The organism is Pseudomonas gregormendelii, assembly GCF_017114825.1.
Classification (GTDB): Bacteria; Pseudomonadota; Gammaproteobacteria; order Pseudomonadales; family Pseudomonadaceae; genus Aquipseudomonas; species Aquipseudomonas gregormendelii.
Window position 1 is genome coordinate 1 of the sequence record NZ_JADEVO010000004.1, and the last position, 57,096, is coordinate 57,096.

At 60.5% G+C, this 57,096-nt stretch carries 52 protein-coding genes and 1 pseudogene (1 of these 53 only partly in view); 30 read left to right on the forward strand and 23 right to left on the reverse strand.

Annotated elements, in window-relative coordinates:
- The first annotated feature begins 100 nt into the window (after positions 1-100).
- Entirely contained in the window at positions 101-610 is a 510-nt protein-coding gene (locus IMW75_RS04145) for a GmrSD restriction endonuclease domain-containing protein (protein ID WP_205891950.1), read from the forward strand.
- A 203-nt stretch (positions 611-813) separates the two neighbouring features.
- On the opposite strand, the gene IMW75_RS04150 is transcribed toward IMW75_RS04145, so the two are convergent.
- From IMW75_RS04150 to IMW75_RS04160, 3 genes are all read right to left on the reverse strand, one after another.
- Positions 814-1,734: a DUF808 domain-containing protein gene (locus IMW75_RS04150; protein WP_205891951.1), complete on the reverse strand. Its 921-nt coding sequence runs from the start codon at positions 1,732-1,734 to the stop codon at positions 814-816.
- A gap of 261 nt (positions 1,735-1,995) precedes the next feature.
- Positions 1,996-4,626, reverse strand: a complete 2,631-nt coding sequence (locus IMW75_RS04155; protein WP_205891952.1) for a DEAD/DEAH box helicase — start codon at positions 4,624-4,626, stop codon at positions 1,996-1,998.
- Positions 4,623-5,669 (reverse strand): HamA C-terminal domain-containing protein, encoded by a 1,047-nt coding sequence (locus IMW75_RS04160; protein WP_336512398.1) that lies wholly within the window; start codon positions 5,667-5,669, stop codon positions 4,623-4,625. The genes IMW75_RS04155 and IMW75_RS04160 overlap by 4 nt, the downstream gene beginning before the upstream one ends.
- Positions 5,670-5,901: 232 nt before the next feature.
- On the opposite strand from IMW75_RS04160, the gene IMW75_RS27155 reads away from it, so the two are divergent.
- A complete protein-coding gene (locus tag IMW75_RS27155; protein WP_272873805.1) occupies positions 5,902-6,033 on the forward strand; it encodes a hypothetical protein in 132 nt (43 codons plus the stop codon).
- A 297-nt stretch (positions 6,034-6,330) separates the two neighbouring features.
- On the opposite strand, the pseudogene IMW75_RS04165 reads toward IMW75_RS27155, so the two are convergent.
- A pseudogene (locus tag IMW75_RS04165) lies at positions 6,331-6,657 on the reverse strand (calcium:proton antiporter); the annotation flags it as partial.
- A gap of 287 nt (positions 6,658-6,944) precedes the next feature.
- Here IMW75_RS04165 and IMW75_RS04170 point away from each other — a divergent pair.
- The 3 genes from IMW75_RS04170 (at position 6,945) to IMW75_RS04180 (ending at position 10,194) form a co-directional block, all read left to right on the forward strand.
- Entirely contained in the window at positions 6,945-8,027 is a 1,083-nt protein-coding gene (locus IMW75_RS04170; RefSeq protein WP_045058184.1) for a BMP family ABC transporter substrate-binding protein, read from the forward strand.
- Positions 8,028-8,192: 165 nt separating this feature from the next.
- Positions 8,193-9,158, forward strand: coding sequence for an isopenicillin N synthase family dioxygenase (locus tag IMW75_RS04175; protein ID WP_205891953.1), 966 nt, complete (start codon positions 8,193-8,195; stop codon positions 9,156-9,158).
- A gap of 82 nt (positions 9,159-9,240) precedes the next feature.
- Positions 9,241-10,194 (forward strand): adenosine deaminase, encoded by a 954-nt coding sequence (locus IMW75_RS04180; protein WP_045058182.1) that lies wholly within the window; start codon positions 9,241-9,243, stop codon positions 10,192-10,194.
- Between the two features lie 123 nt (positions 10,195-10,317).
- Here the strand turns inward: IMW75_RS04180 and IMW75_RS04185 are convergent, their stop codons facing one another.
- Positions 10,318-11,247: a LysR family transcriptional regulator gene (locus tag IMW75_RS04185; RefSeq protein ID WP_205891954.1), complete on the reverse strand. Its 930-nt coding sequence runs from the start codon at positions 11,245-11,247 to the stop codon at positions 10,318-10,320.
- A gap of 115 nt (positions 11,248-11,362) precedes the next feature.
- Here IMW75_RS04185 and IMW75_RS04190 point away from each other — a divergent pair, with 115 nt between their 5' ends.
- Both IMW75_RS04190 and IMW75_RS04195 read left to right on the forward strand, forming a co-directional pair.
- Positions 11,363-12,376, forward strand: a complete 1,014-nt coding sequence (locus tag IMW75_RS04190) for a zinc-binding alcohol dehydrogenase family protein (RefSeq protein WP_205891955.1) — start codon at positions 11,363-11,365, stop codon at positions 12,374-12,376.
- Positions 12,377-12,512: 136 nt separating this feature from the next.
- A complete protein-coding gene (locus tag IMW75_RS04195; RefSeq protein WP_177328532.1) occupies positions 12,513-12,680 on the forward strand; it encodes a hypothetical protein in 168 nt (55 codons plus the stop codon).
- Positions 12,681-12,688: 8 nt separating this feature from the next.
- On the opposite strand, the gene IMW75_RS04200 is transcribed toward IMW75_RS04195, so the two are convergent.
- Both IMW75_RS04200 and IMW75_RS04205 read right to left on the reverse strand, forming a co-directional pair.
- Complete coding sequence (locus IMW75_RS04200) at positions 12,689-13,885, reverse strand: multidrug effflux MFS transporter (RefSeq protein ID WP_045058179.1); 1,197 nt, start codon at positions 13,883-13,885, stop codon at positions 12,689-12,691.
- A gap of 93 nt (positions 13,886-13,978) precedes the next feature.
- Positions 13,979-14,176: a heavy-metal-associated domain-containing protein gene (locus tag IMW75_RS04205; protein WP_045058178.1), complete on the reverse strand. Its 198-nt coding sequence runs from the start codon at positions 14,174-14,176 to the stop codon at positions 13,979-13,981.
- A gap of 149 nt (positions 14,177-14,325) precedes the next feature.
- On the opposite strand from IMW75_RS04205, the gene IMW75_RS04210 reads away from it, so the two are divergent.
- From IMW75_RS04210 to cueR, 3 genes are all read left to right on the forward strand, one after another.
- Positions 14,326-14,709 carry a hypothetical protein gene (locus IMW75_RS04210; RefSeq protein ID WP_045058177.1) on the forward strand — a complete coding sequence of 128 codons (384 nt, stop codon included), beginning with the start codon at positions 14,326-14,328 and terminating at the stop codon, positions 14,707-14,709.
- A 92-nt stretch (positions 14,710-14,801) separates the two neighbouring features.
- A complete protein-coding gene (locus tag IMW75_RS04215; RefSeq protein WP_205891956.1) occupies positions 14,802-17,195 on the forward strand; it encodes a heavy metal translocating P-type ATPase in 2,394 nt (797 codons plus the stop codon).
- On the forward strand, positions 17,192-17,629 hold the full coding sequence (gene cueR / locus IMW75_RS04220; protein WP_045058175.1) for a Cu(I)-responsive transcriptional regulator: 438 nt from the start codon (positions 17,192-17,194) through the stop codon (positions 17,627-17,629). The genes IMW75_RS04215 and cueR overlap by 4 nt, the downstream gene beginning before the upstream one ends.
- A 222-nt stretch (positions 17,630-17,851) precedes the next feature.
- On the opposite strand, the gene IMW75_RS04225 is transcribed toward cueR, so the two are convergent.
- Together IMW75_RS04225 and IMW75_RS04230 are read right to left on the reverse strand one after the other, a co-directional pair.
- Complete coding sequence (locus tag IMW75_RS04225) at positions 17,852-18,745, reverse strand: PA4780 family RIO1-like protein kinase (protein ID WP_045058174.1); 894 nt, start codon at positions 18,743-18,745, stop codon at positions 17,852-17,854.
- A 188-nt stretch (positions 18,746-18,933) separates the two neighbouring features.
- Entirely contained in the window at positions 18,934-20,211 is a 1,278-nt protein-coding gene (locus tag IMW75_RS04230) for an acetyl-CoA C-acetyltransferase (protein WP_045058173.1), read from the reverse strand.
- A 159-nt stretch (positions 20,212-20,370) separates the two neighbouring features.
- On the opposite strand from IMW75_RS04230, the gene IMW75_RS04235 reads away from it, so the two are divergent.
- From IMW75_RS04235 to IMW75_RS04255, 5 genes are all read left to right on the forward strand, one after another.
- Positions 20,371-21,723, forward strand: coding sequence for a 3-oxoacyl-ACP reductase (locus IMW75_RS04235; protein ID WP_205891957.1), 1,353 nt, complete (start codon positions 20,371-20,373; stop codon positions 21,721-21,723).
- 2 nt (positions 21,724-21,725) lie between these two features.
- Positions 21,726-22,580: a MaoC family dehydratase gene (locus tag IMW75_RS04240; protein ID WP_045058171.1), complete on the forward strand. Its 855-nt coding sequence runs from the start codon at positions 21,726-21,728 to the stop codon at positions 22,578-22,580.
- A gap of 303 nt (positions 22,581-22,883) precedes the next feature.
- The gene (locus IMW75_RS04245) at positions 22,884-24,545 is read left to right on the forward strand and encodes a collagen-like triple helix repeat-containing protein (protein ID WP_205891958.1); all 1,662 of its coding nucleotides are present in this window, start codon (positions 22,884-22,886) and stop codon (positions 24,543-24,545) included.
- Between the two features lie 139 nt (positions 24,546-24,684).
- Entirely contained in the window at positions 24,685-26,355 is a 1,671-nt protein-coding gene (locus tag IMW75_RS04250; protein ID WP_205891959.1) for a ShlB/FhaC/HecB family hemolysin secretion/activation protein, read from the forward strand.
- Between the two features lie 496 nt (positions 26,356-26,851).
- Positions 26,852-27,172, forward strand: a complete 321-nt coding sequence (locus IMW75_RS04255) for a DUF6124 family protein (protein ID WP_205891960.1) — start codon at positions 26,852-26,854, stop codon at positions 27,170-27,172.
- Positions 27,173-27,351: 179 nt separating this feature from the next.
- Here the strand turns inward: IMW75_RS04255 and IMW75_RS04260 are convergent, their stop codons facing one another.
- Entirely contained in the window at positions 27,352-27,765 is a 414-nt protein-coding gene (locus IMW75_RS04260) for a response regulator (RefSeq protein ID WP_045060302.1), read from the reverse strand.
- 70 nt (positions 27,766-27,835) lie between these two features.
- On the reverse strand, positions 27,836-28,045 hold the full coding sequence (locus IMW75_RS04265) for a Flp family type IVb pilin (protein WP_205891961.1): 210 nt from the start codon (positions 28,043-28,045) through the stop codon (positions 27,836-27,838).
- Between the two features lie 330 nt (positions 28,046-28,375).
- Here IMW75_RS04265 and cpaB point away from each other — a divergent pair, with 330 nt between their 5' ends.
- The 8 genes from cpaB to IMW75_RS04305 are packed head-to-tail and all read left to right on the forward strand — an operon-like array spanning position 28,376 to position 35,813.
- Positions 28,376-29,320 (forward strand): Flp pilus assembly protein CpaB, encoded by a 945-nt coding sequence (cpaB, locus tag IMW75_RS04270; RefSeq protein ID WP_205891962.1) that lies wholly within the window; start codon positions 28,376-28,378, stop codon positions 29,318-29,320.
- A 35-nt stretch (positions 29,321-29,355) separates the two neighbouring features.
- Positions 29,356-30,555 (forward strand): type II and III secretion system protein family protein, encoded by a 1,200-nt coding sequence (locus IMW75_RS04275; protein ID WP_236695864.1) that lies wholly within the window; start codon positions 29,356-29,358, stop codon positions 30,553-30,555.
- The gene (locus IMW75_RS04280) at positions 30,552-31,742 is read left to right on the forward strand and encodes a CpaE/TadZ family protein (protein WP_205891963.1); all 1,191 of its coding nucleotides are present in this window, start codon (positions 30,552-30,554) and stop codon (positions 31,740-31,742) included. Before IMW75_RS04275 ends, IMW75_RS04280 begins: the two co-directional genes overlap by 4 nt.
- Positions 31,739-33,013, forward strand: a complete 1,275-nt coding sequence (locus IMW75_RS04285; protein WP_045060307.1) for a TadA family conjugal transfer-associated ATPase — start codon at positions 31,739-31,741, stop codon at positions 33,011-33,013. The genes IMW75_RS04280 and IMW75_RS04285 overlap by 4 nt, the downstream gene beginning before the upstream one ends.
- A gap of 13 nt (positions 33,014-33,026) precedes the next feature.
- Positions 33,027-33,911, forward strand: coding sequence for a type II secretion system F family protein (locus IMW75_RS04290; RefSeq protein WP_045060308.1), 885 nt, complete (start codon positions 33,027-33,029; stop codon positions 33,909-33,911).
- 1 nt (position 33,912) lies between these two features.
- Positions 33,913-34,806: a type II secretion system F family protein gene (locus IMW75_RS04295; protein WP_205891964.1), complete on the forward strand. Its 894-nt coding sequence runs from the start codon at positions 33,913-33,915 to the stop codon at positions 34,804-34,806.
- 24 nt (positions 34,807-34,830) lie between these two features.
- Entirely contained in the window at positions 34,831-35,541 is a 711-nt protein-coding gene (locus IMW75_RS04300; protein ID WP_045060310.1) for a tetratricopeptide repeat protein, read from the forward strand.
- Between the two features lie 11 nt (positions 35,542-35,552).
- A complete protein-coding gene (locus IMW75_RS04305; protein WP_045060311.1) occupies positions 35,553-35,813 on the forward strand; it encodes a DUF3613 domain-containing protein in 261 nt (86 codons plus the stop codon).
- Between the two features lie 147 nt (positions 35,814-35,960).
- Here the strand turns inward: IMW75_RS04305 and IMW75_RS04310 are convergent, their stop codons facing one another.
- On the reverse strand, positions 35,961-36,752 hold the full coding sequence (locus IMW75_RS04310) for a response regulator (protein ID WP_205891965.1): 792 nt from the start codon (positions 36,750-36,752) through the stop codon (positions 35,961-35,963).
- A gap of 118 nt (positions 36,753-36,870) precedes the next feature.
- The gene (locus IMW75_RS04315; RefSeq protein WP_205891966.1) at positions 36,871-37,341 is read right to left on the reverse strand and encodes a prepilin peptidase; all 471 of its coding nucleotides are present in this window, start codon (positions 37,339-37,341) and stop codon (positions 36,871-36,873) included.
- 75 nt (positions 37,342-37,416) lie between these two features.
- Here IMW75_RS04315 and IMW75_RS04320 point away from each other — a divergent pair, with 75 nt between their 5' ends.
- On the forward strand, positions 37,417-37,857 hold the full coding sequence (locus IMW75_RS04320; RefSeq protein ID WP_045060314.1) for a TadE/TadG family type IV pilus assembly protein: 441 nt from the start codon (positions 37,417-37,419) through the stop codon (positions 37,855-37,857).
- Complete coding sequence (locus tag IMW75_RS04325; RefSeq protein ID WP_205891967.1) at positions 37,854-40,595, forward strand: ATP-binding protein; 2,742 nt, start codon at positions 37,854-37,856, stop codon at positions 40,593-40,595. Before IMW75_RS04320 ends, IMW75_RS04325 begins: the two co-directional genes overlap by 4 nt.
- On the opposite strand, the gene IMW75_RS04330 is transcribed toward IMW75_RS04325, so the two are convergent.
- The 5 genes from IMW75_RS04330 to IMW75_RS04350 all read right to left on the reverse strand — a co-directional run bounded on the left by IMW75_RS04330 (position 40,592) and on the right by IMW75_RS04350 (position 45,086).
- On the reverse strand, positions 40,592-42,583 hold the full coding sequence (locus IMW75_RS04330; protein ID WP_205891968.1) for a pilus assembly protein TadG-related protein: 1,992 nt from the start codon (positions 42,581-42,583) through the stop codon (positions 40,592-40,594). The genes IMW75_RS04325 and IMW75_RS04330 overlap by 4 nt on opposite strands.
- 222 nt (positions 42,584-42,805) lie before the next feature.
- Positions 42,806-43,363 carry a DUF4136 domain-containing protein gene (locus IMW75_RS04335; RefSeq protein WP_045060317.1) on the reverse strand — a complete coding sequence of 186 codons (558 nt, stop codon included), beginning with the start codon at positions 43,361-43,363 and terminating at the stop codon, positions 42,806-42,808.
- Between the two features lie 53 nt (positions 43,364-43,416).
- Positions 43,417-44,022: a DUF4136 domain-containing protein gene (locus tag IMW75_RS04340; protein WP_205891969.1), complete on the reverse strand. Its 606-nt coding sequence runs from the start codon at positions 44,020-44,022 to the stop codon at positions 43,417-43,419.
- A 12-nt stretch (positions 44,023-44,034) separates the two neighbouring features.
- Positions 44,035-44,784, reverse strand: a complete 750-nt coding sequence (locus IMW75_RS04345; protein ID WP_045060319.1) for a methyltransferase — start codon at positions 44,782-44,784, stop codon at positions 44,035-44,037.
- Positions 44,784-45,086 (reverse strand): MazG-like family protein, encoded by a 303-nt coding sequence (locus tag IMW75_RS04350; RefSeq protein WP_045060320.1) that lies wholly within the window; start codon positions 45,084-45,086, stop codon positions 44,784-44,786. Before IMW75_RS04350 ends, IMW75_RS04345 begins: the two co-directional genes overlap by 1 nt.
- Positions 45,087-45,310: 224 nt before the next feature.
- On the opposite strand from IMW75_RS04350, the gene IMW75_RS04355 reads away from it, so the two are divergent.
- Together IMW75_RS04355 and IMW75_RS04360 are read left to right on the forward strand one after the other, a co-directional pair.
- Entirely contained in the window at positions 45,311-45,604 is a 294-nt protein-coding gene (locus IMW75_RS04355) for a hypothetical protein (RefSeq protein ID WP_045060321.1), read from the forward strand.
- 28 nt (positions 45,605-45,632) lie between these two features.
- The gene (locus IMW75_RS04360) at positions 45,633-46,982 is read left to right on the forward strand and encodes an MATE family efflux transporter (RefSeq protein WP_205891970.1); all 1,350 of its coding nucleotides are present in this window, start codon (positions 45,633-45,635) and stop codon (positions 46,980-46,982) included.
- Here IMW75_RS04360 and IMW75_RS04365 read toward each other — a convergent pair.
- From IMW75_RS04365 to IMW75_RS04385, 5 genes are all read right to left on the reverse strand, one after another.
- On the reverse strand, positions 46,976-47,851 hold the full coding sequence (locus tag IMW75_RS04365) for an alpha/beta hydrolase (protein WP_205891971.1): 876 nt from the start codon (positions 47,849-47,851) through the stop codon (positions 46,976-46,978). The two genes, IMW75_RS04360 and IMW75_RS04365, sit on opposite strands and share 7 nt — an antisense overlap.
- A gap of 213 nt (positions 47,852-48,064) precedes the next feature.
- Entirely contained in the window at positions 48,065-49,978 is a 1,914-nt protein-coding gene (gene speA, locus IMW75_RS04370) for an arginine decarboxylase (RefSeq protein WP_205891972.1), read from the reverse strand.
- A 214-nt stretch (positions 49,979-50,192) separates the two neighbouring features.
- A complete protein-coding gene (locus tag IMW75_RS04375; RefSeq protein WP_045060325.1) occupies positions 50,193-50,564 on the reverse strand; it encodes a translation initiation factor Sui1 in 372 nt (123 codons plus the stop codon).
- A 274-nt stretch (positions 50,565-50,838) separates the two neighbouring features.
- Entirely contained in the window at positions 50,839-51,396 is a 558-nt protein-coding gene (locus IMW75_RS04380; protein WP_045060326.1) for an NUDIX hydrolase, read from the reverse strand.
- Between the two features lie 3 nt (positions 51,397-51,399).
- Positions 51,400-52,467: a DUF2333 family protein gene (locus IMW75_RS04385; protein ID WP_205891973.1), complete on the reverse strand. Its 1,068-nt coding sequence runs from the start codon at positions 52,465-52,467 to the stop codon at positions 51,400-51,402.
- Between the two features lie 314 nt (positions 52,468-52,781).
- Here IMW75_RS04385 and IMW75_RS04390 point away from each other — a divergent pair, with 314 nt between their 5' ends.
- The 3 genes from IMW75_RS04390 to aroQ form a co-directional block, all read left to right on the forward strand.
- On the forward strand, positions 52,782-54,452 hold the full coding sequence (locus tag IMW75_RS04390; RefSeq protein ID WP_045060328.1) for a response regulator: 1,671 nt from the start codon (positions 52,782-52,784) through the stop codon (positions 54,450-54,452).
- Positions 54,453-55,722: 1,270 nt separating this feature from the next.
- Positions 55,723-56,451, forward strand: a complete 729-nt coding sequence (locus tag IMW75_RS27300; RefSeq protein WP_414704639.1) for a methyl-accepting chemotaxis protein — start codon at positions 55,723-55,725, stop codon at positions 56,449-56,451.
- A gap of 269 nt (positions 56,452-56,720) precedes the next feature.
- Positions 56,721-57,096, forward strand: the 5' portion of a protein-coding gene (gene aroQ / locus IMW75_RS04400; RefSeq protein ID WP_205891975.1) for a type II 3-dehydroquinate dehydratase. 77 nt of this gene lie beyond the right edge of the window; the window shows 376 of its 453 coding nt (coding positions 1-376); the start codon lies at positions 56,721-56,723; the stop codon falls past the right edge of the window.

The window sequence follows — 57,096 nt, forward strand, 5'->3', positions numbered from 1 at the left end:
GTAAACGCTTCGATTTCAAATGTCCGATCGAAGTGATGAGTGAGGTGATGCAAAAGGCCATTGCGATGCGGCACGATACTCCCACTTCGATTCAATAACCGTGTTGCACTCAGCTCCTGCAACCGCCCTGGATAAGGATCAGATCCTTAGTGGGATCCAGAAAATCTCCAAGGGATATTCGATTGACGAGGTTTTAAAAAACATCGATTGGATAAGCAGCTACGAGGGTTGGCAAAATCAACTGCGCTATTTGCTTAACCGTTATGACGAGCACTTGGCAAAACTTGCCGGACAAAAGCTCAACGAAAGCCAATGGAGCAAGATCTGGGAGCAAGATCCCGCGAGCTCTATAGAGCACATAGCAGCTCAAAGCAGCGGCGTTGATTGGGCTCATCACTTGGGCAATCTGACTATGCTCCCGCCAGGTATCAACTCATCGCTCAAAGCGAAGCCTCCAATTGAAAAGTTTGAGGTTTATCGTAACTGCGGTCTCATTGCCACAATCCAGGTTGGCCAACAGATTCATGACGCTGAATCATGGACTGAAGAAATGGTTCTAGCTCGAGCACAGAGCATCGAAGACTTCATCAGACTGGAATGGGCCGACTGATTCGAGGCATGAGTGATTCACAACCCTGGACGCTGGAGGGAGACGCTAGTGTCCCCAAAACGGCGCATTAGCCCTATTTTGAAGCTTAATGCGCCAATTACGGAACATTGTAGCGAGCGCTTCTTAGAGCTCTGCTACGTCCAACACTCGGTTTTCTGAGGAAGGTGAGCCGGGAGGGAGTGCGCCTGGTCAGCTCCGGCAGACTAAGTTGAGGCGTTACCAGAGATAATGGTGATGCCTTTGACGATAAGTACCGCCGCCATGCCTACGAAGGCGCCTACTAGGCAGTGGATACCTAGAGTTGCGACGGTTTCCCACGCACCTGCCTCTTCGACCAGTCTCTCAGCAAAATGCTGCATCGGCTCAATGCCTTCTGTGATAAACGCTCCACCGACCAAAAACATTGCGACAGTTCCTATCCAGGACAGTGCTTTCATAAGCTTTGGCGCAGCTGACAGCAGCCATCCTCCGACAGTTCTCACCACAGAACCCCATGTACCGGTAGCTTTAGATTTCTGGAGGATAAGGCCTGCATCATCCAGGCGTACGATCCCAGCGACCAAGCCGTAAACGCCCACCGTCATGACCACAGCAATCAACGCTAGCGTTAAAACCTGCTGGAGCATTGGTGCATCAGTAACGATATTCAGGGTGATGACGATGATCTCGGCGCTCAGGATAAAATCCGTGCGTACCGCCCCAGCAATCTTCTTCTTTTCATAAGCCGCGAGCTCTTCAGGTGTCTTAGGCTTCGTTTTCTTTGGCTGCTCTGTGCCATCGTCTCGACTCGCCGTGAGCTTGTCCTTGATAGCCTCAAAGCCTTCATAACAGAGATATGCTCCCCCAATCATGAGCAGCCAGTGAACCGCCGCAGGCAGCAGTGCGTTCAACACCAACGCACAAGGCACCAGGATTGCTTTGTTTCTCAACGACCCCTTGAATACAGCCCATACCACCGGCAGCTCTCGGTCTGCTTTCATGCCGGTAACCTGCTCAGCATTCACAGCAAGGTCGTCGCTCAGGACACTAGCCGATTTCTTTGCAGCGACTTTGCTCATGAGCGAGATGTCGTCTAGTAGTGTGGCGATGTCATCTAATAGTGCGAACAGGCTGCTGCCGGCCATCTAAGGCTCCTTCCGGTATTTTGCTCCCCGGCCACTTCAGGCATTCCGGGGCCAATTCTTTCCATACGCTCTCCGTCGGCTCAGAGATGCATCTCGTCATGTGACACGGAAAGCACCTCTACTAGACAATTGACTTACCAACCCGTTCATCCATGGATGCAGTGAATATTCACGCCCTTGACCGCGCAACGAGATGATTCACTTCATTCCCGTGTCTGGAACATTTGACCTGTAAGCCGCCAGAAACGATGTACGGGTGGGTTAACCCGAAACAGCGGTATCAACAGGTGCGATAGTAGATCTCACCTTATCTATCTCTGCCAAGATGACCGAGCTCAGCTTGTGCGGCGACGGATCAAAACTTAACAGCTTCTGCCTGGCACTTGAAATATCAAGATCGCTATTAGGAATTAACTTCTGAAGTTCGGAAGCAGCAATTCGAGAGAGACCCAACTCCAAAAATGCGCGCCCGGTATTTGTGCTAACTCCAAGCTCCAAGGCCAACGCAAAATCAAAAATCTCGGGCACCTTGTGCGCGAGACCATTATCATTGAAGATATGTATTAGTATATCGTTATAAGCCTTACCCATCTGTACTAATTGAAAACGAACGACATCTTCTATGGTATCAAACGCCTTTTTGATCACCTTACTCGGATCGGCCTCGGCGATACGTTTAACCCTATAATTAGAATCAGCCATGAGATTGAGATTTTCTTGATTACGTTTCTTCGTGATACGAAGCTTTTCGGATCTGATCTCGTAACTCAAAATAAAGGGGTAGGGTTTACCTTCCATCCATTTCACTGCAATACGGGCAACGTAGCCCCCAAAATTTTTATCAAAACCTTTTATATACCTGAACAATATATTAAAGATTTCTTGGTAGTGGCTGAAGGCCGCTCTACCTAGATCTGATGGGCTTTTAGGTACCACGCTATCTAAGGTTCCATCGTTGAGGCGCTCAACGAGGTGAGCCATCAACCTGTCCAGTGCGAACAAATCTAATGTCCAGTTTCCTTCTATTACATGCTGAGGCAGCAGTAGCTCTTCAGAGGCCCTATTAGCCGCCTCTTGGATATCCCGGAATTCAAAATAATCTAACGCCGGGGCGACTCGGATCAGATAATCCGTAACGTCGCCCTGGCGAGCTTTATTCACGAGCATGCCGGCTGATGCAGTTGCATTCCGAGAACGCTCATCCCCTGGCCTGGAATCAAGCTTCCCTTTATTTAACACCGTCAGGACATCCGTAGCATTCTCAGTGACAAACTCAGAAAGCGCGGATCGAATGGTGAATTTGTAGAACGTATCCATGGGCTGCGTACTCCAGGCGTCGTAATCGATGAGGAATACGTTCCCGACTATGTCTTTACCCATGCGCCCTGCTCGACCGGCAAAATTCCAAAGCAGGGCAGGATCCAGCATTACCTTTTCTCCCCGTCCCTTGGCCGGGGTATTTATAAAAACATTGCGAGCAGGAAGGTTGATACCCTGAAACAGGGTTGTAGTGCACACCAGGAATTTTATGATACCGGCACGAAATGCTGCCTCAATCGCTTCACGAAGTAGGGAAGGCATTTGTCCATAGTGGAAGGCGACTCCCTTCTTAACCATCCCGATCAAGTGATACTCATGGTGTATATGACCTTTAATGAACTCCACCAGCTCATTGGCTCCAGCATCTGCCACATCATCTAAACCTAGAGCAATAGAACCGGCGAGGCTTGCCGCCTCGGTAGGCGTCTTTGCATAGACCAGGGATGCACCGCCGCTCCCCAATTCCAATGCGACAGCTGCAAGCTTGCTTTCAACCAAGTCAAGACCGACTTTGCAGGGCATAGTGCCAATAAGAGAGTATCCATGGGCATTGAGCAGCTTGAATTCCAGCTGATTGAGGGCCGGAGTTTTAGATACCACGATGCGGTTTTGCAGCACGGGTGAGACAGTGGTGCTGACTTCCGGAATTCCAGGCATACCTAGGCTTTCCAGTGCATTCGCAAAACCTTGTGCGCCGGGTGCGAGCATCACCACGTGGGTTTTATGATCTCGTGCATAGCATTGCTCAATACAGTCCTGCAGTATCATCCCCCGGGCGCCATCTGACAAGTTTTGAGCCTCGTCAACAACCACAAAGTTTATCGGAGATGAGGTTATCGAAAGAAGAACTTTAAATCGCTCCTGAGTCAGCACAAAAATTTGTCGAGGCACGCCCTCAAAAGTGGGGATATCTGTGACGCGGATAGTCACGTCACTTGCAAGACGCTCCTTTATTTTCAAATGGACTTCGGACAACAGTGCTCGCGTCGGTGCGATGTAGACAAATACAAAATGTGGAAGCGCCAGCGCATCTCTACACAAGTGTTCGATTACCAGGAATGACTTTCCAGCGGACGTAGGTGCCGATATCGCTAAAGAGCGCCCCTCCTGAAGAGAGTCCCACACCTTACGCTGATAATCGGTGAGAGTAATCGACGACCCTGCCACCTCAACAGTATTCAGCTGCTCAACAATATTCCTCTGAATCATCCCTAGCAATGTTGAAGGCTTTGTAGAGTGCCGCTTCTCCGCATAAGTCAAACTCGGAAAATTTCCGATCTCTGTCAATATCGTTGCGCATCTTTCAAGAACGCTCGATTCCTGCGAGATCAACATTGCATTAAAAGCAATCGTTTGAGCCATACTTATATGCAACTCGGAACCAGATTGTGCAAACACTGATGCGCAATACAGCATTTTCCCGATCGCATTCTGATCGGGTATTCCATGCGGCTGCACTACCGAGCAAGGCAGCGCACTGGCAGCACCGCAAGCCTGGAGGTGACCTAGCGCACGTCTGAATTTTTCATTCTGGACAAACCGTGAGGATAGCTCCGCCGCGAAAGTGCTCATAGCGCGCCCCCCTCGATGACGGAAGGCGGAGTAAGAGGAACATCTGATTCCAAGCCCGTAAGGCCTATCGAGTCGTAAAACATCTCTCTCAGCTCGTCGACATCGGGAACCGCTATCAAATAAACCATGCATTTATTCGGATCAACTTTCTTAACACCCAGCTGATTGCTCAGATTGGTATGGTGTCTGTTGAAATCGCTCCTATAGAGTTCACCGAAATGATCCTCATGCTTGGATATTGAACCTTCATCGACTTCAAGCTTGTTCGCAAAATGCTTGACCTCTGAGTAACACACTACTCCCACAGATCGCTCACGCCTGGGGGCATTTGGATTACTGAATACATCGAGATAGTCCATCATCAAATTTTTATCAGCTGGGTCGAGCGCATCAAGATTCCCCAGGCTAGTAACCAGCCCGTACTCATGCTCATATTGCCCATCGTCTTTGAGGAAGCCTGAGACAGATTCCGCGTAATCAGCTGTGCCGCTGGCGGCAGTACCTGCAAGCTTCGACTCTAGGAAAAATACATTTAATTCACCGTTGATCACCGAGGCGTGGATACCATCGAGGCCATAGACCGGCATGTTATTGCTGGTTTTCAAGGCCATCTTGGCGATCAGCTGAGACGCCTGTAGATGGTGAACGGCGACGCAGTAAGCCAGCACCTCCCCCACTTCGCTAGCCCTGGAGGGGTGAGCCTTTCGAAACTCGATGAATGCATTCCTTACAGCCCGACTGAGCTCTTGCGCAGCTGAAACATCCCCGTTTTCTGCAGAAGCTATCCGGGCCTGGTACGCATCTCGACGCCGCCGGCTCAACGCATAGTTCGCTGCTTGGTTACCAAGGAAATCGGCAAACGCCCTGATACTGGGAATATCTTCTTTGAATCGGACATGCAGTAGCGCGACTCGTGGAGCCTTATATGGAGGTACGGTAGCTATGTCCACCGTACACTTCACGAAACGATCCAGAGGTGATTTATCCAACAGCTTCTGGATGACACTACTGAGCGACGGGGCACTATCTGCAGATGATGACACTGATCCGATCCCTGGTTTGGCCTAAGGCATAGGCTGACACTGTTCACTACGCTTCCGCGAACACAGAAATTGATCATGACTCGAAAAGCGCCAAATGGCCATCACCCTAAAGAATCGCGCCGCCCCCCCCTACCATGGCACATGGCTTTAAATGTGTGTCGTTTTGATTATCAGGGCACACGGCGGGGCCAGCATCTAGCACAAGCATTCTTCTCTACCTGATCAATATCAAGTGCAGGAGCAGGAGCAGGAGCAGGAGCAGGAGCAGGAGCAGGAGCAGGAGCAGGAGCAGGAGCAGGAGCAGGAGCAGGAGCAGGAGCAGGAGCAGGAGCAGGAGCAGGAGCAGGAGCAGGTCAAAGCCTAAGGGCTTTGACACCAAAGAGGGATGTGTCTAGAAAAATGAGGCTGTAACAACAGTACCCACTACCTGGTAGGAGGTATGCAGGTTTACTCCCCATCGACAAGACCGGCATCTCTTTTCAATGTGGCTGAGGCGCAAGGAGTTTGACACCGGGCGTGACACCGAGTTTAGACACAGTGCACGTGGAGAAATCACATTGAAAGCTATCTAATCAGAAAAATATCTAAATAAAATCAATATCTTGAGTCAACAACCAATAAAGTGGATTGACACTTTTTGACCCCATAAAAGCATTGTCTACAAAATGACCGCCGAGTAGATCGTGTCACGCACCAACGTAGGAGAGGCTTCGTTGCTCATCATGATCGCCAGGATCACCACTTCCACCAGCACGGCGGCCAGCGTCAGGATCATGGTCCCGTAGGGATCGCCGACTTTTTCCGCGAGCAACTCAGCGTGATGCGCGACTCGCATGGAAGCGACGACGATGAATGCGATCAGCACCAGCCCACCGGTCAGCGCTACCGCCTGGCCACTGTTGAGCAGCCAGTGTTCCAGTGGATAAGCGACAAATGCGGCGATCAGGGCCAGCAGCAGAAACTTTTCTTGCTTGAGGAGTGTGAGCATTGCGGGCCTTTTACCGAATGAAGCGCAGTTGATGTGATGAGCTACTGACTACGGTGCGGCGCTAACGTTTCGTTACACCTTAGCGCACCAGCGGGTGGCGCGGGTTCGGTCACGTGCACCGGGTTGGTCCTGGTGAATCAAAAGATCGCAGCCTTCGGCGGCTCCTGCAGAACAATCCGGACCGTGCAGGAGCTGCCGAAGGCTGCGATCTTTTGATTTTGTTGTCCTGTTGGTCAGCAATTTGCATTGCCCACTGCCAACCTCACAACAACATGGAGTTTCAATTCATGCACAACCGCCCGTTGAAGAAACTGCTTTGCGCCGTCGCCGCAGCCATCGGTTTGAGCGCCAGCCTGACCGCCACGGCCGCCGAACCGCTGAAAGTCGGTTTCGTCTACATCGGCCCGATCGGTGACCACGGCTGGACGTATCAGCATGAACAGGGACGCAAGGCACTGGCCGAAAAATTCGGCGACCAGATCACCACCAACTATGTGGAAAACGTCCCTGAAGGCGCCGACGCCGAACGGGTGATCCGCAACATGGCCAAGGACAAATACGACCTGATCTTCAGCACGTCCTTCGGCTACATGAACCCGACCCTGAAGGTGGCAAAGCAATTTCCCAAAGTGACCTTCGAACATGCCACGGGCTACAAGCAGGACAAGAACCTCGGCACGTACCTGGCTCGCACTTATGAGGGGCGCTATGTTGGCGGCTTCCTCGCGGCCAAAATGACCAAGAGCAAAAAAATCGGCTACGTCGCGTCCTTCCCGATCCCGGAAGTGATCCGCGACATCAACGCCATCCAGCTGGCACTGAACAAGTACAACCCCGGCACCGAGATCAAGGTGGTGTGGGTCAACTCCTGGTTCGATCCGGGCAAGGAAGCCGACGCCGCCAATGCGCTGATCGATCAGGGCGTGGACGTGGTGTTCCAGCACACCGACAGCCCGGCACCGATCCAGGCTGCCGAACGCCGCGGCGTGTATGCCGTAGGCTACGCTTCGGACATGGCTCATTTCGGTCCCAAAGCGGTGCTGACCTCTATCGTCAACGACTGGGCCCCGCACTACATCCAGGCGACGCAGAGCGTGCTGGATCACTCGTGGAAGTCCCAGGATTACTGGGGTGGCCTGAAGGAAGGTACCGTTGAGCTGCCAATCAGCGACCTGGTGCCCGCGCCGGTGAAAGCCCAGGCCGAGCAGATCATTGCCGACATCAAGAGCGGCGCGTTCCACCCGTTCACCGGGCCGATCAAGGACCAGGCCGGTGCCGAGAAAATCCCGGCGGGCGTGACGGCGACCAATGCCGAACTGGCTTCGATGAATTACTACGTGGAAGGCATGAAGGCTGACATACCGAAGTAACTCGCCTGGGTTGAACCACTGTCCTTCCTGGGGGAGCGAGCCTGCTCGCGATGGCGCAACTACATTCAACATCAATGCTGAATGCCCTGGCCTCATCGCGAGCAGGCTCACTCCCACACTATATCTCCGATGTTCCGCACACCGCGCACTCTTCAGGACAATCGCATGAACAGCCTTCCCATCATCGACATCGCCCAGCTCTACAGCGACGACCAGGTCGCCTGGGCGGCCGTGGCCAGCCAAATCGACCGCGCCTGCCGCGAATGGGGCTTTTTCTATATCAAGGGTCACCCGATCAGTTCGACGCGCATCGAAGAAGTACTCGCCCAGGCCAAGGATTTCTTCGCCCAGCCCAGCGCGACAAAACTGCAGATCGACATCACCCAGACCCGCCACCACCGCGGTTATGGCGCAATCGCCACGGAACAACTCGACCCATCGAAACCCAGCGACCTGAAAGAAACCTTCGACATGGGCCTGCACCTGCCGGCCGACCACCCCGAAGTGCTGGCCGAAAAACCGCTGCGCGGTCCCAATCGCCACCCGTCGATACCCGGCTGGGAAACCCTGATGGAGCAGCATTACATCGACATGCAAGCCCTTGCCCAGACCTTGCTGAGGGCCATGACCCTGGCGCTGGACATCGATCCCGATTTCTTTGACTCGCGCTTCAGCCAGCCCGTCAGCGTGCTGCGCATGATCCATTATCCGCCACGCCACACCGCCAGCTCGGAAGAACAACAAGGTGCCGGCGCCCATACCGATTACGGCTGCATCACCCTGCTTTACCAGGATGCCGCCGGCGGCCTGCAGGTGCGTAACGTCAAGGGCGAGTGGATCGACGCTCCACCCATCGAAGGTACCTTCGTGGTCAACCTCGGCGACATGATGGCGCGCTGGAGCAACGACCGTTATCTGTCGACGCCCCACCGGGTGATCAGCCCGCTGGGCGTGGACCGATACTCGATGCCGTTCTTCGCCGAACCGCACCCCGACACCCGGATTGAATGCCTGCCCGGCTGCCAGGACGAGCACCATCCGGCGAAGTACCCGATCACCACCTGCGCCGAGTTTCTGCTCTCACGATTCGCCGACACCTATGCCTACCGCCGCGAGCCCCAGGCAGGGTGATGAACCACCTGGTCAGGTTTTACCAATGGTGGCCGCGAGCATCTGTAGAATGCTCGTCATCTGCACCTGATGAGAAAAGAATATGTACGACTGGCTGAACGCCCTGCCCAAGGCAGAACTGCACCTGCACCTCGAGGGTTCGCTGGAGCCCGAGCTGCTGTTCGCCCTGGCCGAACGCAACAAGATCGCCCTGCCGTGGAGCGATGTGGAAACCCTGCGCAAGGCGTACGCCTTCAACAATCTGCAAGAGTTTCTGGACCTGTATTATCAGGGCGCTGACGTGTTGCGCACCTCCCAGGATTTCTACGACCTGACCTGGGCTTACCTCTTGCGCTGCAAGGCGCAGAACGTGATTCACACCGAACCGTTCTTCGATCCGCAAACCCACACCGATCGTGGCATTCCTTTTGAAGTGGTGCTCAATGGCATCGCCGCGGCGTTGAAAGATGGCGAGCAGCAACTGGGCATCACCAGTGGTTTGATCCTGAGTTTCCTGCGCCACCTGAGCGAAGATGAGGCGCAGAAAACCCTGGATCAAGCCCTGCCGTTTCGCGATGCGTTTGTCGCGGTAGGCCTGGACAGCTCGGAGATGGGTCACCCGCCGAGCAAGTTTCAACGAGTGTTCGACCGGGCTCGCCACGAAGGTTTCCTGACCGTCGCCCACGCGGGTGAGGAAGGTCCGCCGGAGTACATCTGGGAAGCCATCGACCTGCTGAAAATCCAGCGCATCGACCATGGCGTGCGCGCCATCGAAGACGAGCGGCTGATGCAGCGAATCATTGACGAGCAGATTCCGCTGACCGTCTGCCCGCTGTCCAACACCAAGCTTTGCGTGTTCGATCACATGTCCCAGCACAACATCCTGGACATGCTGGAGCGCGGAGTGAAGGTCACAGTGAACTCCGATGACCCGGCGTACTTCGGCGGCTATGTGACGGAGAACTTCCATGCCCTGCACACCCATTTGGGCATGACCCAGGATCAGGCCAAGCGGCTGGCGCAGAACAGCCTGGATGCGCGGCTGGTCAAGCCGTAAACACCCTGCACCGCCATCGCGGGCAAGCCTTGCTCCCACAGGTGTCATACCTGTGAGAACAGGGTTTGTGATTGCATGAACAGCCCCCACCCAAGCTTGGGGGGGATCGCTATTTTCGAGCAATTAGTGCCTTGCTTCTGATAAACCGGGAAATTGCCTGCTCAATTGCGCGCATCGACTGGCGAGCATTTCCCGTAAAAGGTTCACAGGCTTACTCAATTGTGCGCGATGAGCGCACAACAAATTCAGAGAAGCGCGCTCGCCCGTCAGTTCCGGCATGAGGATTTTCAAGCGGCCAGCCAGGACATCTGCGGCAACATCCAGCCAGGATTTATAGGCAATGCCTGCCCCCGCCACGGCCCACAAACGCACCACGTCGGCATCGTCGCTGAAGCGATCACCGCTGACTGTCAGGCCGACTTCGCGCTTGCCGTCATGGAAACTCCAATGGTCGTGAACGCGGCTGCCAAGCATGTACAGCAGGCAATTGTGCTGGGCCAGTTGCTCGAGTTGCCGAGGCTCGCCATGGCTGGCCAGGTAGCTCGGCGCTGCACACAGCACGCGGCGGTTTTGCGGGGCAATGGGCAGCGCCACCAGGCTTGAGTCCTCCGGTTCACCGTAGCGCAAGGCGATATCCACCGGCTGGCGGAACAGGTCGGCAATGCGGTCACCCAGCAGCAGGCGCACCGTGAGCTTGGGGTGCTCGCGCTGAAAATCGTCCAGCCAGGGCAGCAACACATTGCGGCCGAAGTCCGATGGTGCCGACAGCTGCAACACTCCGCTGACCTGATCCTGCCCACTGGCCAGCAGGCGGCGCCCTTCCTCTATATTGCTCAACGCCGCCCGGGCGTATTCGAGGAAACCTTCGCCCTCGGCGGTCAGGCGCAGGCTGCGGGTCGAACGGGCCAGCAAACGCGCGCCGAGCTGGTGTTCGATGCGCTTCAACGCCGCGCTGGCCACGGCGGCTGACATGTCCATGCCCCGGGCGGCCGCCGACAGGCTCCCCAGGTCGGCAGCCCGGACGAATAATTGCAGGTCATCAAAACGCAGCATGTGCGGCCTATTATCAACAAAATATTGAAAGAGACTGCTCTTTTAGCGGGTTTTATCTTCGGTAGAAATAGCTAATCATCTGCCCATCGAAATCATCCCGACCCTGGAGTGCTCCATGAAAGCCATTGCTTACTACGCGTCCCTGCCGATCAGCGACAAAAACGCCCTGCAAGACATCGAGCTGCCCGAACCCGTCGCCGGCCCGCGGGACCTGTTGGTCGAAGTCAAAGCGATTTCGGTCAACCCGGTGGACACCAAGGTTCGGCAAAACGTCCAGCCACAAGACGGCGAGGCGAAGGTCCTGGGTTGGGACGTGGCAGGCGTGGTCAAGGCGGTCGGCAGCGAAGTGACACTGTTCAAGGCCGGTGACAAGGTGTTCTACGCCGGCTCTATCGCCCGTGCGGGCGGCAACAGCGAAATGCACGTGGTCGATGAGCGCATCGTCGGCCACATGCCGAAAACCCTCGGCTTTGCCGAAGCTGCGGCCCTGCCACTGACCGCGATCACCGCATGGGAACTGCTGTTCGAGCGCCTGCAGGTGCGCGAAGGCCAAGCCGCCGAGGGCCAGAGCCTGTTGATCGTTGGCGCGGCCGGGGGCGTCGGTTCGATCCTCACCCAACTGGCCAGCCAGTTGACCGGGCTTCAGGTCATAGGCACTGCGTCGCGCCCGCAAACCCAAGCCTGGGTACGTGAGCTGGGCGCAGACCTGGTGATCGATCACAGCCAGCCGCTCAGCGAAGCTCTCAAGCGCGCGGGCGTGGAACAGGTGACCCACGTTGCCAGCCTGACCCAGACTGACCAGCATCTGGATCAACTGGTCGAGGCCCTGGCACCCCAGGGCAAACTGGCGCTGATCGACGACCCAAAGGCGCTGGACATCACCAAACTCAAGCGCAAGAGCCTGTCGCTGCACTGGGAGTTCATGTACACGCGCTCGTTGTTCGAAACCGCCGACATGATCGAACAACACAGACTGTTGAACCGCGTGGCCGATCTGATCGACGCCGGGACGCTGAAAACCACGGTGGGCGAACACTTCGGCACCATCAACGCGGCGAACCTGCGACGCGCCCATGAGTTGCTGGAAAGCGGCAAGGCCAAAGGCAAGATTGTCCTGGAAGGCTTCTAGAACAGCGGTGACGGTGTCGTGCGCACAGGGCCGACACCGTCAGTCAGAGAGTTGACCTTTGTCACAACTACGCCCTGGATCGGGTCTACAATCGTGGCCTCTGCAAGGCAAATCTTTTACTTATAGGAGGTCAGCAATGAAGATCCTGATAAAAGAAGTGGCCCGTTCCCAGTGGCAGGTCCGCCTGGACCAACACGCCGTGACATTCCGCAGCGAAGCCGAAGCGCGCGCCTTTACCCGAACACTGGAAGCGCGGCTGCAGGCGCCTCACCATTTTCCCGACCAGCAGCGCGCTGCTGGCTGAACCCGCCCTCAAACCTGGGCCTGCACCAGCGCCCGGGTATTTTGCAAACGTCGGGTGAGCATTGCGACGCTCACCACCAGAGCCCCGCACAGGCTGATGACCATGGCCATCGGCATGGCCGTGCCGTCGTACAAAATCCCCACCAGTGACGCAGCCCCGGCGGCGACGCTGAATTGCAGGCAACCAAGCAATGCCGACGCACTGCCGGCGCGGGCGCCCTGACCGTTCATCGCGCAGGCCGACGCGTTGGGCAGGATGCACCCCAGGCTGGCGATACAGATGAACAACGGAATCAGCAGCGGCCACAGTTTCTCGGTGTGCAGCGCACTCACGGCGAGCAGCGCCAGGCCTGCCGCCAGGTAAACCCATACCGCACGTGCCAGCAGGAATGCCGGCCCACGCTTGGCCAGTAACCGGGCGTTGACCTGCGCCACCAGAATGAAACCCGCCGCATTGGTGCCGAACAACCAGCCGAAATGCTCGGCCGGCACGCCGTAGAGCTTGATGAACACAAAAGGCGAGCCGGCGATGTAGGCAAACATCCCGGCGATGGCGATACCGCCCGTCAGGGCATGGCCAAGGAATACCCGATCCGCGAACAACCGGCCGTACTGCCGCAACGAGCCAGACAATGGTTGGCGCGGCATATCGGCCGGCATGCTTTCCGGCAACCCCAGCGCCACGGCCACCGCCGCCAGCGCACTGAAGCCGGTCAACACCAGGAAGATCGACTGCCAGCCTGTGGTATTGACCAGCAATCCGCCCAGCATTGGCGCAAGGATAGGTGCCAGCCCCATCACCAGCATCAGCTGGGAAAAGACCTTGGCCGAGCCCACCGCATCGCATTTATCGCTGACGATTGCCCGCGAGATCACCATCCCTGCGCAACCGCCCAGCGCCTGGACGAAGCGCGCGCCGATCAGCCATTCGAGGTTCGGCGCAAACGCGCAGGCCAGTGAAGCGACGGTGAACAACACCACGCCAGTGAGCAATGGCACCCGCCGGCCGAAGCGATCGGCAATCGGGCCGTAGACCAATTGACCAATCGACAACCCCAGAAAATAGGCCGCCAGCGTTACTTGAACGTGTTGTTCGTCGGTGCCGAAAGCCAGCGCCATCGCGGGAAAGGCTGGCAGGTAAAAGTCGATCGCCAGCGGCGCAAACGCACTGAGGGCGCCGAGGATTAAAATGGTACGCAAGTTCATCAGGCATCCAGTTGGACAGAAGTCAGCAGCCCCACAGTCTAGCCGGGGATGGAAGCCTTGAACATTCCGGTAGGTCGCTAACTAATAAAGACGTCAGGCGACCTTTGCCTCATAACCTTCTTCAGTGATGGCGGCGAGCACCTCTTCAGTCGACAGGCTGCTCTCGACGCCGACTTCCCTGGCGCCCAGATCGATGCGCACGCTGGCGGCCGGGTCTCTGGCTTGAAGCGCCTGGGTAATGGCTTTTACGCAATGGCCGCAGGACATGCCTTGAACAGTGAACACTTGCATGGGATGACTCCTGTTGATGAGATTGACACCAGTCTCGAGCTTGCCACCATGGCAAGGTCAAGTTCTGAAGTGAACGGCCGGGCTGGCAATCGCCGTCGCGCTCGGCCAAGCTGCGAGTATCAATGACTTCAACATCAGGAGATTCAGCCATGCGCTGGTCAGCTCTCAGCCTGTTTGGCTTCCTCGGCCTCTTCGCGGCCCTGCCTTCGGCCAACGCTGCCGGGGAGGACTACGGGGTGCTGATCATTTCCCGCGAGCGCCTGGAAGTGTCGACCAATTGCGAAATTGGCGTGTACCTGCAAGACCAGCTGTCCGCTCGGCTGTTCCAGGAGCAAAGCACGTCATTCAACTTGCCGCCGGGCAATGTCTCCCTGCGCCTGAAACTGCTGCCGGGCCAGGCCCCGGGGTGCAATCCGGGGATGCTCGCACCGGGTTCGCAAACCATCACGCTCAAGGCCGGGGATGTGTTGAAGTTCCGGATTGCGATGTCGCAGGAAGGGATGTACCTCAAGCCTGCGGCGTTGAACTACTGAGCGCCACAGATCGGATCAAGGTGATATTGGCGCTTGACCTTGCCCGCATGGCAAGGTTGATCCTGTAGGCATCCACTACAGGGAGCTTGACCATGAGCGAGACCACTACGTTCGACCTGCCGATCGCCGGCATGACCTGCGCCAGCTGCGCCGGGCGGGTCGAGCGCGCCTTGAGCAAAGTCCGGGGCGCCAGCGCCGTCAGTGTCAACCTGGCTACCGAACAGGCCCGGGTGCAGGCGCCCGGCGACAGCCTGCCGGCCCTGATGGACGCTGTGCAACAGGCCGGGTACAGCGTGCCACAGCAAACCCTGGAACTGAGCATCGATGGCATGACCTGCGCCTCCTGCGTCGGCCGCGTGGAACGGGCGCTGGCCAAGGTTGCAGGGGTGAAGAGCGTCAGCGTCAACCTGGCCAACGAACGCGCGCACCTCGAATTGCTGGGCCAGGTCGCTGTACAAACCCTTATCGAAGCCGTCAGCAAGGCGGGATACTCGGCCAGCGTGCGGGAAGTCGAGCACGCTGCTGCCGACAACCAACAACAACGCCTGCATCGCGAACGCTGGAGGGTGATCCTGGCCATCGCGCTCGCCCTGCCCTTGGTCTTGCCGATGCTGCTGCAGCCGTTCGGGGTGCACTGGATGCTCCCGGCCTGGGCGCAATTCGCCCTGGCCACGCCCGTGCAGTTCATTCTGGGTGCTCGCTTTTATGTGGCCGCCTGGAAAGCCGTCCGCGCCGGCGCGGGCAATATGGACCTGCTGGTTGCCCTGGGCACCAGCGCCGGTTACGGCCTGAGTATTTACGAATGGGCCACCGCTGCCGGGCGCATGCCGCACCTGTACTTTGAGGCTTCGGCGGTGGTGATCGCCCTGGTAATGCTGGGCAAATACCTTGAAAGCCGCGCCAAGCGCCAGACCGCCAGCGCCATCCGCGCCCTCGAAGCCCTGCGACCGGAACGGGCGATTCAGGTGGTCGATGGCCGCGAACAGGACGTCGCCATCAGCGCCCTGCGCCTGGGTGACCTGGTGCTGGTCAAACCCGGCGAACGCTTTCCGGTGGACGGCGACGTGGTCGAAGGCCAAAGCCATGCGGACGAGGCCCTGATCAGCGGCGAAAGCCTGCCCGTGCCCAAGCAACCTGGGGACAAAGTCACGGGCGGCGCGATCAATGGCGAGGGCCGGCTGTTGGTGCGCACCCAGGCACTGGGGGCCGAAACCGTGCTGGCGCGGATCATTCGCCTGGTGGAAGACGCCCAGGCGGCCAAGGCTCCCATCCAGAAACTGGTGGACAAGGTCAGCCAGGTTTTCGTCCCCACCGTGCTGCTGATCGCATTGGCAACGCTGGTGGGCTGGTGGCTTTACGGTGCGCCCGTCGAAACAGCGCTGATCAACGCCGTTGCCGTGCTGGTGATCGCCTGTCCTTGCGCCCTCGGCCTGGCCACTCCCACGGCAATCATGGCCGGTACCGGGGTCGCTGCACGCTACGGGATCCTGATCAAGGATGCCGAGGCACTGGAACGCGCCCATGAAGTCAGTGCAGTGGTATTCGACAAGACCGGCACGCTGACGTCGGGTGCGCCGCGCATCGCTCACTTGAGCGCCATAGGCGGCGATGAAAATGCACTGCTGCAAAAAGCCGGCGCCTTGCAGCGAGGCAGCGAGCACCCCTTGGCCAAAGCGGTGCTGGATGCTTGCGCCGAGCGCGGGCTGAGCGTCGCCGATGTCAGCGACAGCCAGTCCCTGACCGGGCGTGGAATTGCCGGCACGCTTGACGGACGGCGCCTGGCCCTGGGTAACCGACGCCTGCTGGAAGAGTGCGGGTTGAACGCCGGCGCACTGGCGGACTCGGCCAGCGCCTGGGAAACCGAAGGGCGCACGCTGTCATGGCTGATCGAGCAAAGCCCCGAGCCGCAGGTGTTGGGACTGTTCGCCTTCGGTGACACCCTCAAGCCGGGTGCACTGCAGGCTGTGCAACAACTCGGCGCGCGCCACATCAGCAGCCATCTGCTGACCGGTGATAATCGTGGCAGCGCCAAAGTGGTCGCCGACGCGTTGGGTATTGAGGATGTCCACGCCGAAGTGTTGCCGGCCGACAAAGCCGCCACCGTGGTCGAGCTGAAGAAAACCGCAGTCGTGGCCATGGTCGGCGACGGGATCAATGACGCCCCGGCCCTGGCCGCCGCCGACATCGGCATTGCCATGGGCGGTGGCACCGACGTGGCGATGCACGCAGCCGGTATCACCTTGATGCGCGGTGATCCACGACTGGTGCCTGCGGCATTGGAGATCAGCCGCAAGACCTACGCCAAGATCCGGCAGAATCTGTTCTGGGCCTTCGTCTACAACCTGGTCGGGATTCCGCTGGCAGCCTTCGGTTTTCTCAATCCGGTGCTGGCGGGCGCGGCGATGGCATTGTCGAGCGTCAGCGTGGTCAGCAATGCGCTACTGTTGAAAACCTGGAAGCCCAAGGACCTGGAGGACAACCGATGAACATCGGCCAAGCAGCCCGCCAAAGTGGCCTGAGCGCCAAGATGATTCGTTACTACGAATCCATCGGCCTGCTCAAAGCCGCCCATCGCACTGACAGCGGTTACCGCGTGTATGGCGACGATGACCTGCACACCCTGGCCTTCATCAAGCGTTCCCGGGACCTGGGGTTTTCCCTGGAAGAGGTCGGCAAGCTGCTGACCCTCTGGCAGGATCGCCAGCGCGCCAGCGCCGATGTAAAAGCCCTGGCACGCCAGCATATCGACGAGCTCAACCAGAAGATCCACGAGCTTGGCCAGCTGCGCGACACGCTGCAGGACCTGGTGGAGCACTGCCAGGGCGACCATCGGCCCGACTGCCCGATCCTCAAGAACCTGGAGTCGGGCTGCTGCGCTGAGCCTGCCCATCAAACAACCAGACCGCGAGCCCCCCTGTAGGAGCGAGCTTGCTCGCGAAAAACCAGAGGCCGCCGCGGGGTATCAGTTGCCCCGCGTCATCGTTGACGACCATCGCGAGCAAGCTCGCTCCTACACGGGTCTAAGACGCTGCTGGGTATCAACTGTCCCGCGTCATCGTTAACGACCATCGCGGGCAAGCCTTGCTCCCGCAGGGTAGGGTTCACAAAAAACCCGGCCGAAGCCGGGTTTTTCATCAACCAGTCACTGCATCCAGGGCGGAGGCGGTTCTTCGGTTTTATTCGGTGGCGCGTCATCTGCCGCGCGCACCGCCTGCTTGCGCTCTTCATCCAGGCGTGCCGCCTCGATTTCGCGCATGATGCCGCCAACGTCGGCCAACTCTTCCGGCTCGTCGAACTCGCCGGTCAGGATGCTGGCCGGGTGCAAGGTGCCGGCTTCGTACAAGGCCCACATCTCCTTGGCGAACCTGGTCTGCTTCAACTCCGGAGCAAACCGCCCGAAGTATGAGGCCATGTTGCCCACATCCCGTTCCAGCATGTTGAACGCGTGGTTGTTCCCCGCCGCGTCCACTGCCTGAGGCAAGTCGATGATCACGGGGCCGGTCGGGGTCAACAGTACGTTGAACTCGGACAGGTCACCGTGCACCAGGCCGGTACACAACATCAGCACGATCTGCGAGATCAGGAACGCGTGATACTCGCGCGCCTGGTCCGGCTCCAGCACCACGTCGTTCAGACGCGGCGCAGCATCGCCGTACTCGTCGGCCACCAGTTCCATCAGCAGCACGCCTTCGAGGAAGTCGTAAGGCTTGGGCACCCGAACGCCAGCACCGGCCAGACGAAACAGAGCCGCCACTTCGGCGTTCTGCCAGGCGTCCTCGGTTTCTTTCTTGCCGAACTTCGAGCCCTTGGCCATGGCCCGGGCCTGACGGCTGTTGCGCACCTTGCGGCCTTCCTGGTATTCGGCCGCCTGACGGAAACTACGTTTATTCGCCTCCTTGTAAACCTTCGCGCAACGTAACTCGTTGCCGCAGCGCACCACATAAACAGCTGCTTCTTTACCACTCATGAGTGGGCGCAGCACCTCGTCGACCAGACCGTCCTCGATCAGGGGTTCAATGCGTTTTGGAGTCTTCATCAGCTTTTATTGTGGGTCCTTTATTACCAAACACGCGAAAGTCATTCGTTATACGGCAATCCACTCGCCGGTGGGAGGGGTTGCCGACCTATGAACGCTGCTATCTGCCTAAAGATGCACACAATGTGCCGATTATGCCCCGTCAATTTGGCCGCTTTCAGCGGACTTTTCAACGGCGCACGGGATTATCAACGCTCGATAATCGCCGTCACGCCCTGCCCGCCTGCGGCGCAGATGGAGATCAGGCCACGGCCCTTGCCTGCCGCGTCCAGCAGCTTCGCCAGGTTGGCGACGATGCGTCCGCCGGTCGCGGCGAATGGATGACCTGCCGCCAGTGAGCTGCCTTTGACATTAAGCCGGCTGCGGTCGATGGCACCCAATGGCGCGTCAAGGCCCAGGCGCGTCTTGCAGTACTCCGGGTCTTCCCAGGCCTTCAGGGTGCACAGCACCTGAGCGGCGAAGGCTTCGTGGATTTCGTAGTAATCGAAATCCTGCAGCGTCAGGCCGTTGCGCGCCAACAAGCGTGGCACGGCATACACCGGCGCCATCAGCAGGCCTTCGGCGCCGTTGACGAAATCCACCGCAGCCGTTTCGCCGTCGCGCCAGTAGGCGAGGATCGGCAAGCCGCGTTCCTTGGCCCACTCCTCACTGCCCAGCAACACCAGGGACGCGCCATCGGTGAGCGGCGTGGAGTTGCCCGCCGTAAGGGTACCCTTGGCGCTTTTCTCGAAAGCCGGTTTCAGCCCCGCGAGTTTTTCCAGGGTCAGGTCGGGGCGCAGATTGTTGTCGCGGGTGAGCCCGAGGAACGGCGTCATCAGGTCGTTATGCCAGCCCTCGGTGTACGACGCGGCCAGATTACGATGACTCGCCAGGGCCAGTTGGTCCTGGGCTTCGCGAGGAATGTTCCAGGTCTGCGCCATCAATTCGCAGTGCTGGCCCATGGACAGGCCGGTGCGCGGCTCGCCATTGCGCGGGAACTCGGGAATCAGGTGCTGGGGGCGCAGTTGCAGGAACGTTTTCAGTTTGTCGGCCGTGGTCTTGCCGCGATTGGCCTGCAGCAGAATTCGACGCAACCCTTCACTGACACTGATCGGCGCATCCGAAGTGGTGTCGACGCCACCGGCAATCGCGCAGTCGATCTGGCCCAGGGCAATCTTGTTTGCCACCAGCAACGCCGCTTCCAGCCCGGTGCCGCAGGCTTGCTGAATGTCGTAGGCCGGGGTGTGGGGCGACAGGCGCGAGCCGAGCACACACTCACGGGTCAGGTTCATGTCTCGCGACAGCTTGAGTACCGCCCCTGCAACCACCTCACCGATGCGCTGGCCATGCAGGTTGTAGCGTTCGATCAGCCCTTCGAGCGCAGCAGTGAGCATGGCCTGGTTACTGGCGGTGGCGTAGGGTCCGTTGGAGCGAGCAAAGGGAATACGGTTACCACCGATGATCGCGACGCGGCGCAGTTGAGTCATAAAAAGCTCCTGATGAAATATTCCAATTCAAACGGCACACCCTGCAGGAGCCAGCTTGCTGGGTCCTGCAGAGTCAAGCGTAGGCCTTATCTCGTGGATCGAACGACTGATCGCCATTCATGGTCCACACTTTGAACCCCAGCTACCGGAGTGCGTTCCATGTCTGACCGCTATATCGACTTCGCCAATTCATCCATCGGCCATCGCCTGGTCGGTGCCATGGGCCTGCCGTCGCCGGTTCGCCTGGAGCGCTGGCAAGCTGGCAGGCTGCGTCCGGTCGAGGGCGCGCTGCTGATTGGCGGCGGCCCGCTGGCGGAGAAAGTCAGTGCTTTCGCCAACCGTCTCACCGACGCGATCTACGGTTACGGCACCGAGCCTTCAGTGGCTACCCCGTGGATTCCGGGGCACGGTCCGAAACTCAAGGCCGTGGTGTTCGATGCCAGCGACCTGGTGCACACCGATCAACTCAAACACTTGCGCGAGTTTTTCCAGCCACTGATGAAAAACCTCGATCACAGCGCGCACCTGGTGATCCTCGGTCGCTCGCCACAAGGCTTGAACGACCCCTTTGCCGCCAGCGCCCAGCGGGCCCTGGAGGGGTTCAGCCGGTCCCTGGCCAAGGAACTGCGCAGCGGCGGCACCCTGCAATTAATCTATGTCGGTGAAGGTGCCGAGGATCAGCTGGAAGGTCCGCTGCGGTTTTTCCTCTCGCCAAAAAGCGCGTTCGTCTCCGGCCAGGTCATCCGCCTGACCGCCTGCGACACCCCGGTGACCGACTGGACCCGCCCACTGGCCGGGCGCAAGGCGCTGGTCACCGGCGCGGCGCGGGGCATCGGCGCCTCCATCGCCGAAACCCTGGCCCGTGACGGCGCTGAGGTGGTGCTGCTGGACGTGCCTCAGGCCAAGTCCGACCTCGAAGCCCTCGCCGCACGCCTCGGCGGGCGCAGCGTCACCCTCGACATTTGCGCCGAGGACGCCGCCGCACAACTGATCGACCACCTGCCCGATGGCATCGACATCGTGGTGCACAACGCCGGCATCACCCGGGATAAAACCCTGGCCAACATGACGCCGGAGTTCTGGGATGCCGTGCTGGCGGTCAACCTCAATGCACCGCAAGTGCTGACCAAGGCCCTGCTGGACCAGGGCACCCTGCGCGACAATGCCCGGGTGATCCTGCTGGCCTCCATCAGCGGCATCGCCGGCAACCGCGGGCAGACCAATTACGCCGCCAGCAAGGCCGGGCTGATCGGCCTGGCAGAAGCCTGGGCGCCGTTGCTCAAGGAGCGCGGCATCAGCATCAACGCCGTGGCCCCCGGGTTCATCGAAACCCAGATGACTGCACACATCCCCTTCGCCCTGCGCGAAGCCGGCCGCCGCATGAGTTCCCTGGGCCAGGGTGGTTTGCCGCAAGACGTCGCCGAAGCGGTCGCCTGGCTGGCCCAGCCCGGCACGGGCGCCTTCACCGGACAGGCCTTGCGGGTCTGCGGACAAAGCGTTTTGGGGGCCTAGACATGACGACCGACTGGCACACCCTCGATCGCGAGCCGAGCCTGGCCGACCTGTACGTCAAGGCCGCCACTCGCCGCAAAATCACGGGCACTACCCTGCCTGATTCCGGGCTGCGTACCGGGGTCGATGTCGATTCCGGGCGCCTTGTGGCCTACCGCAAAGTCTGCGGCTTTGCCGACAATGCCTTGCTTCCACCCACCTATCCCCACGTACTCGCGTTTGCCTTGCAGATGCAACTGCTGACGGCCAGGGAGTTTCCTTTTCCGTTGCTCGGTCTCATCCATTTGAGTAATCGCATTCGCGTCCTGCGCCCGATGGGCGGCGTGGGCCGGGTGCGGGTCAGCGTGCGGGTGCAGAACCTGCAGCCCCACGCCAAAGGTGCAACCTTCGACCTGATAACGACCCTGGACGATCAACTCGGCGCGCTATGGGAGGCCGAAAGCCGGATGCTCTGTCGCGGCGTCAAGCTGCAGGGCGAAGCGGCGGAGGAAGTGCTCGCGCCGATGTTGCCGATGACCCAGGTTGCGCAGTGGCAAGCCCCGGCGGACATTGGCCGGCAGTACGCCAAGGTCTCCGGGGACTACAACCCGATCCACCTGAGTGCCGTGAGCGCCAAGCTGTTCGGCTTCCCCACTGCGATCGCCCATGGGTTGTGGAACAAGGCCAGGACCCTGGCGGCGCTCGCCGATCATTTGCCCACGGCCAATGTGGACATTGCCGTGCAATTCCTGAAGCCGGTGCGATTGCCCAGTGAGGTGACGTTGATGGCCAGTGCGGCAGGATCGAGCGGGGACTTTCAACTGCTGGGGGCGGGTGACCTGGAGCATATGGTGGGGCATTGGGCGCCGATTGCTTGAGCGCCTTGGAGATCGCCATAGTCGGAACGCCGGCCGGGGCAAGCTTTGCTCTCGCACAGTGATTCAAATTGTATATATATCCAAAGTTTATGAATCATTCAAAGCCATACTAAGCCGTTGATTCTGCAGATAACTTTTCACCTGTCAGCCCCCCTTACACAAGGCGTTAATACCAACTGGAGAATGGTATTGGCGCCCTCTTGCGACTGTTATGTCTACAACGGACGAAGGCATTGCTGGCAACAGAAACCAGCAAGCCATCGAAGACAGCGAACGTTGTAACAGGTGCAAGGAATACCTCTCATGAAAACCCAAGTTTGGTGCAAATCAGCAATCGCCATGGCGCTCGCCCTGTCCCTCGGCCTGACCGGCTGCAGCAGTGGCGGCGGCGGTCATCACAGCAGCTCCGACAGCTCATCCCCCGACAGCACTGCCGACGCGGGAACGGGCGGTTCCGGAGACTCGGGCGGAACAGGCGCAGGTGGCACCGGTGGCGCAGGTGACGGCACCGCAGGCACTGGCGGAACGGGTGGAACTGGCGGCACCGGTGGCGACAATACTGCGGGCACGGGTGGCACCGGAGGCACAGGCGGTAACGGTGGCACTGGCGGCGGCACCATTGACCCGACCAACCCGACCAACCCCACAGATCCGACCGACCCCACCAATCCAACCAACCCGGGCGTCACTCCGCTGGTGACCACCACCCTGGTCCAGGACGTCGGCAAAACCGTCAGTGGCGTAGGCGATGGCGTCGGCCAGGTCGGCGACAGCCTGGGCACCGTGCCCGTGGTCGGCGGTGTGGTGCAAAGTGCAGTCAACACCACCGGCAATGTCGTCAGCACCCTGGGTAATGGCGTCGCCAACGGCATCGGCAAGCTGGACACCGACCCCAATGGGCTGGGCGTCACGGCGGCATCGGTGGGCGGCGTGGTGCAGGATGTCGGCAATGGCGTCTCAGACGTCAGCGGCAAACTCGCCACGGCCACCAGCAGCATTCCTGTGGTGGGCGGGGTCGTCACCAAAGTCGCCCCCGTGCTGGACGGCGTTGGCGAAAAAGTCACCATGCTCGGCGATACCCTGAGCACTGCCACCACTACCGGCCCCTTGGGGACAGTGACCAAGGAAGTCGGCAGCAAACTCGTGCCGGTGATTGCCATGGTCGAGACCACCACTGACAAGATTGGCGACGCCACCGGGCTCGGTGACCCACTCAAGGGCCTCGTGAACAAAGTCGGCAGCACCGTGAATGGCGTTGGCGACAAAGTTACCCTGGCCGGTAAGGGCAATGCCCTGACCAACACCGTCGGCGGCGCACTGAGCAACACCGGCACGGCGGTCGGCAAAGCTGGCGGGCTGGTGTCCAATGGAAGTGGTTCAGGCGCGGGTGGCGGCCTGGGTGGCGGCCTGGGTGGAGGTCTGGGTGGCGCCTTGGGCGGCACAGGTCTGCTGCAGACCGTCGGCGGCGCGGTGGTCAATGTCGGCAGCGGGCTTGACGCTGGCAGCACCAGTGGCGTGGTCAGTGCAGGCGGTGTAACGGCCGGGGCAGCGGGCAATCTGGTTGCGTCGGTTAACACCGTACTGGGCGGCTCCGGCGTCGCCAATACGGCAGCTACCGCGCCCTTGGCGAACCTTGGCACCGCGGTGGGCGCTGGCCCGAATCCGGTCACTACCGCCGTCACGGGCCTGACCCAGAACGTCGGCGCAGCGACAGGCCTTGGGGCACCCGTCAACGGCCTGACCAATCAGGTGGGTGGTGCGGTCAGTAATCTGGGTACAGCGATCGCCACCAGCACGCCAAACCCGGTCGTGGCGGCGGTCGGCAACACAGTCACCACGGTGGGCAGCACCGTCGGTGCCGTAGGCGGCCTGGTGAACGGCGCGCCTGGCGAGGGCGGCGCCACCGGGGGGCTGGGTGGCTTGCTGGGCGGCCTCACCGGCAAGCTGAGTGGCAAGAACCGTTAGTTTTTGCACCTGGCCGATTCGACGGCCTTATCTACAGCGCCTACGCTTGGTTGAAGGCGGAAGATTCGAAAGAGTCTTCCGCTTTTTCTTTTGAACATGATGATCCAGGCGAAGTTGTAACTTGAACATGGAGTGTCCTATGCGCCTTTTGGCTTCCTTGCTAGCTCTGACCGTCAGTACCTGCGCCCTCGCCGACACCCTTCCCAGCTTCCTCAACAGCAACGAAACCACGCGCAACCTGCCGGTACCCAACCTGCCCGCCGATGCTTACCGCCCCAGCACTGCGCCGCTCTCGGTGCCGGAACCCGGCGCCACCCAGGCCCAGCCGCTGATGATGAACACCCGAATCAAGCTCAGAACCGTGCAGATCGAAGGCGGAACCGTCTACCCCCTCAGCGAACTGGCCACGCTTTACCAACCCCTGATCGGCCAGGAAACCAGCCTCGCCGACCTGATCGAAGCAACCCGCAGCATTACCCGCCGCTACCAGCAGGACGGTTACCTGCTGTCCTATGCCTTCCTGCCGCAACAGACGTTCGACAATGGCGTGGCGCGGGTGGTGTTGGTGGAAGGCTATATCAAGGATTACCAGTTGCAGGGCGACGTCGGGCGGGTCAAGGGCCTGCTCGACAAGCTGGTGGCCAAGCTGCAGGCCGAACGCCCGCTGACGCGCAAGACCTTCGAGCGCTACACCACGCTCATGAGTCGAATTCCCGGGGTGACCCTGCAGGCGCAGGTGCCGCCACCGGGCACCACCGACGGTGCGGCCTACCTGGTCGCCCAGGCGAGTCGCAAACCCTTCACCAGCACCCTGAGCGCCACAGAAAGCAGCCGCAACGGCACCCAGGCCCTGCTCGGCCTCAGCAGCAACTCCCAGACTTCCATGGGCGAGCAACTGAGCCTCAGCGGCCTGTTTCCACCAGGGGAAGATCACGAGCAGTACTACCGCCTGGACTACAACCAGTTTCTGAATGCCGAGGGCACGCAGCTGGCGCTCTCCGCCTCACGCTACCGCGCCGACCCTGGCGCCAACTTGCTGACCGATAATGGCCTGGAGCTCGAGCCACACCGGGAGAATGACCGTTACTCCATCGGCTTGAGCCACCCACTCATCGCGTCACCCAACGAACAACTCAGCGTCAGCTCAAGGGTGTACGCGGTCAATGACAAGACCCGATACAAGGTGGTCGGCTTTCCATTGAGCGTCGACATCAACAGCGACGTGCGCGCCCTCGCTTTTGAAGGTGACTGGCGCAAGGCCGATGCCAAACAATTGCGGATCCTCAGTGGCGGGGTTTATCAGGGCATCGATGGCATGGGGGCCGATACCAACAACACCGACCTCGACCTGGACTTCTTCCGCCTGCGTCTATCCGGCGTGCAGAGCGACCGGTTTTTCGACAACTGGCAGGGGGTGCTTTCGGCCGCGCTCTACTGGAGTGAAGACACCCTGCCCGACAGCGAACGCGCGGTATTCGGCGGGCAGAATTTCGGCCGCGGCTACCCCGACGATCAGGCGTCGGGCGACAAGGGTTGGGGCATCGCGTACGAGGTCAACTACAGCTTCAACCGCGACTGGAGCTGGGTAAAAATCCTGCAGCCCTACGTCGTCCTGGATCGCTCCAAGACCTGGTTCAACAAGCTGCCGGTGCAGGGCAACAATCTGTCCTCGGGCGCCATCGGGTTGCGGTTTGGCGATGCCAAGTACTACAACATTGCCCTGGAAGCCGCCAAGCCGATGTCCGAGCAAGCACTGGATACCTTCAACCGCAAGCCGCGCTACAGCATCAGCTTCAGTTACCAGCTTTGAGTCATGGACCGGTTTGCTGGTGATGGCGACGGTTAACGATTGCCAGAAGGACGGTGGCCTATACGAACCCACTGTAGGAGCGAGCTTGCTCGCGATAAACCCGAGAACGACGCGGGCATGTCAGGCTGCCAGCGTTATCGTTCACGACCATCGCGAGCAAGCTCGCTCCTACAGTTGACCGGGGTGGCGCTTAGGAAATGAGTGCACGTCCTACATACCCAGAGTGGGTTGGGGAAAATTCCTACACGTTGTGTCGGTTGTTGTTTCGGAAGCGGGGAATGTACGCTTTGGGTGTCGCTGCAAATTCAGCGAACGGGTTTGGTCGCCCGGGTTTAGAATGGCGCACTTTTAGTGCTTGCTTCATGGCGAGCTGTGCGTGGGAGGGCTTCGGCCCTGCCGGGTTCCATTCCCTGGTCGACCAACCTGCGTACGGTCCGCCACCCTACTGCTTGGTCGCAGTCGTGGCGAACTCCTTGTCCTCGAATGGAGTTTCACAATGATCAAACACAGCCCAAATCCCCCCGAATCAAACATCCCCGCCGAATTCGAAAGCACACTCAACTCCCCATCCATCGCCGACATCAAATCCGCCCCACGCACGCCCTGTAGCCTGTTCAGCGTGGACCCTGGCGCCTCGACTGAAACCCTGATGACGTATCTGGTCGAGACCCTGGCCTCGGTTGATGTGATGGTCCATCACCTGGTGGATCACCTGGACGGCGAGTCGCGCAATGCGCTGCTGGGTATTTCGAACACGATCATGCTGGCGGAGATCACAGCGAACCGCGTACTGGATCAAATCGACACGCCGGCGTAGAAGCCGAACGATCCCCCGGTAGGAGCTGCCGAAGGCTGCGATCTTTTGATCTTGGCGATCTGCAGGAATCAAGATCATCTGCAGATCAAGATCAAAAGATCGTCCGATCGCGGCCCGAGCCTGCGGCAGCTCCTACGGGATCGGGTGCTGGCGGCATGAATCGGTAGGACCGGGTTTGTTCAGCCGGAGGTCACTTGGGCCAGGGGCTGCGGGAACAGGTTGTTCAGCGTTTCCAGCAATCGCACGTGATAGATCGGCTTGCGAAACAGGTCGAGCACTTGCAGGCGCAGCATGTCGCTGACGTCCTCCATGTCCGCATGCCCGGACGTGACGATCACAGGGAGATGCTGACGTGAAGTGTGCTCGCGCAACCGCTTGATCAGCGACATGCCGCTCTCCTCCGGCATTCGCAGATCGGTGATCACCAAAGCGATATCGGGATGGCGGGTTAGGTGATGCAGGGCGAGTTTGACCGACGTTGCCGTGAAGCAACAAAAGCCCTCGCCCTCCAGCAGTTCGGCAAGCTCCAGCAGCGCGTCTTCTTCGTCGTCGACCAAGAGCAACTGCTGGCGTGGGGGTGAAGATAATGTCATGTGGCGTTTCCGCTACGGCAATCCTAGGTTTAACCACATTAGCCGACGATTAGAAATACGGCTGATTATCTTAACTGCTTGGCACGACAGCCTTGCCTCCAATTCCTTTGTTAAGTTCGGTGAAAATTTCGCTGACCCGATCTCCAATGGGGGTAATAAACACAACAACAACAACAACAACAACCGCTACCATCGCCGCCACAATCGCATATTCGATCGCCGAAGCGCCTTCAGTACTTTCAAAAAACACGCGAATTTTCACATACAGTTTAAGAAACATCTGACAACTCCTTGGGCCCCTGGGCACCGGTATCACGGACCGAGACATGATTGCTCCGTGCCACCAAAGCATTGTCAACAAACCGGCCCCCAGCAACTGTAAGAACGGTTTAATTACTAAGTATTAGCACTTTCTGATGCACCCAAAAAAAACCTGCCATTTCGGCCACTTCTTCAACTTTTGACAGCTATTTTCATTGTGGTTAATGGCATTTCGCTTTACCTGCGCTACCGTGAAATAGCGAAATCGTTGAATGTTCATAGCTGCTTAAGCACGAATTACCCCGTCTGGATATGGGCCAAGTCTTGCAGCTGGAAAAGGAGAGCCGTCATGAACAGTCGCGTCACCATGGGTCTTGCAGGGATGTTGCTAGTGGGCGCAGTGGTCGCCGGCTACTGGGGTTTGATGCTCAGTCGCGCGCCTGTTGCCCAACCGGTCGAGACTCCCACCGCCGTTGCCGCCATCGAAAAAACCGTCGCCACTGCCGAAGACCAGACCCGCCAGTCGGTGGTCGTAGTGGTACGCGATGTGGCCCCATTCACGCCATTGACCGCCGCCGACCTCGCCGTGGAAAAACTGCGCAGCGCGCCGGCCGGCAGCCTGGGCAACATCGACCAGGCGCTCGGGCGTACACCATGGCGCACACTCACCGCCGGCACCTGGCTGAGTGAGGACAGCTTTGAAAGCGGTGGTGCCGTGGCACGCATGATTCGCAGTGACGAGCGCGCACTCGCGGTCGCCGTCGATGAAGTGATTGGTGCCGCAGGGCAATTGGCGCCGGGGGACTATGTCGACGTGCTGCTGTACTTGCGCCAGGACGAGAGCAACCCGCAACAGTCGGCACAGATCGTCATCCCGGCCATGCGTGTGCTCGGGGTCGGCGACCAGCTCGGCCTGACCAACGACGGCAAGCCTGCCACCCCGCCCTTGAATGCCGAAGAAAAGATCAAGCAGGATCAGCGCCGCATCGCCGCTCGCACCGTACTGCTGGCCGTGCCGGAACCATTGCTCAGCCGCCTGATGCTGGCGACCCAGGCAGGCACTTTACGCCTGGCGGTGCGCAGCGCCGAGGAGCAGCGCCTGGCCCGTTACTGGGCTGGCGAAAGCGACACGCCCGGCAATCTTGATGCTGCCAACAGAGGCCTGATCCAATTCACCCAACTGGCCCTGGGCGGCGCGCCGAAAACACCCGTCAGCAGCCCTGTGCGCACGGCCGTCGCACGGCCTGGGGTGGAAGTCATTCGTGGTAACCAGATCACCCAACAAACTCCCTGATCGAGCAAGGATGCAGTTCTATGCCCAGTCGTTCCATGCCGATACTTTGCCCGCTGTTCGCTTGCCTGGTGTTGACCGCAGCTGACACCAGCCTTGCCGCCTCCAGCAATTGCACGGCCTTGAGCCCGTTGCCCAGCGTGCTGGAAGTCGGCGAAGGCCTGCAGCAGGAGCTGCAATCTGCGGTTGCGATCACTCGCCTGGCCGTCGGCGACCCGAAGATCGCCGACGTGCGCACCACCGGCGCCAGCGGCTTCCTGCTCACCGGGATGGCACCCGGCGCGACCAGCCTGATGGTCTGGACGGCCTGCTCGACCACACCGCGCCAGACCATGGTGTTCGTCCAGGGCAAGGCCACCGCCGCGCTGACCGGCGTCGCCCTGCCTTCCGAGGAACCGCTGCTGCCCTCCCAGGTGCAGACCGACATCCGCTTCGTCGAAGTCAGCCGATCCAAATTGAAGGAAGCCTCGACCTCGGTTTTCGGTACCCGTGGCAACTTCCTGTTCGGCGCGCCCCGCACCCTGCCGACCATCGACGGCGTGGTGCAGCCGCGACTGCCGGTGAATAATGATCAGTTCAATATTTCCTGGATTGGCGGCAAGACCATGGTGATGATCAACGCCCTGGAAGGCAGCGGTTTCGCCTACACCCTGGCACGTCCCAGCCTGGTGGCGCTGAGCGGGCAAAGCGCGAGTTTCCTGGCCGGCGGCGAAATCCCCATCCCGGTGCCCAGCTCCGGCAGTGACAACGTCTCGATCGAGTACAAGGAATTCGGCATCCGCCTGACGCTGACCCCGACCATCATCGGCAGCAATCGCATCGCCCTGAAAGTTGCGCCGGAAGTCAGCGAGCTGGACTACAGCAACGGCGTCAACATCGCTGGCACCGTGGTCCCGGCGCTGACGGTACGCCGCACCGACACCAGCATTTCTTTGGCCGATGGCGAAAGTTTTGTCATCAGCGGCCTGATCAGCACCCGCAACAGCTCCCAGGTGAACAAGTTTCCGGGGCTTGGCGACATCCCGATCCTGGGTGCGTTTTTCCGCGACCAGAACATCAATCGCGAAGAACGCGAGCTGCTGATGATTGTCACCCCGCACCTGGTGCAGCCACTGGCGGCGAACGCGCAACTGCCCTCGCTGCCCGGTGAAAAGTTGCGCAACTACGATCCGAATTTCTACCGCATGTACTTCCTTGAAAACGGCAACTTCGATAAACGCAGCGGGTTATCGCAATGAGCCAGAGCCTGAGCCAGACCTTTCTCGCGATTACGCGCAACGACACTGACCTGGAGTGGCTGCAGGGCGCCCTGGCACCCTTGGGCCAGGTGGTCAGCGTCGGTGGCGGCAGCCTTGACGAACTGCTGGCACTGGTGGATGTGACGTTCGCCAGCCTGGTGTTCATCGGCCTGGACCGCGACCACGTGGTGGCCCAGAGCGCGCTGATCGAAGGGGCCCTTGAAGCCAAGCCGATGCTGGCAATCGTCGCGCTGGGCGATGGCATGGACAATCAATTGGTGCTTAACGCCATGCGCGCAGGGGCCCGGGATTTCGTCGCGTACGGCTCGCGCTCCAGTGAGGTCGCAGGCCTGGTGCGGCGCCTGAGCAAGCGCCTGCCGCCTGTCACGCCCAGTAATCACCTGGGCGGCCTGACGGTGCTGTACAGCGTGCAGAGCAATGCCGATGGCGCCTTGCTGTCCACCCATCTCGCGCAAGTGGTGCAGAAGAGCGGGCAACAAACCCTGTTGCTGCACCTCGGATTACCACGGGGCGACAGCCTGGCCTTGCTGGGCCTGGAGAGCTCGTTTCACTTCGGCGATGCCCTGCGGCACTTGCGACGCCTGGACGCCACGTTGATCGACAGCGCGTTCAGTCGCTGCGAGGGCGGCTTGCGGATCCTCGCATATGCCAGTACCGATGAACCACTGGAACACACCAGTGCGGCCGAGCTGTACATGCTGCTCAGCGCGCTGCGTCATCACTTCCAGCACATTGTGGTGAACCTCACCGGGCAGCAGGACAGCGAGGCGCTGCGAACCTTTGTCAGCCACTGCGACAAGTTGCTGTGGTACACCGACCAGAACGTGCTCGACTGCCGCCGCAACCTGGCGATCCTCAATTTCTGGCGCGAAAAAGGCATGAAGCTTGACCACTCCCGGCTGCTGGTGGACCGCTACCTGCGCGACGTTAGCCCAGACGCCGAGACCCTGGGTAAAAGCTTCGGCATGGAGGTCATCGCGACGCTCGCCAACAGCCCGCAGGTGCGACTCAACGCCAAGAACCAGGGCGTGTCGTTGTTCGAACTGGCCCCGCGAGAAACCCTGACCCAGGGCCTGCGCACCCTCGGCGAACGCCTGGCGAAACGCTCCGAAGGCATCATCAAGCGCAAGGCGGGATGGTTCGACCGCCTGAGGGGTGCGCAATGAACAGTGAAAAGCTGTTCGGCGCGCCAACCCGTGGCGCCGTCGGCAACACCGACCATGAAGGCCTCAAACTGGTGTTGCACCGCTACATCATCGATGCCATCGAAGAGTCCGGAAAAAACCTGCTGGAGGGTACCCGGCAGGTGCTGGCGCAGTTTGTCATCGACAAGATCGCCGAGTACATCGCCCGCCTCCACCTGGCAATCTCCCGCTATGAAATGGAGCGCCTGGCCGAAGAGATTGTCGACGAACTCACCGGCTTCGGTCCCCTCGAAGTGCTGCTGCGCGACCCGGCGGTGACCGAGATCCTGGTCAACGGCCCGCACCGGGTATTTATCGAACGCGATGGCGTGCTGCATCAGAGCGACTTGCGCTTCATCGATGCTCACCATGTCGAACGCGTGATGCAGCGCATCCTCGCGCCCCTCGGGCGAAGGCTCGACGAGTCCTCGCCAATGGTCGATGCGCGCCTGCCCGACGGCAGCCGGGTCAACGCGATCATCCCGCCAATCGCCCTCGATGGCCCGTGCCTGTCGATCCGTAAATTTCGCAAGGACATGCTCAAGAGTTCGGACTTGATGGCGATGCAAACCATCGACCAGGCGATCTTTGATTTCATCCAGGAGGCTGTCGGCAAGCGCTGTAATATCCTGATCAGCGGCGGCACCGGCACGGGCAAGACCACCTTGCTGAATATCCTCAGCCAGTTGATCAACCCTCACGAACGCCTGGTGACTATCGAAGACGTCGCCGAACTGCAACTGGGCCACCCCCACGTGGTGCGCCTGGAAACCCGCCCGCCGAATGCCGAAGGCCACGGCGAAGTGAAGGCCAGCGACCTGATCCGCAACGCCCTGCGGATGCGTCCCGACCGGATCATCCTCGGCGAGATCCGTGGCGTCGAAGTGGTCGACGTACTCACCGCCATGAACACCGGTCACGACGGCTCGATGAGCACCGTGCACGCCAACAACGCGCAGGATGCGTTGCTGCGCCTGGAGACCCTGGTGGGCCTGACCGGCCGCAGCATCGCCGAGCGTACCTTGCGGCAGATGATCTGCGCCGCGCTGGATGTGGTGATCCAGTTGACGCGCATGCCCGACGGACGCCGCTGCGTCAGCGAAGTCGTGGAAGTGGTGGGTATCCGCGACGACGTGTATGTCACCAATACCCTGTTCCGGCTCGATCGACGCACCGGTTTCGGCTTTCTGCGCGAGGCGGTCAACCCCGCCGGCGACAAGCTGCGCCGCGAGTCGTTCGGCGACCTTCAGTGACCGCGAGGCGCACATGATCGGTCCTCTGTTGCTGTGCCTGGTGTGCCTGTTGCTGCTGACCTTTTCCGTGCGCCTGTTCTACCAGGGCGTGCGCAAATCCGGCAGCGAAAGGGTCCTGGAACGCCTCGGCCAGGGGCAGCCGGAACGGCTACCGGAAAAAACTCGCTGGACGGGCCTGGAGCGGGCATTCCTGCGCGCAGGCCTGGGGCGCCCCACCGACCGCCTGGGTATCTGGCTGGCGCTGTGGGTGGTGTCGATGCTGATGGGTTCTGCCGTCGCGAGCTGGGCCGGTTTCCTGCTGTTGCTGGTGGTGCCACCGTTGGCGCTGCGGGTGTATGTGTCCTGGCGCTATCGCCGGCGGATCCACCGGATCGTCGAGCAGTTACCCCAGATGCTGGACCACACGGTACGCAGTCTGAAGTCCGGTCGTACCCTGGCGGACGCAGTGATGGGCTCGATCGACGCCAGCGAGGATCCGTTGAAAACTGCCATGGGCAGGGTTCAACGCAACGTGCAGTTGGGCGTAAACCTGCCCGACGCCGTGAATGACTTTGCCGAACTGTATGAGCAGGACGAACTGCGCATGTTCGCCCTGGGCCTGAAGGTCAATCACCGTTATGGCGGCAACGCCAGCGAGCTGCTGGAGAACCTGATCAAACTGATTCGCGAGCGCGACCAGGGGGCTCGCCAGTTGCGTGCACTTACGGGTGAAACCCGCATGACCGCCTGGGTCCTGGGTTCGTTGCCGCTGATCCTGGTGAGCTATTTCATGATGAGCAATCCCGGCTACATGCTGGGGATGTGGAACGACGAAGGTGGACGGCAGATGCTGATCATCGCCGTGTGCCTGCAAGTCACCGGTTGCCTGGCGCTGTGGCGCATGTTGCGGAGCGTGTGAAATGGCCATAGCAATGCTTGTCAGCTCGTTGCTGCTGCTGCTGGGCGCTGTGATGTTGATGTTCGCCAGCCTGTTCGAGCGCCACCGCCGCGAACGCCAGGTCAGCCAGCGCCTGCAGGGGCAGATGGTGCGGGACAACCGCCTGGGCACCTGGCTGCGCGCCGTGGGCGACAGCAAGGTGGGACAACGCAGCGTCAGTCTCGACAACGAAACCCAGGTGCTGCTCAACCGCGTGGGATGGCGCCGCGCCCGCCAGCGCTCGATGTTTGCCGCGCTGCAAATAGGCACGCCGTTCGTGGTGATGGGCCTGGTGATCGGGCTGCAAACGCTGTTCTATCCACAGGCCAGCAACCACTGGATCGCGCCATTCTTTGCCTTGGCCATTGGCTACCTGCTGCCCAAGCGCCTGCTGGCCTACGCGGCCAAGCGCCGGCAAAAACAGATCGCGGTGGAAATCTCCACGCTCATTCCTTTGCTGCGCATTCTGTTCGAGTCGGGGATGGCCGTTGAGCAGGCCCTGCGCGTTTTGAGCGTCGAAGCCCAGCGGCTGTTGCCGCAGACCACCCAGGAGCTGAGTCTGATTCTGGCCCGGGTCGACTCCGGCCTGGAGCTGGGACAGGAGCTGAACAAGGCGGCCAACGTGCTGGCGATCGACGAGTTCACCGACACCTGCGTGATCCTGCAGCAACTGATCCAGCAGGGCGGCGGTGCGATGAAGTCGCTGCTGGCGCTCAAGCAGCTGCTCGACGACCGGCGCCTGACCAACCTGCAGGAATACATCTCGAAGATGTCGGCGAAGATGTCGGTGGTGATGATGCTGTTTCTGTTTCCAGCGCTGTTGATCGTGTTGGCCGGGCCGGGGTTTACCGCGATTGGCCGGGCGTTCTCGTCCTGATTTGGGCTCTTGAAGAGGTTACTTATGAAAGCACTGATAGCCGTGATGAGTCTGCTGATGCTGAGCGGATGTGCCACCAACGGCCAAGCGCCCTGGTCCAACCTGACGACCTCCGCCAGTTGCGCCAAACCCAGCGCCGATCAGGAGCTGGCGCTGAACCTGGCCGATGACATGGCCAAGGACGGCAAGCTGCACGCCAGCCTCGCCAACCTGCAGAGCCTGCCGGACAACCTGGCGGATGTACGCCTGCGCAAGGCCCGGGTTTATCGCCTGCTTGGACGCAGCGATGCCGAACCCTTGTACCGCAGCCTGCTCGGCAGCTGCCGCGCCGCCGAAGCCGAACACGGTCTCGGCCAACTCGCCGCAGGTCGGGGTGACAACGGCCAGGCCCAGGCGCATCTGCAACGGGCCGCACGGCTGGCGCCGACTGACGAAAGAATCCGCAATGACCTGGGCGTGGTCTACATGAACCAGCTGCGCCTGGACGACGCACGCTTCGAGTTCCTGACCGCCATCGAGCTCAAGCAGAGCGATCAACTGGCGGCGGTGAACCTGGTGGCATTGTTGATCTATCAGGACAACTGGCAACAGGCCGGTGAACTCGTCAGCCGTGCCGGCTTGAGCCCGGAACAATTCGGCGACGCCAAGGCCCGCGCCGAATCACTCAAGGCACCCGCCCCGCCACGGCCGTCCACCAGCGGCCAGGTGGCGGTTGTCACTGACGCGCTGAAGTAGAGGAGAACACCATGAAACTGACCATCCTGTGCTGCCTGCCCCTGCTGAGCCTGCCAGCCCTGGCCCTCGACGCCGGCCCCTCTTCACCACAACAGCAGGAAACCGAAGGCTGGCTGGTTTTGCAGAGCCGAAACCAGGCGGCGTCCAACATCCCGCAAACGGCCACGGCGGCCGAGCGGGAACGGGCCATGACGCGGTTCCTGAAAAGTTTTGAGTACCCGATACCGGAGTTTTATGAGCAGGATACGGGCGGGTCGCTGGAGGGGAATTGAGAGGCCTTCGGATACCTTATGCACATCCGCGTAGGCGCTGCCGAAGGCTCGGGCCACGTTCGGACGATCTTTTGTCTTTTTAAAGATCAAAAGATCGTCCGAACGCGGCCCGAGCCTTCGGCAGCTCCTACGGTGGATTTTTGCCACTCAGTGCGCTGTGACTCTTTGGCGCAAACCTGAGTTATTGGGGGACAACGCCAGTGCCAATTGCGTGCGATTGTGCATGTGGGTCAGGCGCAAAACCTGCGACACATACAGCTTCACGGTGTTTTCGGTAATCCCCAACTCACAGGCAATCTGATAGTTGGTCTGCCCCTTGCCCACCAGCCGTGCCACGTCCAGTTGCCGAGGGGACAGCTGATTGAAAATCGACGGTATCTGCAGCCGGTCCGGATCAATGAAAGCATCGTCCGAGGCCTCTGCCCCGCCACGGGGTGACGGATTGCGTCGTACCTTGTCCAGGTCCTGATACAGATCATCGATGGACTCGGAAAGGTACTGCAGCTTCTGATTCAAATGCCCCAGCTGCAGACTCTTTTGCCGCTCCTGCAACGCCACTTCCTGGCGTTGCAAACCGTCCAGCAATTCATCCAGGTCGATGGGTTTCTGATAGTAGTCGGCAAAGCCTGCGCGTAACGCCTTGATCACGTCCTGCTTGTCCGCGCGCCCCGTCAACATGATGGCCTCGAACACCCGATGCTTGCCGGACAAGCGTTGCAACTCCTGAACCAGCTGAATGCCATCCATGCCGGGCATGTGCAGGTCACACAGCACCAGGCCGACATCGGCGTCATCGGAAAAACGCTCGATCGCTTCCTGACTGGAGCCACAGGGTACGCACTGATAACCACTGCTCTCGAGAAACTCGCCAAGTTCTTCCACGATCAACGGCTGATCATCAACCACAAGGACTTTTACTGCCGAGGTGAGCTTGTTCACGTACTACTCCATGCCAACGCCAAAATCTGGCTATTCCTGTACTGACAGCCACGGGCTGTACAACTACGACTGACTTGAAAGTAGACGTAATTTTCGACTCTGTACACACGACAAGCGACTAGCGGAGCCAGGCCATGGTCAGCACGGCGCCCGCCAGTACGAACGGCGCAAATGGTTGTTTTTTTGACATTTGCGGGCCCATATAGCGCAATTGTTCCCTAAGTGATTGACTCATATATAGCCAGAGTTTTGGCGAAATCAACAACCACAACACGCTGACCACTCCTGCGCCGATGATCGTGCCGAGAACGTGCTTACCGTCCGTCGCAAGCGCCAAAGCTGTCACTAATTTCACATCACCGGCGCCCATACGACCCATCCAGTAGCCCGGCAGCGTGAAGGCCAGCGCCAGCAGGAACGCCAGGCCGCCCTGAATGGCCTCGGCGCCCAGCCAGGTGCTGCCCGTCCACAGCAACCAGGCCAGCGCCAACGCGCCAGCGCCGAGGGTCAGGACATTGGCAATGTGTCGCTCTCGAGCGTCCTGCGCGGCGCACACCATCAGCCAGATGATCAGGAAAAAACTCTGCATGAGGTAAAAGCCGTCCGTTTTGGCTGAATGATTCTATGCTGATATTACGTTGTGATTGTCAGGGTAGACGCACACATGAAAACCGCCCTTCCCCGTAAACAAAAAGGTGCCGTGGCGATTGAGTTCGCGCTGGTGTTCGTGATCTTTTTCGCGGTGCTGTATGGCCTGCTAAGTTACAGCCTGCCGTTATTGCTGATGCAATCGTTCAACGAGTCGACCGCCGAAGCGGTACGGCGAAGCGTGGCCGTGGACCCGACCACCGCCAACTACAAGCAGACCGTCGAGACACTGGCGACCAGCGTCCTGACGCAACGCCTGTCGTGGATCCCGCCGGCCTTGAATTTCAGTGTCGCCAGCGACGCGAAGGCGGAGTACGCCGGCGGAGTGCTGACGGTGCGCATCGACTATCCCAGCAGCAAATTGAACAGCGTGCTGCCTTCGCTGGTGCTGCCCGGGATCGGACCGGTACCCAGCCTGCCGACCACGCTCAGCGCACAATCGAGCCTGCAGTTTTGAGTTCCGGCGATACGTTGCTCGGGCGTCTGCTGCAACGGCAACCGGCGAAAGCCCTCATCACCGGGCACGCCATGAGCGCGCCCGGAGTCGGTTTACACATCCAGCTGGATGCCGCGGCTCGAGTGATGCACCTGGCGGGACCGCTCAGGCACGCACTCGCCCGTCAGGCCGTGAGCGCCCAGCCGGTACCACTGCGCGACTACCTGATGCCCCACAGTTGCCTGTCCATCGAAGGTTCGCCTGGGGATTGGATTGGGCACAGCCTGGACCTGGACTTTCAAGGCCTGGGCGATCAGCCCGTGCACCTGCGCGGCTGGGTGCAGCCTCAAGCCGAAGGCTGGTTATTGCAGCTGCTGGACATCGGTGACCTGTTGCTCGAACGCCGTCAGGCACGCAGCCGCGAGCAGTGTCAGCTGCTCACAACCCAGATCAGCGAGCAACTGCGCCTGTGCAGTCTGCCGCGCTTGCCCCAGGTGCTGACCGACCAGCTGCAACTTCTCGCCCAACGTTTGCACATCCCTTGCATTGCCGTGGCGCTGCTCGACGAGCAGGCACAGGGCTGGCAAGTGCATCAGCATGCCAGGGCCTTCGACGCGCCGCAGTTATGGCACCTGGGGCAACGCCTGGGCACTGGCCTCGACACCTTGAACAGCGGCGCCCCCCAGCCGTTGATCAGCGGCGAGCATCCGCGCCTGCAGGATATTTTCGGCCATGCCGAAGGCTTCGTCGTGCCTTACCAGGACGCCCAGGGTGTCGCGGCCTGGTTGTTGTGCGGTTTTTACCCCGTGCAACAGCGCGCGCCCGACTTGAGCCATCGCGACTGGTTACAGCTGATGGCCGCGCTGGCAGCGCCCCTGCTGGAGCGTTTGCGCGAGCAGCGCCACCATCTGCACCTGGAGCGCCTGGAAGCCCTGCAAACCTTGCTGGGCACCGGCTGGTGGGAGCTTTTCGGTGATCGCCACGAGCTGCAACTGGCCCCATCGCTTGCCAGCGACCTGGGCCTGGACCGGGGGTTTTTACCGGTGCGCGACTGGCTCGAACGGGTACACCCCGCCGATCGCGAAGAACTCAATGCCCGCCTGCTCGACCTGCAGGACAACAGTGCACCCCTGCTGCTGTGCATCCGCGTGCTGCAGGCCGATGCCGCGCAATCGCCGACCTGGTATCGCCTGCAAGGCCAGGCCATCGGCGCGGGGACACAGCGGCGAATCATCGGTTTCATGCTCGACATCAGCGACATCAAAAACCAGCAGCAGCACGCGGCAACGGCGCATGCGCGGCTGGACAACCTGATCGCCAGTTCACCGGCGGTGATCTATGTTCAGCGCTACGTCGAGGGCGCGCTGCTGCCGACGTTTTTCAGTGACAGCCTGCTGCCGTTACTGGGCTTCTCCCTCGCCGACTGCAGCCCCGCGATGCTGGTCGAGCGAGTGCACCCGGATGACCGCGACCAGTACTTTGAACGCACCCGACAGTTGCTGCGCCAGGGTTCGGTGCAGGCGCGTTACCGGATGCGCGACAGTCTTGGCGATTACCACTGGCTGCTCGATGAAGCCCGCCTGCTGCGCGACGATCTCGGCCTGCCGGTGGAGGCCGTGGGCCTGTGGCTGGATGTCACTGAAGCCACCCAGGCTGCCGAGCAGGTTCGACAAAGCGAGGAACGCTATCGCCTCCTGGTGGAAGACTCCCCGGCGATGATCTGCCGTTACCTGCCCGACCTCACGCTGACCTTCGGCAATCGTCCCCTGGCGGCCTATCTGGAATGCGAGCCGCAAGCGTTACCCGGTGTGAACCTCGGCAGCTGGATGTCGCCGGAACAGCGCGAGGCGTTTGTATCGCGCCTGGGCCAACTGACCCCCGAGTTTGCGGTGAGTACCGCGGAAATCAATCTGCAACTGCCGGGACGCGAGCATGCGTGGTGGGTCTGGTCGGATCGCGGGGTGTTCGATGATCAGGGGCGCCTTCTTGAAATCCAGGCCGTGGGCCGCGACAACACCGAGGTGCGGCGCGCCCAGCAGCAACTCACCCAGAGCGCAAAAATGGCCACATTGGGCGAGATGGCCACGGGCCTGGCCCATGAAATCAATCAGCCGCTGAATGTGATGCGCATGGCCGTCGTCAATGTACTCAAGCGCCTGGGCAATGGCGACGTGCAGGTCGATTACCTGACCGAAAAGCTCAAGCGCATCGACGCTCAGGTCCAGCGCGCAGCGCGGGTGGTGGACCACATGCGCGTGTTCGGTCGCCGCTCCGAGATCGAGCAGCAGCCATTCAATCCGTTACATGCCATTGAAGGAACCCTCGCGTTGCTGGCCGAAGGCATGCGCGGCAAGGGGCTGGAGCTGCGAATAGGCGAGGCCGGCTTCGAGGTGCAGGTGCGCGGTCATGTCGATCAGCTCGAACAGGTGCTGATCAACCTGATGGTCAATGCCCGGGATGCCCTGCTGGCCAAGCGCGAGGATGATCACCCGTTCCAGCCGTGGATCGCGCTGGACGCCGAGCGCGATGCGCAACACGTGCGCCTGTGGGTCGAGGACAATGGTGGCGGTATCGATCCGCGGCTGATGGAGCGGATCTTCGAACCCTTTTTCACCACCAAGCCGGTGTGTGTCGGCACTGGCCTTGGGTTGTCTGTGAGTTACGGCATTGTCGAGAACATGGGCGGACGGCTCAGTGTAAGCAATGCGGCACACGGCGCACGCTTTTGCATCGAGTTGCCGATATTGCCCCAGTCTTAAATCACCAGCCCGGCGCGACCCGGGGGCTTGCAACTGAGGTTGGCGCCGACGTCGACTTTGTTCAGGGTGATGCCGAGGGCGGCGAGCAGGTTGTCGAGGATGGGGTCGAGGACTTTGCTGAGCAGGCCATCAATGACCACGCCCAGCGTGTTGTTAACTGCGTCCAGCGCCCCCTTCACAGTGGTCAGTAAATCACCCAGTACATTTGGAGCCACAGGTTTGTAGGCCTGCACCTGAACACCCGCCAGGGTGGTTTTCAAGCTGTCGACAATGCCCTGCGTACCCAGGCTGTAAAACAACGGAGGTTGTTTGATCTCTGGAGGCTGGTTGTAAATGTGCGTGCTCTGGGTGCTGGCGACGGGCGAATCGACCTTGACCCCAAGGCCGCCGCCGTAAAACGGCTTGCGTGTCGACAGATCGCAGGTTTCTGGCCCCAAGCCCAGCAAGGGAATCTTGCAAGTGATGGCGCCAACGTCGATCAAGGGCAACGGCTGCACCGTTACATCTGCCGAAGACGAGAATGCGTTGGTCGTGTCGATTTTGCCGACCTTCAGTTTCACCAGGGCCGTATTGGTCTGGGTCGTCAGCGTTTTGGTGGCATCACTGGCGCATGTGTAGTCGGTCACATGGCTGTTGGCACTGCCGACTTCCAGGGCGATATCAATTCTGGAGGTGGGCAGGATGAGCAAGTTCGTACGCTGGCAGGTGCCGCCCAGAACACAGAAGACTGACTGGAGCGCTCCGCCGAGGTTGAGGTGCAACACGTTGTTCAGGGCGTCGGTCACGCCTGAGATCAATGACGTATTCAAGATGGCAGCGGGCAGACCGGCCACTCCCGTCAACAACGGCGGTAGATTCAGCGACAACACGGTGCGCACTTGCGCCGTGCGCACGAAAATACGGTCGGGCCCCATCGGGTTGGCTTTGGCCAGTGCCGGATTACCCACCGCCGACAGCTGCGGCGGCTCGATCACCTTGACCCGTACCGAGCCATTGACCAATGCAGGAATATTCAGTGGAAGGTCGACCACGATGCCGTTCTGGCTGTTGGCCAGCTGCACAAAGGCTTCCACCAGCTGGAACACTTGCAGATGGGTATTGAGCGCCGACGAAGGCGTGCCGGTCTGCAACTGCAGCAGTTGCCCTAATGCAAGCTCGGTGCTGCCGGCTACCACCTTGAGATCGGTCAGGCCACTGACTGCCACGTTAGCCGTTGTGCCGCCGGCCTGGAGCACGGTGATTGCGGTGTCCAGCAACTGGGTCAGCTTGATTTTCTTGTTGAGCAATTCGGTGTAGTTGCCGGCACTGACGTTGACGTCCAGGGCCAGTTGATTCAGGTAGCTCAGCAGATTGATGTTGGTATCGACCAGGCCTTGCCAGCCCACCGCGCTCAGATTAAGGCTGCCGCCGAGCATTTTCCCCAACAACAGGTTCAAGGCCGCCGACTTGCTGGAGTCGACCACCAGCGCTGTGCTGCCGATCGTCAACATGGCCAGGGGCGGCAGCACGGCCGGGGCACCGACTGCTGTCGCGGTGAGCCGGGTGTTGAGGCTGACCGGGCCGGGACTGAACAGTGCACCGACACCGGCGGCGATGCTGGTGGGGACCACTCGGGTGGCGATCACGCGGATGGCTGCTTTTTTACTGGCATCCGGCGTAAAGCTGCGCAGCTTGTCGGCGCCGGTCTGCAAGACTCCGCAGGTGGTGGTCAGGGTAATGCCGTCTGCGACGGTCAGGCCGTTGCGGGTGGCGCTTTCAGTGGCGTACCTGGCCGCGGTGAGATTGGCCAGGCAATCGCCGTCGCGCGTCACGGCTTCAAGGGCCGCCACATCGGCGACTCGCTGCAGCTTGCGCTGCTCCAGGTAGAGCCTGCCACTGTCGAGCACCAGCAACATGAACATCATTGCCAGGCCGAGGGTAAGCGCGGCTACCAGACCGATCGCGCCACGTTGCCGGGCGGGACCGTGAAACTGCAAGCGGGGAGACATTGTGCACTCCTTTGCCGGCGTACTGCCGAGGGGTTACCTCCATGGGTATGGGAGAGTGTAGACAAGGGTTTTCAGAGCTGCACATGAGCTGTGTGCAGGAACTGTCGAGTGCAACGAGGCTGCCATCTTTTGGCTGTGTAATGTTCAAAAGCAAGATCAAAAGATCGCAGCCTCGTTGCACTCGACAGCGCCTACGGTTGATTGCGGTGCTGCATCAAGTTTTTATCTAGGCGGGTAATTTGCCAATATCCGCGCCACCGTCTCGCGTATCGCGGTGCTGCGATCAGCCGGGTTCGGCGAGCGGGCGAGCATTTGTTCGTCGCTGCCGCGCCAAACCAGCTTGCCGTCCTTGCCATCGAGCAGGTCGATCTGGACCGTCGCGACCTTGTAGGTGATGTTGCGGGTTTCGTTGTACATCGGCCCGCCCCAGTAACCATTCCATGGACCGCCCCAACCACCACCGTAGTTGGTGGTGACCTGCTGCTGGCGCTGCTCGACAATCAGGTAGGTCTGGACGCTCAGGTCACCCTTGATGCCAGCGGCAGCCGGGCGCAGGCCGCGCTGGTCGAGCTGTTCGGTTACCGCCTGGCGGATGCGCTGCTCGGTCAGATCGCTCTTGATTCGCGGGTCATCGGGGCGGTATTGCAGGGCCGGCTCTTTCCAGCTCCAGCTACGGTAAGCGGCGAAGTCACGACTGGCATCAAAGTCATGGTTGACCTGGTCCGAGGCACAGGCGCCGAGCAGCGCGATCACGACCAGTAAAGCGAGACGGCGAAACATGATGATTCTCCGAGTGAGGCATGAACCTGCGTAATGCGTCTTATCTACTTTAGCTAACCGGGAGGATACGCCGACATGGCTTTTTCCACAGCCTCCCTGATCGCATCGGCCCTGGCGCTCTGCTTGCCCTGGTTGCTGGTTTCGGCACTGGCGCTCCACACCGGCTGGCCGCTTTGCGCATCGAACAGGTCGACCCGCACGACCACGACCTGCTCCTGATAGGTGCGCACGATCGGCACTGTGTTGTACATGCCATAGCCGCTGCCGCAGCAGCGGTTATAACCGCCACCGCCATAGTAGTCATCCCGCACCTGACGCAAGCGGGTTTCCAGGCGCAGGTCAGCGCTGACGAACAGGTCGGCCGGGCGATTGTCGTGCAAGGGTCGCAAGCCGCGCTGGTCGAGGGCGTTGCTGACGGCTTCGGCCACCTGCGCCGAATCCGCCCAGGCAGTCCCCGGCGGCAATTGACCGTTCAACCAGGCCCAACTGCGATACCGGCCGTAGTCGCGCGCAGGTGCCGGATAGGCGCTGCGGTCGAAGGTAGTGGCGGCTTGAGGTGGCGCGGGCGGCAACGGCCTGGAGGTCGCGACATAAGGGTTGCTGCCCTGGCAGGCCGCCAACCCCAGGCAGATGATCAGTAAACCCGAACGACTTTTCATTTCATGCTCCGATCAGATCGGCCGACAGATCCAGTGCAAGTAGCGCCCAAGCCCGGCAAAGCTTGGGTGACGGCGGTGCGCGAGTTCCATTTCAAGCAGGTCCACCAGTTCCGCGCGGGCCTGGAATTCCACCGGCATGTAGTCGTGGAAAACCCGTACCCCGCTTTGGGTTTCGACCCGCCACAGGCCCTCAAGTTGCGCCGCAAGTTCACGCGGGTCCAGGGGCTGTTGTGGCGTCAGGCTCTGTTTTTCCCCCGCCATGTCGTTTTTGCGCATCTTGCGAAAGTGGCCTTTGAGCAGGTTGCGGTAGATCAGCGCATCGCGGTTGTAGAACGCCAGGGACAACCAGCCGTCCTGCCGGGTCAGTTGATGCAAGACCGGCAATATCGCGTGGGGCTCGGCCAACCATTCCAGCACTGCGTGACACAGCACCAGGTCGTAGGGTTCGGTAAGCTGGCCGAGCAGATCCTGCCAGGGTGCCTGGATAAACGTCGCGTGTTGCCCGGCCTCGGCGAAGCGCTGGCGAGCACCTTCAAGCATCGGTTCGGCAGGTTCGGCGAGCGTGACGTCATGCCCGCGCTGGGCCAGCCATAACGACATGTGGCCCAGGCCCGCGCCGATATCCAGAACGCGCAACGGCCGGTCCGGCAGGGTTTCGGCCAGGTCGGCCTGGAGAACGGCCAGACGAATGGCGCCCTTGGCCCCACCGTAGATTTTTTCGGCGAAGCGCGTCGCCAGCTGATCGAAATGACGGTCACTCATCAGCTGAACCGCCGTTCGCTGTCCGCCAGCTTGCTGCGTACCACTTCATTCATGTCCAACCCCAACTCGCTGCACAACAGCAGCAGATAAAGCACAATGTCGCCAACTTCCTGACCGGCATGGGCGAGTTTCTCGGCCGGCAGCTGGCGCGACTGGTCTTCGGTCAGCCACTGGAAGATCTCCACCAGCTCGGACATTTCCACGCTGGCAGCCATGGCCAGGTTTTTGGGGCTGTGAAATTGTCGCCAGTCATTGCGATCGCGGATGGCGTGCAGGCGTTCGGTCAGTTCAACAAGGTTCATCGGGCTCTCCTGAAGACGTATAGCTTCAAGGGGTTGGCCCAGGACTGCAAGCGTATCGATGGAGTGTCGAACTTTGCCCCATAATCCACAGTCGATGCCCTGTGCAGGAGCTGCCGCAGGCTGCGATCTTTTGGCATAGTCATTAGCGCCAAAGATCAAGATCAAACGATCGCAGCCTGCGGCAGCTCCTACGGGGCTCATCATTCTCTCAGGACGAACTACACATGCAGGTAGAAAGCTTTTTCGAATGGCTCGGGCAGGCACTCGGCTCAGTCATCCGTTTTATCGTCGACGGCCTCAGCGGCCTGTTCAATCTGTTGAGCCATGCCGGCGCCAACTTCGTCGAGGGGCTGTCCCGGGCGCTGGGGATGGACACTTCGATCATCAGCATCATCGCGCTGGTCCTGGGCCTGATGCTCTTGTGGTCGGCCATTCGGGCGTTCATGAATGCGTCGATCATCATGGGGATCATCTGGCTGCTGCTCGGGTTGTGGCTGTTGAGCTGGATCATCCACTGACACACAATGGCTCCCCCAAGGAGCCTGCATGTCCAACCTGAGCAACGACTGGCGCGACCGCCTGACCCATCGCCGGGTCTGGGCGCTTGCCGCGCCCATGATTCTGTCCAATATCTCGGTACCGCTGGTGGCGCTGGTCGACAGCACCGTCATCGGTCACCTGCCCCATGCCCATCAACTCGGCGCCGTGGCCGTGGGCGCCAGCCTTTACACCTTCCTGGCGTGGGGCATGGGCTTCCTGCGCATGGGCACCACCGGTTTCGCCGCGCAGGCGGCCGGCCGAGGCGATGGCGCGGCGTTGCGGCAGATCCTGTTGCAGGGCTTGTTGCTGGCCCTGGGGCTGGCGATTGTCCTGGGCGCAGCAGGCGTACCCCTGAGCGGAGTCGCGCTGCACTTTATGCAGCCTTCGGCGGAGCTGGACCAACTGACCCGCGAATTCTTTCACACCCGACTATTCGGCCTGCCGGCAGCCCTGGCCAGTTATGCACTGGTTGGCTGGTTCCTCGGCACGCAGAACGCTCGGGCACCCCTGGCGATACTGCTGAGCACCAACCTGGTCAACATTGCCTTGAACCTGTGGTTCGTTCTGGGCCTGGAATGGGGGGTGACAGGGGCCGCCCGGGCCTCAGTCATCGCTGAATGGACCGGAGCAATCATCGGCCTGCTGATGACCCGCAAGGCCCTGCGCGCCTACCCCGGGCACATCGCCTGGGCGGCGCTGGCCATCTGGCAGAGCTGGCGACCCTTGCTGGCGGTCAATCGCGACATCTTCATTCGCAGCCTGGCGCTGCAGTCGATTTTTTTCCTGATCACCGTGCAAGGTGCGCGGCTGGGCGACGCCACTGTCGCCGCCAATGCGCTGCTGCTCAACGGCCTGTTGCTGACGGCTCATGCACTGGATGGCCTGGCCCACGCTGTGGAAGCGTTGTGCGGCCATGCCATTGGCGCCCGTGACCGGCAGGCGTTGCGCCGCTCCCTGGTGGTGGCCTGCGGCTGGTCGCTGCTGGCGAGCCTGGGTTTTGCCGTGCTGTTCCTGTTTGGCGGGCAACTGTTCATCGAGATGCAGACCGATATCCAGAGTGTGCGCGACACTGCGTTCATCTACCTGCCCTACCTGGCCGCGCTGCCATTGATTGCCGTGTGGAGCTACCTGCTCGATGGCCTGTTCATCGGCGCTACGCGCGCCCGGGAAATGCGCAATGGCATGTTGTTGACGGTGGCCCTGCTGCTGCCCTTCGCCTGGGCGCTGCAAGGGTTGGGCAACCACGGTCTATGGCTGACCTTCCTGCTGTTCATGTTGCTGCGCAGCCTGACACTTGGCGCGTTTGCCTGGTATCTGCAACGCAACGACGGCTGGTTTGCCGGCAAAGCTCACTGAGCCGGCGTGGCCTTGATGAAGCCTGCGACTTCATCCAGCACCGGCGCCAGGCCCCGCATTGGCCGGGACAACGCTGCCACCAGGGTGGCATGACCGGTGCGGGAGAAATACAGGTCGCGCACCGGCACCCCGGCTTCGCGCAACTTGCGCGCCAGGCCACCGGTGTTGCGGCCAGGGTCGACCAGCTCATCATCGCTGGACGCCATAAGCAACGCCGGTGGCGCGCCTCGACTGACATGGTTGATCGGTTGTGACAGGGCCGGCGAATTCGGCCAGAAGAACACCGGGCGCACGTCAGGGTTAACGATGGGCAGAAAGTCATAGGGACCGGCCAGGCCGATCCAGCCGCTGATGTCATGGGGCGACATGCCAGCAGCTCCCAGTAATTGCGGGTCCAGTGCCAGCATCGCGACGTTGTACGCGCCGGAGCTATGCCCCATCAGGTACAGCCGCTGCGGATTGCCGGAAAACTGCTGGATGTGCGAGCGGGTCCAGGCTACGGCCTTGGCGCCATCCTCGAGAAACGCCGGGTAGCGCACCTGCGGATACAGGCGATAGTCCGCCAGCACCGCCACGATTCCCCGGGATGCCAGGGCCTCACCGACAAAACTGTAATCGCTGCGCGATCCGCTGTTCCAGCTGCCGCCGTAGAAAAACACCACCACCGGGGCGTTTTCCATGGGGTGGCGCGGGACGTACACATCGAGTTTTTGCCGCGGGTCGCTGCCATAGGCAATGCCCTCGGTCTTGTCGAAGCTGTCTTTAGGGGTCAGTGCATTAAGCGCCTTGAGCGGTGAACAGGCCGCGATCGCAGCCAGCACCAGCGCGCCAATGGCCCGTTTGCAAAATAGCCGAATCCTGATCGCCATCGACGCCACACCTCAGGGTTTGTTGTTCTGCCACAGATAGCGCAACCACAACCACGCATCGAGCACCTGACGCTCGCTCGAAGCCAGCGCCAGGCCTTCCTGAAGATGGGACCACGGGCGCTCTTAATCGGTCCCCGTGGTTTCACTCCACTGCCAGGCTCGCCCGCGCCAGGCCAACCGGCCCCACGCGAATCAAGCCTTGGCGCCAACCCGTCAGGACGACAGGTAAGACGAACGGGTCAGGCCCAGACGCAAGGCGTCGAGGAACTGGGTGCGTTCGGCGGCAGTGATGCGCGCGCTGGCGCATTTGTCGCGGTAGTGGGTCATCAGCTCTTCCGGCGACAAGTGCACGTAGCGCAGCATGTCTTCGATGGTGTCGTGGGTTTCGATACCGGCGTGATACACACTGCCATCCGCGTTCTGGTAGATGTTCACCGAGTCGGTGTCACCGAACAGGTTGTGCATGTCGCCGAGAATTTCCTGGTAGGCGCCCACCAGGAAGATACCCAGCAGGTAGTCTTCACCTTCGTTCAGACCGTGTACCGGCAGGCTGGTCTCGATGCTCTGCTCGTCGACGTATTGCTTGATCTTGCCGTCGGAGTCGCAGGTCAGGTCTTGCAGCACGGCACGGCGCAGCGGCTCCTCGTCGAGACGGTGCAGCGGCAGGATCGGCAGGACCTGGCCGATGGCCCAGGTGTCCGGCAGGCTCTGGAATACCGAGAAGTTGCAGATGTACTTGTCGGCCAGTTTGTCGTTGAGTTCGTCGAGCACCTGGCGGTGCGAACGCTGACGCGCCTTCAACGAGTTGTGCAGGCGACGGCACACCGCGAAGTAGCATTGCTCGGCCAGGGCTTTTTCCGCCAGGGTCAGCTTGCCATCGGCGTACTGGGTAGCCACGTCGCTCATGTAGTGAGTGGCGCGCCAGTAGGTTTCGGTGACCATCTCGATGTCGGTCGGGCCCAGCAGGTCTACCAGCCACTGCACGGTTTCCGGCAGGGCATCCTTGTTATCGATCTGCGGCACGTCGTCGTTGTGTTTCTCGACGTCGGTGACCTGCACCACCAGCATGGCGTGGTGCGCCGTCAGCGAGCGACCGCTTTCGGAGAAGATGTTCGGGTGCGGCAGGCTCTGCGCGTCGCAGAATTCCTTGAGCATCCCGACCACGACGCCGGCGTAGTCGTCCATGTCGTAGTTGATCGAACTGGCGTTACGCGAGTGGGTACCGTCGTAGTCGACGCCCAGGCCGCCACCGACGTCGATATGATCCACCGGCAGGCCGAGGTTGCGCAGTTCGCCGTAGTAGCGGATCGCTTCCTTGAAGCCGTGCTGGTAGTCCGCCAGGTTGGCGATCTGCGAACCCATGTGGAAGTGCAACAGGCGGATGCCTTGGTCCAGGCCCGCCGCGCGGAAACGCTCGACCACCGACAGCAGCTGCGCCGCCGACAGGCCGAATTTGGATTTCTCGCCGCCGGTATCCGCCCACTTGGACGACGCCAGGGACGACAGGCGCACGCGCAGGCCGACCTGAGGCTTGACCTTCAGCGAGGCGGCTTCTTCGATCACCAGCTCAACTTCGGATTCTTTCTCGATCACGATGAACACATTGTGGCCGAGTTTCTGCCCCATCAAGGCCAGGCGGATGAACTCGCGGTCCTTGTAGCCATTGCAGACGATGGTGCCGCCTTTGGGCGCCAGGGCCAGCACGGCCAGCAGCTCGGGTTTGGAACCGGCTTCAAGGCCAATGGAAACATCCTGGGTGGCGATGATGTTTTCGATCACCGCTTCCTGCTGGTTGACCTTGATCGGGTAAAGCGCGGTGTACTTGCTCTGGTATTCCAAGCGTTCGATGTTCGAATCGAATGCACCGGTCAGCTGACGCACGCGGTCTTGCAGGATGTCGGGAAAACGAACCAGCAATGGCAGGGACAAGCCGCTCTTGCGCAGCTGGTCAACTTGCTCGAACAGGTCGATAGGCGAACTGGCGGGGCCGTTCGGACGAACCTCGACGCGACCGGCGTCATTGATGGCGAAATACCCGGCCCCCCAATGGCGGATCCCGTAAACACTGCGGCTGTCCGCAACTGTCCATTGGCTGCCATCGTCTTTGCGTGTGCGTCGTACGGACATTGAAGTCCCCTATAAAGAAGTCATAGAGCGTCGCCTGGGTTCAGGCCGGCGCAGTCTAAAGAATGAAAATGACGGTTCGTCAACGAGGGGGTAGACCTCGCCGACCGCAGTGAGTTTAGAAACCGGTCAGAACAGGCTCTGTGAAAACCATGTGGACGACGCCAGACCTGCTGTGAGGACTGGATCAAGTCGAGGGTGGTTTTCACAGAGGCTGCTAGCCGCCGGACTTCTTTGCCTTGAAACCGAGCTTGATCAATTCAGCCAAGAGTAGTTCGACATGATCGCCCTGGATTTCAATGATGCCGTCTTTCAACGCACCCCCGGTCCCGCAACGTTTTTTCAACGTGGTCGCCAGGTCCTTGAGCGCATCTTCAGCCAGGGGCACACCGGTGATGGTGGTCACCGTCTTGCCGCCACGTCCCTTGCTTTCGCGACGTACGCGAGCAATGCCGTCACCGGCCGGGATCACGGTCTGTTTGCAGATGCAGGCGTCCACCGGTTTACTGCACTCGGGGCAATGACGACCTGCGTCGGTGGAAAATACCAGGCCACCTAGGGCGGCGAAGGATGCGGCTTTTTTGGCCACCGGCAATCCTCTTGGGAGGACAAAGACTGGCCGCAGCGCATGGCTATCGACCGCGAAGCCCCACTCAGGCAGGGGCAGCGCTACTGAAACGGAAAAGCCGGTGTAGGAGCTGACGAGTGCAACGAGGCTGCGATCTTTTGATCTTGATTCAATGGCAAATCAAAAGATCGCAGCCTGCGGCAGCTCCTACGCCGTACTGATGTCGGTTCAGTTTGAAAAGGTCGCGCAGTGTAACGGCAAAAACGCCGATTGCTAAGAGCCAATCGGCGCCAATTTATAGCTCTTTTGCGACGTCTTTCCCGCAGGCGCGAAGATAGCGCTTCAAAGCCGCCAGCGAGTCCGGGCAGTAAGGCTTCTGCCGGATTTCCAGCATTACCTGGTCGATGGGTAGAAAGCGCGCTTCAACCACCTCTTCCGGCTGCAGGATCAACGGCCCGTCCCACACTGCCGAGAACGCCGAACACCACAGGCGATTGCCGGTGTCCTCGAAGTAGAAATGGTCGTGGGCGGTCAACTCCACCCCGCCAACGCCCAGCTCTTCTTCCAGTTCCCGTGCGGCCGACTCGGCGTAGGTTTCGGTGGCAAGCACCATGCCGCCAGCGGCAACGTCCCAGTAACCGGGATAGATCGCCTTGCTCAGGGTGCGGCGGTGCACGCACAGCTCACCCGCCGAATTGAACAGCATGATGTAGGTGCCACGCCCGATCAGGCCCCGCTCGCGCAGGTCGGAACGGACCAGCGCGCCGAGCAGGTTGTCCTGCTCATCGACCCAGGCAATCTGCTCGGCGTCCGAGGCCGCGCGGTGGGCGGCCTCTTTGTCGCTGTCAGCCATGACTCAGCCCTGATTCAGCAATTGACGCAAGTCGATCACTGCGGCGTTCGCCCGGGAAATGTAGTTGGCCATGACCAGTGAGTGGTTGGCCAGAACGCCAAAGCCGCTGCCGTTAAGGATCATCGGACTCCACACCGGCTCCTGCGAAGCTTCCAGCTCACGAATGATCTGGCGCACGCTGACGGTGGCGTTTTTCTTCGCCAGCACGTCAGCGAAGTCGACTTCAATGGCGCGCAGCAGGTGAGACAAGGCCCATGCCTGGCCCCGGGCTTCATAGAATACGTTGTCGATCTGCATCCACGGGGTTTCGACGATTTCCTCGTCAACCTGTGGTACCTGGCCCGGGGCCACGACCTCGGTTTTCAATGCGGTGTTGAGCTTGACCCGGCCAACGCTGGCCGACAGTCGCTGCGACAACGAACCCAGGCGTGTGCCCACATCGCCCAACCAGTTGTTGAGGTTGTCGGCACGAGCGTAGAACAGCGCATTTTTCTGCGAAGGATCGGACAGGCGAGCCTGGTAGCGGCTCAGGGAATTGATGCCTTCCTGATACTCGGACTCACTGGACGGCAGCACCCAGCTCTTGTTGTCGAAGTTGAAGCGCGGTTCGGCCTTGGCCAGGTCCGAGTCTTCCGCCGATTGCGATTGCGAGCGGGCAAAATCTTTACGCAGTGCTCGCGTCAGGTCGCGCACCTGCACCAGCACCCCGTATTCCCAGCTTGGCGTGTTGTCCATCCACAGGCCTGGCGGGAAACGGTCATTGGAAATATAGCCGCCCGGCTTGCTCAGCAAGGTATCGGCCACGGTCTTGAGGGTTTCAACCGTGGTGTAGCCGATGACCATCTGCTTGCCTTCTTTCTCGGCAGCGACCTGGGCATTCTGCTGAACCGGGAACAGTGCCGGCTCCTGGCTCCAATACCAGCCCAGGGCGATAGCCACCAACAGGTACAGGCCGATCAAGGTGACCAGCGCCCGGCTGAACAACAGTCCACCTATATAGCTGCGGGCGGCTGATTTTGGTTCAGCGGCACGTTCAGGCGCGCTGCCCGCGCGGTTCTTCCAGTCCAGCATGGCGATATCCTTTCAATCACTTGAGTTCATCGGTTCGACCACAACCCTACGCCATCGTGCCTCGTTTGCCGCGCATTAATACGCGCATGCCGCAAGCATCAATCGCACGGTCGATACCGCCACTATAAATGAACACCACGCCTTGTGTTGGTGCGGCGTACGCATCCCGTACGCAGCACCGCGACTCGCCAGTCATAAACTGAATGAGCTCGCTATGCAGATTATTGACATGCGACACTGATCCACCCTCGGAAGAGATGCTAGCATAGAGCCACCAGTCGATCTCAGCATGCACCCTAACTAGTAGTCAGGATATGACCGAGCCAGAAGACCCCAGCCGTGAGCGCCTCAAGCACCACTTTGCCCAGCGGGTAATTCATCAGGCACGTCAGATTCTTGAGACATGGCAGCGCCTGCAGCGCAGCGAGTGGTCTGCCACCGACCTGGCGGAACTGAGCGAAGCCAACCTGCGCCTGTTGCGGTTCGCCGAGCGCTTCGAGCAGCCGGAACACATGCAACTGGCCCGCCACATCGGCCAGGCACTTGACGCAGTCGAGACCAATCGCGGTCGCCTCAGCAGCGGCCTGATCACTGACCTCAACCGCCTGATGCAGCGGCTGTCGCGCACCGGCCTGCGCCAGGGCGATCAGCTCGATCAGACGTTCCTGCCGCCCTTGCGCAAACCGATCTACGTGATGCTGCAGGATCACGACCGCGCGGAGCGCCTGGCCAAACAGCTGGAATTTTTCGGTCTTAGCGCCCAGTCCCTGGACAGCGTGGCGGCGTTTCGCTCCTCGATGGTCGAGCGCCTGCCGGCGGCGATTGTCATGGATGTGGATTTCAGCGGGCCCGGCATCGGCCTCAAACTCGCCGCCGAAGCCCAGGAAGGCCTGGAACAACAACTGCCGCTGCTGTTCTTCAGTCTTAATGAAACCGACACCCCGACCCGCCTCGCCGCCGTGCGTGCCGGCGGCCAGGAGTTCCTCACCGGTACCCTCGAAGCGTCAAGCCTGCTGGAAAAGATCGAAGTGCTGACCTGCGTCGCACAGTACGAACCGTTCAAAGTGCTGATCATTGACGATTCCCGGGCCCAGGCCATGCACACCGAGCGCCTGCTCAATAGCGCCGGCATTGTCACCCGCACCTTGATCGAGCCTATACAGGCCATGGCCGAACTCGCGGACTTCCAGCCCGACCTGATCATCCTCGACATGTACATGCCGGCCTGCACCGGCACCGAGCTGGCCAAGGTCATCCGCCACAACGACCGATACGTCAGCGTGCCGATCATCTACCTTTCGGCCGAGGATGACCTGGACAAGCAACTCGACGCCATGAGTGAAGGGGGCGACGATTTCCTGACCAAACCGATCAAACCGCGGCACCTGATCACCACCGTGCGCAACCGCGCGGCACGGGCGCGCAACCTGAAGGCGCGGATGGTGCGCGACAGCCTCACCGGCCTGTACAACCACACCCATATCCTGCAGTTGCTGGAAGACTGCAGCTTTCGCGCGCGCCGCGAGAACAAGCCACTGAGCTTTGCCATGCTCGATATCGACCACTTCAAGCGGGTCAATGACAGTCATGGCCATCCGATGGGCGACCGGGTGATCAAGAGCCTGGCGCTGTTCCTCAAGCAGCGCCTGCGCAAGACTGACTTCATCGGCCGCTATGGTGGCGAAGAGTTCGCCATTGTGATGCCCGATACCGATCTGGAGTCGGCCCACAAAGTGCTCGATGAAATCCGCCAGCGCTTCGCCGAAATTCACTATCCGGCGCAGCCCCAGGACCTTTGGTGCACGTTCAGCGCCGGGGTGGTGGACCTCGGTGAAAACTCCGACAGCTTGATGATGGCGAGCCAGGCTGACGAGGCGCTGTACCGCGCCAAGCATGCCGGGCGCAACCGCGTGCAGTCCTCGCGGGAATCAAAGCAAAAGGCCACTATTTCATCTGAATCCACCGAACCAGTCATAACCCTGTAATAGAAACGCAATAACTTCGGGCGCTTACCATTCTGCCGTTGGTAGTCCCGCGATGCGCCTCAAGCTGCTGACCAATCTCAACACCGTCCTTTTAATTGCCGTGTGCGCTGCGCTTGGCGCGACCCTATGGTGGTCGCAAAAAGCCCTTGAACGACCCTATCTGCTGATGGAGCGTTACCTGAGCCTGTCCCAGCAGTTTCAACGGCAGGTGGTGGGCAACGTGCAGGATTACCTCGTCAGCGGTGATGCCCTGCGCCTGAGCAGTGCGGGCCAGGCGATCGATGAGCTTAAACACGAGCTCGATGAACTGCCGCCCTCCCTGGCCGACGCCGTGCGCCCCAGCCTTGCGGAGCTTGAAGGGTTCAGCAAAACCGAACTGCTCGCCGCCGGCAAGCTTGCAGGCGACCCCCAGGCGTTGCTGCTGCAGGCAGAACGGGAGCTGGGCGCAAACCTTGACCAGCTCAGCCAATATGCCAGTGCCAACGCGGACTACCTCAAGCCCTTGCTCAACGCCTCGCAGCACGTGGGCAAGCTGTCGCTGGCCCGGGACAAACTGGTCAGCAGCGGTCGCAGCGAACTGGCGGCGGAGGTGGAGCGCGAAGTCAGCAATATCCGCACCCAGGCCAGTATTCTGGAGGCCCTGCCCTTGCTGGGCGTGACGAGCAGCAGCGAGTCCAATACCGATGATTTTGCCGCCATGATGGGCCTGGAAAGCACTGAGAAGACCGTCGCCGAAGACGCCGGCATTCCCCTCAAACGGGAACTCAACAGCCTGTTGGCCCGCTACCCCGCAGAACTTGCCCGCACCCGCGAACAGATCGAAAAACGCAGCGAGCTCAGCGCTGCGACTCACCAGAAAATGACCGCCGTGCAGCAGTCCATTGCAGATCTGGAGCCGGCAGTGCGCGCGCAACACGGGCAAATCCAGAGTGAGGTGCGACTGCTGCAGGGGTTGATGATCGGCCTGATCCTGCTGATCGCACTGCTGATCGACACTCTGCAACGGCGACTGGCTCGCACCCTGACCAACCTCGCACCCGCCCTGTCGACCTGGGCCGAGGGCGATTTCAGCCGGGACATCGAACTGGGCAGGACCAACCGCGAATTGCACGACATTCAGGCTTCGCTCAACCGCCTGCGAGCCTACCTGGTCGACCTGGTGGGAACCATTCGCCTGAACGCCGAGCAAGTGGCCGGCAGCAGTCGCACCCTGGCCGAGTTGAGCAACGACCTGCACGGCGGCGCTGAGGATCAGGCCGGCGACACCGCGATGATCCGCGATTCTCTCGCAGAGCTGGAAGCTACGATCCAGCAAGTGGCCGGCGATGCCAGCCAAGCCGCCGACGCCAGTCGCCATGCGGGGCTGGCGGTAGAGCAAGGGCAGAAAGTCATCGGCCTGAGCCTTGCCGGCCTGCATGCCCTGGTCGGCGAAGTGCAAGGCAATGCGCAGATGATTGAACATCTGGCCGAAGAGTCGGCCACGATCGGCGGGGTACTGACGGTCATCCGCTCGATCGCCGACCAGACCAACCTGCTGGCCCTGAACGCCGCCATCGAGGCGGCTCGTGCCGGGGAAATGGGTCGCGGGTTTGCCGTGGTTGCAGAGGAAGTTCGCTCGCTGGCACAACGCACTGCCGGTGCCACGGCGCAGATCCAGACCTTGATTGCCGGGCTGCAAACGGCGGCACGCCAATCGGTCGAAGGCATGCGCGCCCAGGTCGGTCACGCGCAGTCCACCGCCAACCAGGCCCAGGCGGCGGACGGCGCACTGGATAAAATCGTCGATGCGATCCAGACCATTTCCGACACTGCAGTGCGCATTGCCGATGTGACTGCGCAGCAAAGTGGTGCGGTCAGTGAGATTCGCGATCACAGCGAGCGGATTCACCAGCTGGGTGGGGATAACTTGCTGCGAATTGGTGAAGGCCGTGAGCAAGGGGAACACTTGCTGGTGCTGGGCGGACGGTTGCACACGGCGGTACAGGCGTTTCGCGTCTGATCGAGCGCCTTCGCGAGCAAGCCCGCTCCCACACTGGATACATGCGCGGCACAGGCCCCAGTGGGAGCGGGCTTGCTCGCGACGGCGGCACACCTGCCAACCCCATCATGCCGGCCGGGCCCAAATGACCGGATTCAATCGGGCGGTCATATATTTCGCGCAAACATCGGCCATCGTGCTGGCTATTGCATAGAACTGGACAGTCACAAAGTCTTTGCGGCATAGTCGCCGGGTTCTGACAAATGCACTCGGATAACAAGGAACAGCAGATGGCAACCTTTCTGATTCTGCACGGACCCAACCTGAACTTGCTCGGCACCCGCGAACCGGGCACCTATGGCGCCACGACGCTGGCCCAGATCAACCAGGACCTGGAACGCCGTGCCCGTGAAGCCGGCCACCATTTGCTGCACCTGCAGAGCAATGCCGAGTATGAATTGATCGACCGCATCCACGCTGCCCGCAGCGAAGGTGTGGATTTCATCCTGATCAATCCAGCAGCTTTTACGCACACAAGTGTCGCTTTACGTGACGCGCTGCTGGCGGTGAGCATCCCATTCATCGAAGTGCATTTGTCTAACGTGCACAAACGCGAACCATTCCGCCATCACTCTTACTTCTCCGACGTAGCGGTGGGAGTGATCT

Coding starts and splice junctions, on each gene's coding strand:
- IMW75_RS04260 (WP_045060302.1), bottom strand. CDS start 27,765: ATGACATTATCTTCACCCCCACGCCAGCAGTTGCTCTTGGTCGACGAC.
- IMW75_RS04250 (WP_205891959.1), top strand. CDS start 24,685: ATGCGCCTTTTGGCTTCCTTGCTAGCTCTGACCGTCAGTACCTGCGCC.
- IMW75_RS04150 (WP_205891951.1), bottom strand. CDS start 1,734: ATGGCCGGCAGCAGCCTGTTCGCACTATTAGATGACATCGCCACACTA.
- cpaB (WP_205891962.1), top strand. CDS start 28,376: ATGAACAGTCGCGTCACCATGGGTCTTGCAGGGATGTTGCTAGTGGGC.
- IMW75_RS04295 (WP_205891964.1), top strand. CDS start 33,913: ATGGCCATAGCAATGCTTGTCAGCTCGTTGCTGCTGCTGCTGGGCGCT.
- IMW75_RS04210 (WP_045058177.1), top strand. CDS start 14,326: ATGCGCTGGTCAGCTCTCAGCCTGTTTGGCTTCCTCGGCCTCTTCGCG.
- IMW75_RS04390 (WP_045060328.1), top strand. CDS start 52,782: ATGACCGAGCCAGAAGACCCCAGCCGTGAGCGCCTCAAGCACCACTTT.
- IMW75_RS04190 (WP_205891955.1), top strand. CDS start 11,363: ATGAAAGCCATTGCTTACTACGCGTCCCTGCCGATCAGCGACAAAAAC.
- IMW75_RS04340 (WP_205891969.1), bottom strand. CDS start 44,022: ATGAAAAGTCGTTCGGGTTTACTGATCATCTGCCTGGGGTTGGCGGCC.
- IMW75_RS04365 (WP_205891971.1), bottom strand. CDS start 47,851: ATGGCGATCAGGATTCGGCTATTTTGCAAACGGGCCATTGGCGCGCTG.
- IMW75_RS04335 (WP_045060317.1), bottom strand. CDS start 43,363: ATGTTTCGCCGTCTCGCTTTACTGGTCGTGATCGCGCTGCTCGGCGCC.
- IMW75_RS04265 (WP_205891961.1), bottom strand. CDS start 28,045: ATGTTTCTTAAACTGTATGTGAAAATTCGCGTGTTTTTTGAAAGTACT.
- IMW75_RS04290 (WP_045060308.1), top strand. CDS start 33,027: ATGATCGGTCCTCTGTTGCTGTGCCTGGTGTGCCTGTTGCTGCTGACC.
- IMW75_RS04215 (WP_205891956.1), top strand. CDS start 14,802: ATGAGCGAGACCACTACGTTCGACCTGCCGATCGCCGGCATGACCTGC.
- IMW75_RS04360 (WP_205891970.1), top strand. CDS start 45,633: ATGTCCAACCTGAGCAACGACTGGCGCGACCGCCTGACCCATCGCCGG.
- IMW75_RS04280 (WP_205891963.1), top strand. CDS start 30,552: ATGAGCCAGAGCCTGAGCCAGACCTTTCTCGCGATTACGCGCAACGAC.
- IMW75_RS04355 (WP_045060321.1), top strand. CDS start 45,311: ATGCAGGTAGAAAGCTTTTTCGAATGGCTCGGGCAGGCACTCGGCTCA.
- IMW75_RS04330 (WP_205891968.1), bottom strand. CDS start 42,583: ATGTCTCCCCGCTTGCAGTTTCACGGTCCCGCCCGGCAACGTGGCGCG.
- IMW75_RS04225 (WP_045058174.1), bottom strand. CDS start 18,745: ATGAAGACTCCAAAACGCATTGAACCCCTGATCGAGGACGGTCTGGTC.
- IMW75_RS04315 (WP_205891966.1), bottom strand. CDS start 37,341: ATGCAGAGTTTTTTCCTGATCATCTGGCTGATGGTGTGCGCCGCGCAG.
- IMW75_RS04195 (WP_177328532.1), top strand. CDS start 12,513: ATGAAGATCCTGATAAAAGAAGTGGCCCGTTCCCAGTGGCAGGTCCGC.
- cueR (WP_045058175.1), top strand. CDS start 17,192: ATGAACATCGGCCAAGCAGCCCGCCAAAGTGGCCTGAGCGCCAAGATG.
- IMW75_RS04275 (WP_236695864.1), top strand. CDS start 29,356: ATGCCGATACTTTGCCCGCTGTTCGCTTGCCTGGTGTTGACCGCAGCT.
- IMW75_RS04245 (WP_205891958.1), top strand. CDS start 22,884: ATGAAAACCCAAGTTTGGTGCAAATCAGCAATCGCCATGGCGCTCGCC.
- IMW75_RS04380 (WP_045060326.1), bottom strand. CDS start 51,396: ATGGCTGACAGCGACAAAGAGGCCGCCCACCGCGCGGCCTCGGACGCC.
- IMW75_RS04305 (WP_045060311.1), top strand. CDS start 35,553: ATGAAACTGACCATCCTGTGCTGCCTGCCCCTGCTGAGCCTGCCAGCC.
- IMW75_RS04255 (WP_205891960.1), top strand. CDS start 26,852: ATGATCAAACACAGCCCAAATCCCCCCGAATCAAACATCCCCGCCGAA.
- IMW75_RS04205 (WP_045058178.1), bottom strand. CDS start 14,176: ATGCAAGTGTTCACTGTTCAAGGCATGTCCTGCGGCCATTGCGTAAAA.
- IMW75_RS04180 (WP_045058182.1), top strand. CDS start 9,241: ATGTACGACTGGCTGAACGCCCTGCCCAAGGCAGAACTGCACCTGCAC.
- IMW75_RS04200 (WP_045058179.1), bottom strand. CDS start 13,885: ATGAACTTGCGTACCATTTTAATCCTCGGCGCCCTCAGTGCGTTTGCG.
- IMW75_RS04230 (WP_045058173.1), bottom strand. CDS start 20,211: ATGACTCAACTGCGCCGCGTCGCGATCATCGGTGGTAACCGTATTCCC.
- IMW75_RS04285 (WP_045060307.1), top strand. CDS start 31,739: ATGAACAGTGAAAAGCTGTTCGGCGCGCCAACCCGTGGCGCCGTCGGC.
- IMW75_RS04185 (WP_205891954.1), bottom strand. CDS start 11,247: ATGCTGCGTTTTGATGACCTGCAATTATTCGTCCGGGCTGCCGACCTG.
- IMW75_RS04240 (WP_045058171.1), top strand. CDS start 21,726: ATGACGACCGACTGGCACACCCTCGATCGCGAGCCGAGCCTGGCCGAC.
- IMW75_RS04350 (WP_045060320.1), bottom strand. CDS start 45,086: ATGAACCTTGTTGAACTGACCGAACGCCTGCACGCCATCCGCGATCGC.
- IMW75_RS04235 (WP_205891957.1), top strand. CDS start 20,371: ATGTCTGACCGCTATATCGACTTCGCCAATTCATCCATCGGCCATCGC.
- IMW75_RS27300 (WP_414704639.1), top strand. CDS start 55,723: ATGATCCGCGATTCTCTCGCAGAGCTGGAAGCTACGATCCAGCAAGTG.
- IMW75_RS04170 (WP_045058184.1), top strand. CDS start 6,945: ATGCACAACCGCCCGTTGAAGAAACTGCTTTGCGCCGTCGCCGCAGCC.
- IMW75_RS04385 (WP_205891973.1), bottom strand. CDS start 52,467: ATGCTGGACTGGAAGAACCGCGCGGGCAGCGCGCCTGAACGTGCCGCT.
- speA (WP_205891972.1), bottom strand. CDS start 49,978: ATGTCCGTACGACGCACACGCAAAGACGATGGCAGCCAATGGACAGTT.
- IMW75_RS04155 (WP_205891952.1), bottom strand. CDS start 4,626: ATGAGCACTTTCGCGGCGGAGCTATCCTCACGGTTTGTCCAGAATGAA.
- IMW75_RS04175 (WP_205891953.1), top strand. CDS start 8,193: ATGAACAGCCTTCCCATCATCGACATCGCCCAGCTCTACAGCGACGAC.
- IMW75_RS04320 (WP_045060314.1), top strand. CDS start 37,417: ATGAAAACCGCCCTTCCCCGTAAACAAAAAGGTGCCGTGGCGATTGAG.
- IMW75_RS04345 (WP_045060319.1), bottom strand. CDS start 44,784: ATGAGTGACCGTCATTTCGATCAGCTGGCGACGCGCTTCGCCGAAAAA.
- IMW75_RS04300 (WP_045060310.1), top strand. CDS start 34,831: ATGAAAGCACTGATAGCCGTGATGAGTCTGCTGATGCTGAGCGGATGT.